This window comes from Streptomyces beigongshangae (assembly GCF_019710745.1).
In the GTDB taxonomy this organism is placed as follows: Bacteria; Actinomycetota; Actinomycetes; order Streptomycetales; family Streptomycetaceae; genus Streptomyces; species Streptomyces beigongshangae.
On the sequence record NZ_JAHKJW010000009.1, the window covers coordinates 57,672 to 114,608 of the forward strand.

Genomic DNA, 56,937 nt, shown 5'->3' on the forward strand with positions numbered 1-56,937 from the left:
CGGGCACGACGGACCGCGGTGACGCCTCCGGTACGGGCTGGTGGACGTCGGGGACGGAGACGTACGACGAGGAGGTCCTCGGCCATGTGGGGCTCGACCCGGCCCTGCTGCCCCGGGTGGGCCGGCCCGGCGAGGTCGTCGGAACCGTGCGCGGCTCCGGCGACCTGCCGTTCGCCAAGGGCACACTGGTCGCGCCCGGCACCGGTGACAACGCCGCCGCCGCGCTGGGTCTCGGGCTGCGTCCGGGCACCGCGGTGCTCAGCCTCGGCACGTCCGGCACGGTGTACGCGGTGTCGACACGGCGGCCCGCCGACCCCACCGGCACCGTGGCGGGTTTCGCCGACGCGCGGGGCGACTGGCTGCCGCTGGCCTGCACCCTGAACTGCACTCTCGCGGTGGACCGTGTCGCCGCCCTCCTCGGTGTCGACCGTGAGGCAGTCGAACCCGGTACGGAGGTGACGCTGCTCCCCTACCTGGACGGTGAGCGCACCCCGAACCTGCCGCACGCCTCGGGCCTGCTGCACGGGCTGCGGCACGACACGACACCGGGACAACTGCTCCAGGCCGCGTACGACGGTGCCGTGCACTCGCTGCTCGGCGCCCTCGACCTGGTGCTCGACGAGGACGCGGACCGTTCGGCGCCGCTCCTGCTCATCGGCGGCGGTGCGCGGGGAACGGCCTGGCAGCAGACCGTACGGCGGCTGTCGGGACGGCCCGTCCAGGTACCGGAGGCCAGGGAGCTGGTCGCGCTCGGCGCCGCCGCGCAGGCCGCGGGCGTGCTGACCGGGGAGGACCCGGCGGCGGTGGCCCGGCGCTGGAACACGGCGCACGGACCGGTACTGGAGGCCGGGGAACGGGACGAGGCGGCGCTCGCACGGATCGCCGGGGTAATCTCCGACGCGGCTCCGCTGCTGGAGCGGGAGGCCGATCAGCGCTGACGGCTTCGCGCTCTCCGGGCGGGACCGGTGCCCACCGGTCCCGCCCGGAGAGCGCGAGCGCATCAAGGAGCGCCGACATCTCAAGGGGTGCGGGCACGTCGGGGAGCGCGGGCACGTCGGGCAGTGCGGGCACGTCGAGCAGCGGATGGCTGCCGGCGCCGACTGCCCGGGGCGCCGGCACGGACAGGACGGTCTTTCGGGGACCGGCCGGACGAGGACTGACTCAGGCATGACCGCACCGCTTCACGAAGCACACCCCAGCAGCCCCGGCCGACGGCTGCCCGACACGCAGCAGGGCATGCGCCGCCGCAACCTCTCACGGGTGCTGCACACCGTGAACGCGGACGGACCGCTGTCCCGCGCGGCCGTCGCCTCCCGCATCGGGCTGACCCGGGCGGCCGTCTCGACCCTCGTGGACGAACTGATCCGCTCGGGACTCTTGGAGGAACTGGGCCCCGAGCGGCCGGGCCGGGTTGGACGGCCCGGTTCCGCGCTGGCCCTGAGCGGACGCGGCCCGGCGGGCATCGGCGCGGAGGTGGGTGTCGACCATCTCGCCGTGTGCGCGGTCGATCTGCGGGGCACGGTCCGCGCACGGATCGTGCGAAACGGCACCAACCGCGGTCGCGCACCGGAACCCGTGCTGCGGGAACTGACCGGACTGGTACGGCAGATCGTCGCCGAGGCGGACGGGGAAGGGCTGTGGCCGGCAGGTCTGGCTGTCGCCGTACCGGGCCTGGTGGCGCGGGACGCCCGGACCGTGGTGCGTGCCCCCAACCTCGGCTGGCACGACACGGACCTCGGCCCTCTGCTGCCGGACGGACTGCCGCTGACCGTCGACAACGAGGCGAACTTCGGCGGTCTGGCCGAGCTCTGGCTCAACGAGGAGGCGCCGCGCGACTTCCTGCACGTCTCCGCGGAGATCGGCATCGGCGGAGCCGTGGTGGTGGACGGGCGGCTGCTGCGCGGGACGCGGGGTTTCGCCGGTGAGTTGGGGCATGTGCCGGTACGGCCCGAGGGGCCCGCGTGCGGCTGTGGCGGACGCGGGTGCCTCGAGCAGTACGCGGGCGAGGAGGCCGTGCTGCGCGCGGCCGGTCTGGAACCCGGCGGGGACCGTGTCGGGCTGCTGGCCGAGCACGCGGCGGCGGGTGACGAGAACGTACGGCGGGCCCTGCGCGACGCCGGTGACGCGCTGGGCATCGCGCTGACGGGGGCCGTCAATCTGCTGGACCCGGAGGCCGTGGTGCTGGGCGGGGCACTGTCCGGGCTCGCGCCCTGGCTGCTGCCGTCGCTGGAACGGGAGCTGGCGCGCCGGACGGCGGGCCCCGCCTGCCCGGTGTCGGTTTCCTCGCTCGGTCCGCAGGGCCCGCTGCTGGGGGCCGCGCATTCCGTCGTGCGTGCCGTGCTCGACGACCCGGCGGCGGTGGGGGGCGGAGGGTAGGGGCGAGCCCGGCCTCGCCGGTCCGGACTCGCCGACGGTGCCTCGGCATCAGCTCCGACGGTGCTTCGGCACCAACTCCGGTACTGCTGACGGCAACGGCACTCGGAATGCCGCAATGCCTCCCTTCGGGTGACCGGGTTGTCCACAATCGCGGTGCTGTCCACGGAACCGGGCCGGCTCCTCCTCCTCGACCGACGGGGCCCGTACCGTGATTCACGCGAGACACCGCCATCGGGTGAACGGAGCAGCGCAAGCATGAGCGACCCTCGGATCCTGACCGTCCGACCCGAACCGGGCGAGTACGCGTGGACGTTCGGTGGTGCGGCGCCGGTGGCGCGCATCGCACCGGGTACGGTTCTCGACCTCTACACGGAGGACTGCTTCGCCGGGCGGGTGCGCTCGGAGAAGGACCTGGTGTCCGAGGTGTGCGAGTTCCCGTTCCTCAACCCGCAGACAGGGCCGTTCCACGTGGAGGGCGCGGAACCGGGTGACACCGTCGCGGTGCACTTCGTGTCGATCGAACCGGCTCGGGACCGGGCGGCGTCGACCACGGTCCCGCTGTTCGGGGCGCTGACCTCCACGCACGCCACGGCCACGCTGCAACCGCCGCTCCCGGAGACGGTGTGGATCTGGCAGCTCGACCGGGCGCGCCGCACCGCTCTGTTCAGCGCACGGGACAGCGACATCCGGATCGAGCTGCCCATGGATCCCATGCACGGCACCGTGGGAGTGGCGCCGGCCAATCTGGAGGTGCGCTCCGCCCTGGTGCCGGACGCGCACGGCGGGAACATGGACACGCCCGAGATGCGGACCGGCGTCACCTGCTACCTCGGGGTGAACGTCGAGGGCGCCCTGCTCAGTCTCGGTGACGGCCACGCACGGCAGGGTGAGGGCGAGACCTGCGGGGTCGCCGTGGAGTGCGCGATGAACACGATGGTGATCGTCGAGCTGCTCAAGGGGATCTCCACGCCGTGGCCGCGCATCGAGTCCGACACGCACATCATCTCGACCGGCTCGGCACGCCCCCTGGAGGACGCGTTCCGCATATCGCAGCTCGACCTGGTGCAATGGCTGGCGCGCGACTACGGGTTCAGCGAAATGGATGCCCACCAGTTCGCCACCCAGGCCGTCGAGTCGCCGCTGGCCAACGTCTGCGACACCAACTACACCTGCGTGGCCAAGATCCGTAAGGAGTGGCTGCCCGAGCGGGAGACGCATCGAGGGCTGCATGCCCGGATGCGCGAAGCGGCCGCGGCCCTGGGACGTTGAGCCCTGTGCGCACGGTGTGACCAAAGGCGGGCGTCCACCCGAACCACCGACCACCGTCCCGTGCTCCCCGCCGCGTGCTCGTTGCCCGGCCGCCCACCACCCGCTTCCGCCGCCCGCCGCCCGCCGCCCGCCGCCCGCCGCCCGCCGCCCGCCGAAATAAATGGTCGCTGTTTTTTGAGAGGAAACCCGTGGACCGAGCCAAGTTCCTGCCCACTTCCCTGCCGAGCAGGCGGCGCCTGCTCCAGAGCGCGGCCCTGGCCACGCTCTCCACCACGCTGCTCCCCACCCCGCGGGCGGGCGCCGCACCGCGGGGCATCGACTATCCGCAGTCCGAGTGGGCCCCGGCGAACAGGTCCAACTACACGGTGGCCGACCGTCCCACGAGCCACCCCGTCGACTTCGTCGTCATCCATGTGACACAGGCGACCTACGCGGACACCCTCGCCATCTTCCAGAACCCGAAGAAGCAGGTGTCCGCGCACTACGTGGTCCGGTCCTCCGACGGCCACATCGCACAGATGGTCAGGGAGCGTGACATCGCCTGGCACGCGGGCATCTGGGACTACAACACCCGCAGCATCGGAATCGAGCACGAGGGCTGGGTGGACAAGCCCGCGTACTTCACCGACGCCCAGTACGAGGAGTCGGCGAAGCTGACCGCGGCGATCTGCGCCAAGTACGCGATCCCCAAGGACCGTTCTCACATACTCGCGCACTACGAGGTGCCGGACAGCGACCACACCGATCCCGGTCCGCACTGGGACTGGACGCGCTACATCAGAATGGTCGACTCCGCCTAGCCGACCGGCGCGGATGCCGCGCAGCCGACCGGCGCAAGGGAGGCGGCGGCGCTTGCCGGGCTGGCCGCGACGCTTGTCCGTGCCGGCCGCTGGAGTGACGATGTCACCAGCGGCCCCGCATCCAGTCCCAGCGCCCTCCGGGAGGCCGAGTTGACCGATCCATGGGTGGCCCTCGATCCGGGCACCGATCCGGTGGAACGGGTGCGCGTGCTGCAGCGCGCGCACGAGACGTTCACCGAGGCGGGCACGGTACCGCGGCCGGTACGGTCCGTGGTCGCCGAATCCTGGCGGCGTTCAGCGCGGGCCGGGGTCGGGCCGGACGGCTCCGCGTCCGTGGAGCTCACCGACGGGGACCTCGGATCGTACCGGTCGGAACACCCGTTGGCCCCGCTCATGCCGCTGTTCCGGGAACTCATGGGCACGTTCGCGTCGGACGGCGAGCATCTGCTGGCCGTGTGCGACGCGCAGAGCAGACTCCTGTGGGTCGAGGGCCACCCCGGTACACGGCAGAAGGCGGACGGCATGAACTTCGTGCCGGGCGCACGGTGGGCGGAGTCCGTGATGGGCACGAACGCCCCGGGCACGGCGGTCGCGCTCGACCGGCCGGTGCAGGTGTTCGCGGCGGAGCACTTCATACGCCGCGTCCAGCCGTGGACATGCGCAGCCGCTCCGGTGCACGACCCGCGTACGGGACGGCTGCTCGGCGCCGTCGACATCACCGGCGGGGACGGGCTCGCGCATCCGCACAGCCTGGGCTTCGTGCAGGCCGTGGCACGGGCCGCCGAGTCCCAGCTGGCCCTGCTCAGTCCGGTGCCGACCGCCACCGACGCCCTGCAGCTGACGGCTCTGGGCCGGGACGAGGCCCTGCTCGTGACCAGTGGCCGCACACTGCGTCTGAGCCGTAGGCACAGCGAGCTCCTGGTCCTGCTGTCCAGGCATCCGGACGGTCTCACGGGCGACGCGTTGCTGTGCGCGCTGTACGAGGACGAGTGGGTGACGCCGGTGACGTTGCGCGCCGAGCTGGCCCGCCTGCGGCGGCTGCTCGGGGCCGGGGTCCTGGCTTCACGGCCGTACCGGCTCACGGTCGCGGTCGAGTCCGATGTCGCGGTGGTGGAGCGCAGACTCGGCGCCGGTGCGGTCACGGCAGCCGTGGCGGCGTACGCCGGTCCGCTGCTGCCGGGTTCGCAGGCGCCGGCGGTGGTCCGGCTGCGCCGACGGCTCGCGGACGGACTGCGCGCGGCCCTCGTCTCCGGCCGCGACCCCGACCTGCTCGCGCACTGGGCCCATGCGTCATGGGGCGAGGAGGACCTCCAGGTGTGGCGGGCCCTGGCCGCCTCCCGCCCGACGGCACCGGTACGGGCGCGGCTCGCACAGTTGGAGGCCGAGCAGTCCGCGTTGCAGTCCACGTTGCAGTCCACGTTCCCCGGCCGGGCGCGGCGCTGAAGCCCTCCGCTCCGGCGCGCAACGTACCTGCAACCTCCTTGTCCCTACCGTCGTGGTGGGAGCCGCCCAACGGCGGGCGGCCCTTCCTCGGGAGGCAGAGCACATGACCCGTTACGCGGCGCCCGGCACCGAAGGCGCGATCGTCTCCTACCGGTCGCGGTACGACCACTTCATCGGGGGCGAGTATGTGGAGCCCGCCCGTGGGCAGTACTTCGAGAACCCGAGCCCGGTGAACGGGCAGCCGTTCACGGAGGTGGCGCGCGGCACGGCCGAGGACGTGGAGCGCGCGCTCGACGCGGCACACGCCGCCGCTCCGGCCTGGGGCCGTACGTCGGTGACCGCGCGGGCCGACATCCTCCTCAAGGTCGCCGACCGGATGGAGGCGAACCTGGAGAAGCTCGCGGTCGCGGAGAGCTGGGAGAACGGCAAGCCCGTCCGGGAGACCCTGGCCGCCGACATTCCCCTCGCCATCGACCACTTCCGCTACTTCGCGGGGGCCATCCGTGCGCAGGAGGGGTCGCTCGGCGAGGTCGACGACGACACGGTGGCGTACCACTTCCACGAGCCGCTGGGGGTCGTGGCGCAGATCATCCCGTGGAACTTCCCGATCCTGATGGCGGTGTGGAAGCTGGCACCGGCGCTCGCGGCGGGCAACGCGGTGGTGATCAAACCCGCCGAGCAGACCCCGGCGTCGATCCACTACTTGATGAGTCTGGTCTCGGACCTGCTGCCACCGGGCGTCGTGAACATCGTCAACGGTTTCGGCGTCGAGGCGGGCAAGCCCTTGGCGTCCAGTCCCCGGGTGGCGAAGGTCGCCTTCACCGGGGAGACCACGACGGGGCGGTTGATCATGCAGTACGCCTCGGAGAACATCAAGCCGGTGACGCTAGAACTCGGCGGCAAGTCGCCGAACATCTTCTTCGACGACGTGTGGGCGCGGGACGACGACTTCCGGGACAAGGCGCTCGAAGGCTTCACCATGTTCGCGCTGAACCAGGGCGAGGTCTGCACCTGCCCGTCCCGGGCGCTCGTCCAGCAGGGCTGCTACAGCGAGTTCCTCGACGCGGCGGTGGCCCGCACCGAGCTTATCGAGCCCGGCCATCCGCTCGACACCGGGACGATGATCGGCGCCCAGGCATCCAACGACCAGCTCGAGAAGATCCTCTCCTATCTGGACATAGGCCAGCAGGAGGGCGCCAAGGTACTGACGGGCGGACATCGCGTCGAATACGACGGCGAACTGGCGGGCGGGTACTACGTGCAGCCGACGATCTTCCAGGGCGACAACAGGATGCGGATCTTCCAGGAGGAGATCTTCGGCCCCGTCGTGTCCGTCACGTCGTTCTCGGACTTCGACGACGCCATCAAGATCGCCAATGACACCCTCTACGGGCTCGGGGCCGGCGTGTGGACGCGGGACATCAACACGGCGTACCGCGCGGGGCGGTCGATCCAGGCCGGCCGGGTGTGGACGAACTGTTACCACGCGTATCCGGCACACGCGGCGTTCGGCGGCTACAAGCAGTCCGGCATCGGCCGCGAGAACCACAAGATGATGTTGGAGCACTACCAGCAGACGAAGAACCTCCTCGTGTCGTACTCGCCGAAGAAACTGGGCTTCTTCTAGACGCCAGAAAAGGGCGCCCGCCCGGGCAGTTCACCTGTCGGGCGCCCTTCCCGGCGTGTATCCAGGTAACGGGGTGAAGCGCAGCGCAACTCCTGATATGTCCCACTGCTGTCCCGCCTCCGACCAGCTGTTCCGGGGTACTTCCGGGCCAAGGACCGGCTCATGCGTCCTCTCTACTGTCGAGGGCAGCGGGAAGGCCATGGACCCGGGCCGCGGTCAGGTCGTGTGTGGCTTCCGGCAATGTCTCCAAGGTCCATGCCGAAGGGCCTGTTATTACCACCCTCAATGCTGGGGCAAGTTGATGGCCCGGTTGTCGCGTCGGGTGGGCGCCGGGTTTCACTTCCCCGGGGTGGTGGTGCGGATCACCGGGGCGGTTGAAGTGGCTGGTCAGCCGGGCTCGGCAAGACCTTGGGCCGATCGATCGCCCGGGTGACCCCGTCGGTTCCGGGCCATCAGGTCGTGAAGCGGAGCCGACGGGTACGGCCGGTGGTGACGAGCTGGGCGGCGGCGAAAGTTCGAGGTCGGCGAGCTGACCACCCTTTGTGTCGGTCGCCGGCGGATGAGCGCATGGGCTGGCGGGTTGAGTGCCTCGGCTGGCGGGGCCGGAGCGGCACGCCTCCTCACCTGCGGTTCAAGGATTGAATCGACGGCGGCCGCGATGGACAGCTGCCGCGGGACGCCGTCCACCGCATGCGCCCGGCATGGCGTGCACGCAGGGGGAGGTGAGCGGCCCGGCGGCCGGAACGCCGGGCGCTCACCGTTCGGTCATTTGTCGGCGCCGCGGAGTGCGGCGACGACAAAGCCCACCGCGGAGCCCAGCAGGAGCAGTGTCAGCACACCCCAGCCCACGGGAATCGACCACATCGGCCAGCCGGCGGCCGCCTGCACCCACAGGGTCACGATGGCTGCGGCACCTATTCCGAGACCGTGCCACCGCACGACGGCTGCGGCCACCACCTGCCGCCGGCTGCGGCGGCCGAGCAGCCCCCACAGGCCGCCGATGAAGGCCACCGCACCGAACGATATGCAGCCGATCGCCCCGCCGAGCCGGTCCTCCGGCCATCCCACGGGCCCGTCGGACGTCTGCTGACGCCGCCCGTCGGCGTCCCGGACCTCAATGACGTCCCCGTACCAGATCAGGCCGACGACCTTGTCGTCCGGCTCCATCTCCGACACCACCGGATCGGTGTTGCCAAACGTCACGTGCCACGGCCTGCCGCTGGGCAACACCAGCTCCGCCTCCGGCGACTTGTCCCTCTTGCCGCGGTGCAGTGCGGCCTTACGGACGGTGAAGTCCTGCTCCCACAGACAGGCCGACACCTCGACCGGCGCGGAAGCGCAGTCCGGCGCAGCCCCGAACTCCCGCTCCCGCTCCAGCGCCCCGCGAACCTCACCGGCCATCGCCATCCCGAAACCGGCCACCAGCAGGCCGACCAGCATCCAGACCACCGCCCGCAGTCCCGGCTTCCACGCGGCCTCAGCCATCCTTCTCCCCCGCATTTCACCTGGATCCATCGCGCAGCGCCCGTGACGTGCGCGTTTCACCCTCGACTCCGAGGTGGGTACAGCGTCCACCACCAGAAGCAGGCAGATAACGCGGACAGCGGGCAGATCATCCAGGCCCCACGCTGCCGATTCCCGGCAACCGTCGCGGGGCAGGTCGGCCGGCCAACGGCGTCCTGACAGCCGACCCGCCGATGACAACGCACAGATCCGCCACGTGCCGCGTTCATCCGCCGACTGAAGTGCTCAGTGGCGCGCCACAACTCGCCGGGCAGGTCCGGAACCTCGCACGACGGCCAGTTCAGCGGGTCGATGGCGTCCTTGCCCAGTGGGCCGGGGTCGCGCCCGGAGTACCGCTCACCCGTCGCGTCCGGCTCGGAGGCGCGGGTCGGCGGGTGCGGGGCGCTCATCAGCTCCAGGCCGGTCACGGCGGTCCAGGCCGGTCACGGCGGTCGAGCCGCGCGGCGTCATCACCCGCGAGGCGTACACGCCCTGGCCGCGCGGCACGGACCGGTCCGCGCCTTCCCGCTCCACCTACTGCGCGAGGGCTGTCAGGCGGGGCGGGCGCGCAGGTGGGCGCGTTCGCCCTGCTTGCCGAAGATGACCAGCAGCTCCACCGGCTGGTCGTTGTCGGGGCCCAGCCAGTGCGGGACGTGGGTGTCGAATTCCGCGACCTCCCCCGGCGCCAGCACCAGGACGCGGTCGCCGAGGTGAAGGCGGAACCTGCCGTTGAGGACATAGATCCACTCATAGCCCTCATGCGTCCGGAGCTCGGGCTCACCTGCGGCGGGGCTGATGACGAGCTTGTGCGCGTGCATGCCGCCCGGCCTGCGGGTCAGCGGCACGTAGGTCATGCCGTCGCGCGTGACGGGGCGTAGGTGCACGCGGGGATCGCCCGTCTGCGGAGCGCCGACGAGTTCGTCGAGCGGGACATTGTAGGCCCGGGCCAGGGGCAGCAGCAGTTCCAGGTTGGGCTTGCGGCCTCCACCCTCCAGGCGGGAGAGCGTGCTCTCCGAGATCCCCGTGAGTTCGGCCAGCGCGGCCAGCGTGATGGCGTGCCGGTGGCGCAGCTCCCGCAGCCGGGGTCCGACACCGGCCAGCACGTCCTCGAAGTCGCTCATGCTCCGCATCTTGCCGAACCGGCATGAAGGATTGCAATTTGCTGTGACCCGGGCGCACTCTCCTGGCGACGTGAGCCACCTGATCCGTGGCCCACCTAGCCCTCGCCCCTCACTGCTCAGGAGAGCTGCCGATGTCTGCTTCCGCCCGCACCGCCGGAAAGGCCCAGGATGCGGATGCGCCGGATCCGCGCCGGTGGATGGCGCTGATCGTCGCGTCGGTCGCCACCCTCATGGTCGTGCTGGATGTGTCCATCGTGAACATCGCGCTGCCGCAGGCGCAGAGCGACCTCGGGATGGGGGACGCGAACCGCCAGTGGATGATCACCGCCTACGCACTCGCTTTCGGGGGTCTGCTGCTCCTGGGCGGGCGCATCGCCGACTTCGCCGGCCGTAAGCGCGTCCTTGTCATCGGGCTGCTGGGCTTTGCCGCGGCCTCCATGCTCGGCGGCCTGGCACCCGACCCGGGCACCCTGTTCACCGCACGCGCCCTGCAGGGTGCCTTCGCCGCGCTCCTGGCACCCGCGGCGCTCTCCCTTGTCACCGTTGCCTTCACCGACCCCGGAGAACGTGCCAAGGCATTCGGGATCTTCGGCGCGTTCCAGGGCGGTGGCGGAGCCGTCGGGCTTCTCCTGGGCGGTGTCCTCACCGAGTACGCGGGCTGGCGCTGGTGCATGTACATCAACGTCCCCATCGCCCTGCTCGTCGCCCTCGCCGCCCGGCCCTTCGTCCGGGAGAGCCGCGCCGCGGGCGACCGGCACTACGACCTTCCCGGCACCCTGCTGGTGACCGGCGGGCTGGTCGCCCTCGTCCACGGCTTCACCCGGGCCGCCGACGGCGGAGGCTGGACGGCTCCCGCCACCGTGATCCTCCTGGCGTCCGCCGTCCTGCTGCTGACCGCGTTCGTGCTCGTGGAACGCCGTGCCGCCCATCCCCTGCTGCCGCTGCGAGTGGTCATGGAACGCAACCGTGCCGCAGTGTTCCTGGCCAACCTCCTCATCGGCGCCGGCATGTTCGGCATGAACCTCTTCATGACGTACTTCCTCCAGGTCAACCTCCACTACACCCCGCTGCAGGCCGGCATCGCCTTCCTGCCCTTCAGCGCCGGGATCATCGCCACCACCACACTCGGCCCGCCCCTGGTCACCCGCTTCGGCCCCAGGCCCCTGATGGTCGCCGGCACCGCCCTGGCCACCGCAGGGCTGCTGTGGCTCACCCGCCTGGACAGCGCCTCCGGCTACACCGGGGAGGTCCTGCCGACCCAGATCCTCGTGAGTGCGGGCGTGGGCCTGTTCTTCCTGGCGGGCCCCGACGTCGCGCTGTCCGGCGTCGGCCCGCGCGACGTCGGAGTGGCCAGCGCCGCACTCACCACCAGCCAGCAGATCGGCGCGGCACTCGGCCCGGCACTCCTCAACACCCTCTACCTCGCCGCCGTCGCCGGCTACCTCGACCCCCGCACCCCGGCAGGCCGCGAAGCATCCCGCGCCCTGCAGCTTCAGGGCTTCCTGCACGGCTACCGCATCGCGTTCATCGTCGCCGGAGCACTCATGGCCGCAGCCGTCCTCATCCTGGCCGTCCTGGTGAAAACCCCCAAGACCCCCTCCGCTCAGCCCACCGACCCAGCCCTCGCCCACTGACCGAAAGGCCACCCGATGCAAGACCCCACCCACGACGCGCAAGCCCCGTCCGAAGCGGCCCGGTTCTGGGAGAACCTCTACCGCGGCAAGGACGCCGTGCGGAAGGGCAACCCCAACCCGGTACTCGCCGAAACCGCAGCCCGCCTCTCTCCTCCCGGACACGCTCTGGACCTGGGATGCGGCGAAGGCGGCGACACCGTCTGGCTCGCCACCCACGGCTGGCACGTCACCGCCGTCGACATCGCCCCCACCGCACTGCAGCGCCTCACACAGCACGCAGCCCGCGCAGGCGTCACCGACCGGGTGTCCGTCCAGCGGAACGACCTCGCCGAAGCCTTCCCCACCGGCACGTTCGACCTCGTCTCCGCCCAGTACCTCCAGACCCCCTACGACCTCCCCCGTGCCGACATCCTGCGCCGGGCCGCTCACGCCCTCGCCCCCGGCGGGCTCCTGCTCGTCGTCGACCACGGCTCGGTCCGTCCCTGGGCCTGGAACACCGACCCCGACACCCGCTTCCCCCGCCCCGAAGAGATCTTCAACGAACTCGCGCTGGACCCCGCCCGGTTCACCCCTGTCCGCCTGGCCACCCCCGAACGCGAAGCGACCGGCCCCAACGGCCGGACAGCAACCGTGACCGACACCGTCGTCACCATCCGGCGCACCTGAGAACCCCCACCCGACCCGCACCCCCGGCTGCGCCCCCCTCGCGACGCGCGCAGCCCACACTCAAGGAGATCCCATGGCAGACCTGTTCTCACCGGTGACCGTCGGCAAATGGACACTGGACAACCGCATCGTCATGGCACCCATGACCCGCAACCGCGCCACCCCCGACGGCGTACCGACCCGCCTCATGGCCGACTACTACGGGCAGCGGGCCACCGCCGGACTGATCATCACCGAAGGCGTGCAGCCCAGCACCGTGGGCCAGGGATACATGAACTCACCCGGCCTGCACACCCCCGCCCAGACCGCCGCCTGGCGCACCGTCGCCGACGCCGTCCACCAGCACGGCGGGCGCATCGTCGCGCAGATCATGCACGCCGGACGCATCTCGCACCCCGACAACAAGCACCACGCCGAAACCGTCGCCCCCAGCGCCGTCGCCGCACCCGGCGAGATGTTCACCGCCACCGGCCCCCAGCCCCACCCCACCCCCCGCGCCCTGGGCACCGACGAGATCCCCGCCGTCATCGACGAGTACGCCCGCGCCGCACGGGCCGCCGCCGACGCCGGACTCGACGGCATCGAGCTCCACGCCGCCAACGGCTACCTGCTCCACCAGTTCCTCGCCCCCAACACCAACCAGCGCACCGACTCCTACGGCGGCACCCCCCAGGCACGCGCCCGCTTCGTCACCGAGGTCGCCCAGGCCGTCTCGGACGCCATCGGCAGCGAACGCGTCGGCATCCGCATCTCACCCGCCATCAACCTCCACGGCACCGTCGAGGACGACGCGGACGACACCGCCGCCACCTACCGCACGCTCGTCGACGCCCTCTCCACCATGGGTCTGGCCTACCTGCACACCATCGGAGACCCCACCACACCCCTCATCGAGGACCTCTCCCGACGCTTCGCCGGATCCCGCATCGTCAGCAACGGCTGGGACCCCGTCACCGACGCCACCATCGCCCAGGCCCTGCTCGACAACGACCAGGCAGACCTCGTCGCCGTCGGACGCGCCTTCATCGCCAACCCCGACCTCGTCCACCGCTGGAAGACCCGGGCACCCTTGAACCAGCCCGACGTGAACACGTTCTACGGCGGCGACCACCGCGGCTACACCGACTACCCAGCCCTCTGACAAGGCCGCATCCAGCCCTCCCGTAGGGGGCCGGGCCGGGGGCCATCCCCGCGGGCGCGGGGATGGCCCCCACCTGGCCGACAACGACTCCGCGGCCCCGAGGAACTGAGCCCGTCTCGTCCCGCGCGCCTTCGCCTCCCGCCACTGCCCGGCGTGCACCGAGCACATCGCACAGCGCCCCCGGCAGGGCCACGTGCATTTTCCTCGCCTTCACCGCCGTCGCCGCGACCCTCATGTGCCATCACAGACTCGCCAAGTGCAGGAAGGCGCTCCGGCCACCCGATCCGACACGCCGCTCGAAGTCAGCCAGGCAGCGCCACGGTGAGATCCACCTCGACGAGCTGTCCGGAAAAGCCCAGCTGGGCAACGCCCAGGAGCGTGCTGGCGGTGGTGAACGCCGGCCCCAGGGCAGACTCGGTGAGCCGGCGCCATACGGCTCCGAGAGCGTCCCTCTCCTCGCTCCGCACGTAGATCACCGACCGCACCACGTGGTGCGGCTGGGCGCTCGCCGCGGCCAGGGCGGTGAGCGCGTTCGCGACCACCTGGTCGACCTGCGCCTCCAGAGAACCGGCACCGACGAGGTCACCGTTCCGGTCAAGCGGGCACTGGCCCGCCAGGTAGGCCGTACGCCCTGCCTCCACCACCGTGACGTGGTGGTAGCCGGGCGTTCCGTGCAGCTGCTCGGGGTTGATGCGGGCGATCTTCTCAGCCATGCCCGCGAGTCTGCCTGGCGTGGTGTCGGCGCGCACCGCAATTTCTCCACCGGCAAGCACTCCACAGCGACCCGGGGTCGAGGAACGGGCCCAGCGCTGGGGCTGGGGCTGGGGAGGTGAACGCCGGGCAGCCCGTCGAGCAGGTCGGCCTGGACGGTGCGGATGCCGTCGGCCGGCCTCCGGGGCCCGGGACGCGGGCACCGGGGCCCGGGACGCGGCGGACTGTGATCCACCAGCCGGGAGTGCCACGACGGCAGAGCCCGGGTGCTGGTCGCGGTCGTGCGCGAGAACCTCGACCAGCGTCTCTCGCCAGCCCACCGAAGGCATTCAGTGGTAACGGCATTTCGGTCCAGGGTTGACAGCATGCGATGAAATGTCTTCGGCCATGACTTGAAGGATCCCCTTGTGGATCGTTCAACTGCCGTGCAGCGCAGGTGTGGAACGGTTGGGTCCGGGCCCCGCGCTCCGGACCGCCCGGCCCTCTTCCTGCCCGTGTCGCCTCCGGTTGCGACCGACCGTACGCCGTGGCGCGGCGTCTCTTTCGGGCCGCCCAAGGAAAACCATGGGGCGGACATACATCAGGTAAGGATCATTTGGGATCACCCGGCATCACCTTCAGTGGCTGAAATGTCACTCAGTGATACCAATCACAAGCAGTGGGGCGATTGTTTACTGGCGTAGGGCTGCGGTAGACGGAAGCCCACAGCACCGATTGGTCATTCCAGGAGCAATGCTCAAAAAGGGGAATCCATGCCGAATGGAATACTTCGTGTCGCCGGACACGTGCCGTCCCGTGTCGTGGACAACCAGCGGATCGGCGCCTGGACGGCAACCGGCGAGGAATGGATCGAGGAGCGTACCGGCGTCCGTGAACGGCGGTACGTGGACGGGGAATCGGCGACGTCCGACCTGGCCGCGGCCGCCGCGACCCGGTTGCTGAGCCCTCCGCACGGAACCCCGTACGAGCCGAGCGAGATCGACGCGCTGATCGTGGCGACCACGACCCCGGACCAGCCCCAGCCGGCGACCGCCGTGTTCGTGCAGGCGCAGCTCGGGCTGGGCAGTGTGCCGGCCTTCGACCTGAACGCCGTCTGCTCCGGCTTCCTGTACGCCCTGGATGTGGCCGACGCGATGCTGTGCGCCCACCGCGCCTGGCGCAACGTCCTGGTCATCGGGGCGGACACCTATTCGACGATCATGGACCGGACGGACCGCAGGACGGTCAGCCTCTTCGGTGACGGTGCGGGCGCCGTACTGGTGGGACGCGTCCCCGACGGCTACGGCATCCACGCCACCTCCCTGCTCGCGGACGGGACGACCGCCGACCACGTCCGGGTCGAGGGCGGCGGCTCGCGACGGCCGGCCGCCACCCTTCAGGACCCGGCCGCCCACTACTTCCGGATGAACGGACGGGCCGTCAAGGAGTGGGCCGTGCAGCATGTGCCCAAGGCCGTGCACCAGGCGCTGGACGAGTCCGGCATGCGCCTCGACGACATCGACCGCGCGGTCTTCCACCAGGGCAACCTGCGACTGGTCCACACGCTCGCCGACACGCTGGGCATCGACTCCCGCAAGGTCGCCGTCACCGCGGACCGCTACGGCAACACCGCCGCCGCCTCCATCCCGTTGACCCTGAGCGAGAGCCACCGCGCCGCGCCACTGAACCGCGGCGAGCGCGTCCTGATGGCCTCCGTCGGCGGCGGCATGACGGCCGGCGCGGCCGTCATGACCTGGTACTGACCGCCCTCACGGACCGGTCGCACAACAGGCACGGCAGGCAGGACAGGCACAGCAAGCAGGACAGGCACGACAGGCGGCACGGGCGGGTCACCCGCCGCACGACTTCCCTCACGCACAGCTAGGAGACACACATGCTTCCCACGGTCAGTCACGGTGACGGCCTCCACGTCTACGACACCGATGGCCGGGAGTACCTGGACGGCTGCTCCGGAGCGATCAACACCAACCTCGGGCACGGGCTCACCGAGGTCACCTCCCGCATGCACCAGCAGCTCGACGCCATCAGCTTCGCGTACCGCACCCAGTTCACCTCCGAGCCGCTGGAGCGGCTCTCCGGGCTGCTCACGGACCTCGCTCCGGGCAGTCTCGGCAACCCCCTCTACTGCAACTCGGGCTCCGAGGCGATCGAGATGGCGCTGCGCCTGACGACCTTGTTCCACGCGCAGGCATACCGGCCCTTCAAGTGCACGGTGCTGACCGAGGAACCCAGCTACCACGGGATGACCGCCGGTGCGCTCAGCGCCTCCGGACATCCCCTGCGCAAGCACAACCTCACGCCCCTGCTGGCGAACCAGGCGACCGTCGCCAAGGTGCGTCCCCGGCACGGCGAGATGCGCGCGGACGTCGAGCAGTGGGAACGGGCCATCGACGAGGTGCAGGCGCAGAACCTGGCCGCCGTGATCGTCGAGCCGGTCGGCGGAGCGTCCTCGGGAGCCGTCCCGTGCGACCCGGCCGTCCTTCGCAGGCTGCGCGAACTCGCCGACCGCGACGGCTTCCTGCTGATCGCCGACGAGGTCATGACCGGCCTCGGCAGGACCGGCGCGTGGTTCGGCTGCGACCACTCCGGGGTCGTCCCCGACGTGATGGTGCTCGGCAAGGGCATGACCGCCGGATACGCGCCGCTGTCCGCCGTCCTGGTCCGCGACGAGATCGCCGCCGCCTTCGACCAGCCGCTGGGCTCCGTGCTGTTCGGACACACGATGGCCGGTGCGCCGCTCGCCGCCGTGGCAGGCCTGGCCACCGTCGAGTACCTGAAGGAGCACGACATCCCCGCTCGCGCGGAGCGCTCCGGCCGCTACCTGCGCACGCTGCTGGACGCCGTCGCCGCCCGCCACGCCGTGGTGCGCGACGTCCGCGGCCGGGGCCTGCAACTCGCCCTGGGCCTGCACGCCGACCCCGACCGCTCGCCCGGCGTCGCACACGACCTGGTGCGGACGGCCCGGGACAACGGACTGCTGCTGTACCCGTCCGGTGTGAACGCCCTGACGGAGTCCGTGATGGTGGCACCCCCACTGAACAGCACCGAGGCCGAGCTGGAGGAGCTGACGGTCCGTCTGGACCGCAGTCTGGCCGCCCTCACGCCGGCCCCCGCCGCACAGGTCCACGAACTGGCCCCCGCCGCCCGCTGAACCGATCCCTGCGCGCGACCCGTCGACCGACCCCCACCACATCCGAAAGGAACACCAACACCCATGCTCCAGCACTTCACCGACCCGGCCCTGCGCGCACGCTACGCCGACCTGGCCGCCGCCTCCGTCGCCAAGCGCGCCGACGACTGCCGGGCGCAGGGCATCCTGGACCGCGAGTCCTGGCAGGAGATCAGCGACGCCGGAATATGGCGGCTGGCCGTGGACCGGCGATGGGGCGGCGACGGCGGCACCTGGTGGGACTTCACCGCCGCCTTCGAGGGCGTCGCGGCGGGGGGCCGCGACCTCGGCTTCTCCCTGTCCATGGTGGCGCAGGCGGGGCTGATCCGTTCCCTGCTCATTTACGGCACGGACGACCAGAAGGGCTACTGGCTGCCCCGGCTGCTGTCCGGGGAGGTCGGCGCCACCGCTCTGACGGAGACCACCGGCGGCTCGGACGTCACCCGGATCAGGACGTCCGCCGCCCGCGACGGCGACATCTACCGCCTCAACGGCCACAAGGACCACATCACCAACGGCCCCGTCGCCGACATGGCCCTGGTCCTGGGCCGAGTGCCCGAGCAGGGCGCCCGGGACATCACCCTGTTCATGGTCGACCTCCACGACGAGGGCGTCACCCAGGGACCCGTGGAGCGCATGATCGGCAACCAGACCAGCCCGACCGGACCCATCGCCTTCGACAATGTGCGGGTGGACGCCCGGCACCTGGTCGGCGAGATCGGCGCGGGCATCGAGGCGATCTACAACACCATCGCCCTCGACCGGCTGCTGTACGGGGTGCTGGCCGCGGCCTACCTCGACCCCCACCTGGACGAGGTGCTCGCGTATGCGCGCCGGCGGCAGGCTTTCAAGCAGCCGATCGCCGACCACCAGTACGTCCAGGGCCGCATCACCGACGCCAAGTTCGCCATCGAGGCGACCCGCTATGTCTCCTACGGCGCCCTGGACGCCCTGTTGCGCGGTGACAGGCAGGCGTCGCTGTTGTGCTCCACCGCCAAGTACCACGCCGGCGAGACGCTCAGGCTCGGCACCGAGACCGCACTGCGTGTCTACGGCCACCTCGGCTACATGGACGGTCCCGCCGCACACGCCCTCCAGGACGCCCTGGGCACCCTCATCGCCGGCGGTACCGCGGAGATGCAGCGCAAGAACGTCTTCAACCAGATGCGGGCCCTGGCGCAGGCCTCCTGACCCTGGCCGCCCCGCCCCCTCAGCACGTCCGCCCGAGCCGGCCGCCCATCCGTCCGAAAGGCACCCATGTCCGACACCACCGCCCCGCCGCGTCCCGCCCTCGACTCCCTCGTCGGCTCCTCGGCCACCCGCCACCACGTGGTCGGGCCCCGCGACTCCGCGACCGCCTGGGACAACGACGTCGACGTCCTCGCCACTCCCGTCCTGTTGTGGCTCGGTGAGGTCACCGCCATGGACGTCGTGCGCGACGAGGTCACCGCGCCCTGGATGACGGTGGGCCTCAACCACGACTCCGCGCACGTGGCCCCGACGCCGGTCGGCGAGGAGATCACCGTCACCGCCACGCTGACCGGCGTGGACGGCAAGGTCCTGACCTTCGACGTGGAGGCACGCGACAGCCGTGCCGTCATCCTGCGCGGTGTGCACGGCCGGGCCGTCGTCCACCGCGGGGCGTTCGAGAGGAAGCTGGCCGAACGCGCCTGATTTCTGGCCGTGGGGACCGCCGCGGGGCGGTCCCCACGGTTGCCCTACGGCACCCGTACGAGCCTGCAGCAGCACTCGCGCGAAAGGAATCTCCGTGCCCCAACTCGTCCTCGGCAACGTGACAAGCGAGTACATGTTCGCCAGTCCGCTCGCCGGGTTCAGCCGCAAGGAAGCCCACAAGCAGCACGCCATCTCCACCCGGACGGCCTGGCTGCTGGAGGACGGTGACGCGATGCTCGCCCACCGGCGGCTCACACCCGACTTCCGGGACTATCTCGTCTCGTCGCTCGGCCTCGATCCCGCGGCCCTGACGTTCCTCACCCCCGACGGACCGGACGAAGGCACGTTCCTCGACGCCCGCACCGCGCTGGCCGGACCGCTGCTGGAACGGCTGCGGGGGACCGTGGGGCCGGACTGGACGCTCACGCCGTACCTGTACGACCGGACCGTAGCCGTACTCGCCGACCGGCTCGGCCTGAACCTGGCCGCCGCGTTCTTCGCCCAGGGCGGCAGCGACTTCTTCAACAGCAAGTCCTTCTTCCGGGCGTGGGCCACCGGCACGGGCGTCCCGGTGGCACGGGGCGAGGTCTGCCGCAGCCGGGGGGCCACCGCGCGTGCCGTGCGGGAGCTGCTGCCCCACACCGGCAGCGTCATCGTCAAGCAGGACTTCAGCGCGAGCGGATACGGCAACGTCCTGTTCACCACCGACGCCGGCGTGCCTTCCATCGGGGCGTCCGCCCGGCACGTCATGGACCCGGACCCCTCCCCCTGGGAGATCGAGGTGGCGCTCGCCACCTCCTTCCCGGTCGTCGAGGGGGTCCGCGACTTCCCCGCGGGCCTGCGTCCGAGCGAGGCCGTCGTCGAGGTCTACCACCCCCACAGCCGCACCCTCTACAGCGAGCTGTTCCTTCCCGACCCGCCCGGCGAGCCCTTCCTCCTCGACCACGGCGACATGCGGATGGAGCCGGTCTGGAACGGCTTCGCCATCCCGCCGGTGGCCCTGTCCGCAGCGGCGGAGCAGCGCATGCTGGACGTGTCGCTGGCCATGGCCCGCACGATCCAGCAGCTCGGTTACCGGGGCTACCTGAACTGCGACTCCATCGTCACACCGACGGGTGAGGTGCTCTTCAGCGAGGTGAACGCCCGGGTGGGCGGCTGCACCCACGTGCACGCCGCGGCCCGGCGGCTGCTGGGCCGCGACTACCAGCGCAGCCATACGGTCCTCACGCGCAACGACCTGCCGGTGCAGGACTTCGCCAAGCTGATCTGGACCGTCGACCACGACCCCCGGCTCAGCCCCGACGGGGACAGCGGTGTCGTGATCCTCGTCGACGACAGCCCCTACAACCAGACCGCGGAGTACCTCGTCTACGGCCGCGGCCCGGAGGCGGCCGAGGAGACGGAACACCTGCTGCGGCAGGCCGCCACCACCCTCTGACCACCTGTCCGAACCGCACCCCCGCGGGGTGGGGGCCCCGGCGCGGCCGGGGTCCTCACCCCGCCCCCGTGACCGCCGCCCCCTGCTTCTGCTTCTGCGCCGCGCGCATCCGCCGGACCTTGGCGATGCTGCCGCAGGCCCGGCCGTTCTCCCCGGCGTACATGCTGCACCAGGTGCGCGTGTTGTTGCGCGACTGGTCGTAGAAGACCCAGCGGCAGTCCGGGCACGCCCGGAGCCGGCGCCAGCGTTCGGCGAGCACCAGACGGGCCGCCTGGCGCAGGACGACGTCGACCGGGGCGGCCGGGCCCTCGAGCCGCAGTTCGCCCTCGCCGATGCGCACGGTCTGCGGCCTGCGGGCGAGCCAGTCGTCCAGCCGCCGGGTGCCGCGCCCGGTCACGTCCTCGCGCAGGTCGTCGCGGAGCAGGAGCAGTTCCGTCAGCTCGTCGGTGCGCGGGCGGGGGATGTGCGGCAGCACGCGCGACCACTCCTGCGCGGACGCGGCGAGATCGGGAAGTGTCTCCGTCTCCTCCCGCGTGTCGTTGGGGATCACCCAGGTGTTGAGGAAGGACCTCATCTCCTCCACCTGTGGCCCGGCCACAGTCGTTCCCGTTTGATTGCCCATGCGTAGAGCTTAGTCGGTAAGCAGGGTTTGCGACCGCCGCAGTCGGTTACCAGTTACCAGCATGAGTGGTAACACGCAGTCGGCCGCGCCACCCGCCCCGACCTACCGTGACGTCCTGCGCCGCGAAGGCGGCACCGCCTGGTATGCCGCCATGGGGCTGATCCGCACCCCCGTCGCCATGGCTCCCCTGGCACTGGTCTTCCTGGGCCACAGCACGGGGTCGTTCTCCGCGGGCGGCGTCATGGCCGCCGCGCACGCACTCGGGGAGGCCGTCGGAGCGCCCTTCCTGGGACGCGGCTTCGACCGGAAGCCCTTCCTGGGTCAGCTGCGCTTCGCCCTGCTCGCCGAGGCCCTCGCCTTCGCTGCCATCGCCGTCCTCGCGGGTCACAGCCCGATGCCCCTCCTGGTGGCCCTGGCCTTCGTCGCCGGAGCGGTCGCCGCGGGCGTGCCCGGCGGCATGCGCGCACAGTTGTCCAGCACCACCCCGGAGCACCTGCGGACCACCGCGCTCGGGCTGGAGAGCGCGCTGAACCAGGCCATCTGGGCCTGCGGCCCGGTGCTCGCCTCGCTGGTGTCCACCCAGGTGTCGCCGCGTGTCGCGCTCGTCCTCATGGCCCTCGCCTCGGCCGCCCCGTTGCTCATGGCCGGCCGTATCCGGCACCGCGACCCCGCCGCACGGGCACAGGAGCACGCTCCCGCCGGGACCCTGAGCGTCATCCGGACGGCCTGGCCCACCGTGCTGCTGGCCGCGGCCATCATGTTCCTGGTCGGCGCGATGGACGTGGCCCTGCCGGCCCGCCTGGAGACGACCGGACAGGAACTCGCGCTGACCGGTGTCATCACGGGGATATTCGCCGTGGCCAGCATCGCGGCCGGCCTCGTCTACGGCCGCCGCGGCTGGCCCGGCACCCCCGGCTCGCAGACACTCGTCCTGCTGCCGGCGATGACCCTGGCGCTGACGCTGTGCGCCGTCACCGCCCAGCTCTGGGGCTTCTTCGCCGCGTTCCTGCTCGGTGGCCTCTTCTACAGCCCACTCATGATCATCAGGAACCTGGCGCTCCAGCACCACCTCCCGGAGAACGTGTGGGCCACGGGCTTCTCCCTCCTGTACGCCGCGGGCGGCCTCGGCTACGGCGCCGCCGCGCTCCTGACGGCCGGGCTCATCGAGGCCACCACCCCGGCCGTCACCATCGTCGTCTGCACGGCGGTGACCACGCTGATCGGCCTGGTCGCGGGCCTGGGCGAACGCGCCGGGAGGAAAAAGGCCGCCCCCGCCGCCGGGAGGGAGACCCACCCGAAGCGGACGACGGCCTGACGGCACATCACCCCGGGCCGTGCCCGGCAGCACCGCGCCGTACGGATCATCCGTACGGCGCGGTGCGCCGGCCGCGATCATCTTCGCGGCCGGCTCGGGGTGCGCCTGGAACCAACCGCCTCCGGGCTTCGGCCCGTCCGCAGTGGCGGCCTTCCGCCGGTTCGCCGAGTGGACCGGGGCCCGGGTGCGGGCCGAGCCCCACCGCCCGGTCCCGGACGAACCGGGTGCCCGGGGTGGGCCGGACCGGTCGCGGTGCGCGATCGACTCCGCCGGCGTCCGGGCCCCCGAAGGGGGCGGCTGACGGGACCGGATCCGGCCGGCCGCGGCAAGAAGTGAAATGGTGTCCGGGATGAGAAGGCATCCATGACCGAACCGCCCCGGACCGCCACCCAGTACGCGTTCGTCGCCCTCGCGCCGCCCGACGACGCGAAGAACGAGTTGGCACACGCACTGGGCCCGGCCTACGCCGCCTGTCCCGACCTGCGCTGGAACCGCATCGAGGACTGGCACATCACCCTGGCCTTCCTGGGCGGGCTGCCGGTGCAGGCCGTCCAGCGGCTTCGTGCACCCCTCGCCGACCTGGCGGCCGCCCGCCCCTCTTTCGAACTGGCACTGCTCGGTGGCGGACACTTCGACGAGCGAGTGCTGTGGAGCGGCATCGGGGGCGATGTCGGCCAACTGCACGAGCTGGGAGAAGCGGTACGGGCGCGGCTCGGGGACTGCGGTGTCGCCTTCGCCGGACGTCCACTGCGTCCCCACCTCACGCTGGCCCGCGCCCGCCGCCACGACAACACGTCCGTGACGGCGGCGGTCGCCTGCCTCGACGGCTTCACCGGACGCCCTTGGCGGACCGCACGTCTCCACCTGGTCGGCAGCACGGTGAGCGGCCACCCGGGCCCGCGGCGCTATCAGGACATCGACGCATGGACCCTGGCCACCGGGCAGGGGCATCCGATCGAAATCACCACAGACTGCAGCGCATGAGCACCAGGACAGTTCGGGCCCCGCAATGACACCCACTCGGCCCCACGCACCCTGAGCCCGCTCGGACGGCCACCCCGCCGGCGAGGAAGCGGGTCGGCAGAGGCCCGGCCGGACACCCCTGTTGACACCTTTGGCTAATAGGAATAGCTTTTGGCTAACGAACTTAGCCGCAAGGCTGAACCAATTAACCACATGGGAGATGTCATGACCGAGTACCTCGCTGTCGACGGTGGCACGATCGCCTACGAGGTGACCGGGGCCGGCCCGCTGGTCGTCCTCGCGCACGGCATGGGCGACCACCGCGCCGCCTATCACGCCGTGACCCCGCAGCTGGTGGCGGCGGGCTACCGGGTCGCCGCGGTCGACCTGCGCGGCTGCGGCGAGTCCAGCACCGACTGGCCGCAGTGGAGCCGCACCGCCATCGCCGGCGACCTGCTCGCGGTGATCCGTCACCTGGGCGGTCCGGCGGTGCTGGTGGGCCACTCGATCTCCGGCGGTGCCGCCACCGTCGCCGCCGCGCAGGCACCGGAGCTGGTCACCGCGCTGGTCGAGCTGGGGCCCTTCACCCGCAAGCAGTCGATGGGCCTGGGCGACCTGCGCAGCAAGCGCCTGCGGCAGGGCATGCTGCGGCTGATGAAGGCGACCGTGTTCGGCAGTGCGCCGGCGTGGCGCTCCTACCTGGAGGTCGCCTACCCCGGAGTGAAGCCGGCCGGCTTCACCGAGCGGCTCGACCGCATCGAGGCGCTGCTGCGCGAACCGGGCCGGATGAAGGCCCTGCAGGGCATGGGCCGCACCACCCCCGTCGACGCCGGCGCCCGGCTCGGCGACGTGCGCTGCCCGGTCCTGGTCGTGATGGGCACCGACGACCCCGACTGGGCCGATCCGCACGCAGAGGGCGCGGCGATCGTCGAGGACCTGCCCGCCGGTCTCGGCCGCCTGGAGATGATCGAGGGCGCCGGGCACTACCCGCACGACCAGTACCCTGACCAGGTGGTTTCGCTGACGCTCTCCTTCCTCCGAACGGACGCCGCCCGTGCCTAGGGCCGGCCTGGACACGACGGCCGTGGTCGCGGCCGGAGCCGGCCTCGCCGACGAGGTGGGCCTGACCCGCCTGACGATGGGGCTGCTGGCCGAGCGCCTGGGCGTACGCACCCCCTCCCTGTACAAGCACGTGGGCGGCCAGGAGGACCTCGTGCGCCGCATCGCGGCGCTGGCGGCGGTCCAGGCCGCCGACGCCGTCGGCACCGCCGTCCAGGGCCTGGCGGGCCGCGACGCCCTGGCCGCCGCGCTGCACGCCTTCCGCACCTTCGTGGTCGACCACCCCGGGCGCTACGCCGCCACGACCGGCTTGGAACCCACCGGCCCGGACGACCCGACGACCCTGGCCGCCCAGCGGCTGTTCGATGTGTTCCGGGCCGTTCTGCGCGGCTACGGACTCGCCGAGTCCGACACGGACCACGCCCTGCGCATGTTCCGCAGCCTCTGCCACGGCTTCGCCACCCTGGAGGCGGCGGGCGGCTTCCAGTGGAGCACCGACATCGACAAGAGCTTCGAATGGCTGATCGCCTTCACCGACCGGGGCCTGCGGACCGCGTGACACCGCTGCCGCCATCGGCGGTGGCACCGGGCCCCGGACCGATCCCTCGGGGCGGACCGTGCGGGAGACGCCTCCGGGCGGTTCGCCCGTTCCGTCCGGATACCTCTCACCCGTGATCACCCGTGATCCCCTGCGATCACAGGGAACCACCTGTGATCAACCGCGCACCGAAGCCTCCCGGGTCTCCTCGCAGGGCGGTGCCGTCGAGACGCGGACCACGAGTTCGGTGGCGAGTTCGATGTGGTGGGACTCGACCTTCTCGGCGTCGGCCAGCCGGAGGGCGATGCGCAGGGCCGCCCCGCCCATCTCCTGGAGCGGCTGACGCACCGTGGTCAGGGGCGGTGCGGCCATCTGGGCGAGGTTCGTGTCGTCGAAGCCGACCACGCTCAGGTCTTCGGGGACGCGCAGACCGCGGGTGCGCGCGGCCTCGATGACACCGACGGCGATCTCGTCGTTGCCCGCGAAGACCGCCGTCGGCGGTTCCCGCAGGCCCAGGAGCGCCGTGGCGCCGAGCAACCCGGTCTCGTACGTGAATTCCCCGGGCAGGACGTAGGCGTCGGGCACCCGCGCCCCCTCCGCCTCCATGGCGGCGCGGTAACCGTGTCTGCGTGCCTGGTTGCACACGGCCATGGCCGGTCCGCCGAGATAGGCGATGCGGCGGTGGCCCAGGGAGAGCAGGTGCCGGGTCGCGGCCAGGCCGCCGGCGAAGTTGGTCGCCCCGACGCTGTTGACCCGGCTGTCCGGCAGGTGCAGCGGGTCCAGCACGACCAACGGCAGCCCGGACCGGGCCAGTTCGTTCAGGTGCGCCGTGGTGTACACGCTGGTGATCGCGATGACGGCGCGGCGTCCCGCCGAGACCAGGTCCCGGGCCCAGTGCGGGGCGTGGGACGCCTTGCTGATCACCACCGAGGCCCCCAGTTCGGCGGCGGAGTCGATGATGCCTTCCAGGGTCTCGGCCACGTACGACGTGAGGCCGCCCTTGAACTGCACCTCGATGGTCGGGGTCCGGACGGCTCCGGTGTGGCGGAGGACGGGTGCGAGGTAATGGTGTTGACGCAGCAGTTCCTGCACGCGGGTGCGGGTGTGCGGCGCCACGTCGCTACGCCCGTTGACCACTTTGGACACGGTCGCGACGGAGACCCCGGCCGCCCGGGCGATGTCCGCCAAGGTGGTGCGCCTGGCGTTCTGCCGCATCGGTTCCTCCCAGCTGTACGTCCACCGGTGTGGTGGGTCGCCCGTCGGGCCGGCGTCGTGGGCGGGACCGGCCGGCCGGGACGCCCGGGGGAACGCGCGCCGCGCCCCCGGCGCGGGCCGCACCGGCTCCCGTCGGTGCGGCATGACCTGCGCCGACGGCGCGTCGGGCACATCAGCCGCATCGTCCCCGCCCTCGATCATTTCCATTTCGAAAAATTTTCGACCCCCGCCAAAACCTTTGGAGGATCATTCCTCCCCGATGGTACGTAGCCTTTCAGCGCCCGGCAACGTACTTGCACGCGTCTTGACACGGCGTCAGGCCGAAATCTAATTTGCACGAACAGAGCTCGCAGAAGTCGATTTCGAAAACTTTTCGATATGGCTCACAAGAAGCCGGTAGCTCTCGAGTGCGGAGAAAAGACATGGGGATTCACTTGTCCCGGCGTACCCTTCTCGGCCTGGCCGCCGGCGTGCCGGTCTCCGCGGCGCTGGCGGGCTGCGGCTCGTCCGGCCCCGGCAGCGGGGGCGCGACCACCTACTGGTACCTGAACGGCCAGCCGCAGGAAGGTGTCAGAGCCGGCGCGGTGGACGCGTTCAACAAGGCCCACCCCGAGGAGCAGATCAAGGACACCACCTTCCAGAACGACGCGTACAAGACGAAGATCAAGACCGCCATCGGCGCCGGACGGGCACCCACCATCATCTGGGGCTGGGGCGGCGGGACGCTGCGCACCTACGCGAAGGCGGGCCAGGTCGAGGACCTCACCCCGTGGTTCGACGAGCATCCCGAGGTCAGGAAGCGGCTGCTCCCGTCCTCGTTCGACGCGGCAACCGTCGACGGCAGGATCTACGCGCTGCCGAGCGAGACCGTGCAGCCGATCATCCTCTACTACAACAGGAAGGTCTTCGACCGGGTCGGTGCGAAACCACCGCAGTCCTGGGACGACATCATGGCGCTGGTGCCCAGGTTCAACGCCAAGGGCATCGCACCGTTCTCCCTCGGCGGCCAGTCCCGGTGGACGAACATGATGTGGCTGGAGTTCCTGTTCGACCGCATCGGCGGTCCCGAGGTCTTCCAGGCCGTCATCGAGGGCGAGAAGAACGCCTGGTCCGACCCGCGCGCCCTCACCGCGCTGACCAAGGTGCAGGAGCTGGTCGAAGCCGGCGGATTCATCAAGGNGCGCCCTCACCGCGCTGACCAAGGTGCAGGAGCTGGTCGAAGCCGGCGGATTCATCAAGGGCTTCTCCTCGATCACCGCGGACTCCAACGCCGACCAGGCACTGCTGTACACCGGCAGGGCCGCGATGATGCTGCACGGCGCCTGGTCGTACGGCATCCAGCAGGCCCGGGGCGGGAACTTCGTCCCCGGCGGCGGGCTGGGCTACATGAACTTCCCGCCCGTGGAGGGCGGCGAGGGCGATCCGGGCAACACCGTCGGCAACCCCGCCCAGTACCTCTCCCTGTCCTCCAAGGCCGGTGCGGAACAGAAGAGGACGGCCAGGGAATTCTTCGCCGAGGGCGCCCTCCAGGACGCCGAGGTGAAGAAGTGGATCGACAACGGATCGGTCCCGATCCGGCTGGGCACCGAGAAACTGCTGGCCGCCGCCGAGAACGCCGACTTCCTGCAATTCACCTACGACGTCGCCACCAAGGCCAAGGCGTTCGGCCAGTCCTGGGACCAGGCGCTCAGCCCGACGGCCGCCGAGACCCTGCTGGACAACATCGTCAAATTGTTCCAGCTGTCCATCTCGCCCAAGCAGTTCGCCGACGAACTCAACGCGGTCACCGGCACATGAGCCCGCCCATCGGCCGCCGTCCGCGCCGCGGACCGCGCAGCATCCTGCCGTGGCTGGCGGCGCCGGCGCTGGTGGTCTTCGTCGGTTTCGCCGTCGTTCCGCTCGTCGGTGTCTTCGTGCTGAGTTTCACCACGTGGGACGGGATAGGCGCCATCCACCCGTCGGGGCTGACCAGTTGGCGTGCGGTACTCACCGACCCCGGACTGCCGCACGCCCTCGGGGTGACGTTCCTGGTGATGGCCGCCTCCTGGGCCGTCCAGACGCCGCTGAGCATTCTGCTCGGCACGTTCATGGCGGGCCGCCGGCGCTACCGTGCCGTGCTGGGCGTGGTGTACTTCGTCCCGCTGATGCTCAGCTCCGCGGCGATCGCGCTCGCGTACAAGGCCCTGCTGGATCCCAACTTCGGACTCGGTGCCGGGCTGGGGATCCGGGTGCTCAGCCAGGACTGGCTGGGGCGGCCCGGGCTCGCGTTCGGGGTCGTCGTCTTCGTCGTCTCCTGGCAGTTCGTCCCCTTCCACTCGCTGATCTACCAGGGCGGTGTCCAGCAGATCCCGAAGTCCCTCTACGAAGCCGCGCAGCTGGACGGGGCCGGACGGATCCGGCAGTTCTTCAGCGTCACGCTGCCCCAGCTGAAATACACCATCATCACCTCGTCCACGCTGATGGTGGTCGGGTCGCTGACCTTCTTCGACCTCATCTTCGTCCTGACCGAGGGCGGTCCCGGCGACGCCACCCGGGTCCTTGCGCTGGACATGTACAAGCGGGGGTTCCAGGCCAGCCTGATGGGACCGGCCAGCGCCATCGCGGTCATCCTGGTCCTGGTGGGTCTGGCCCTCGCCCTGCTGCTGCGCCGGCTCGGGGGCCGGGACGCCGGCGCGAGCCAACTGGAGGGGGCCTGACGTGACCGGCACACTGACCGAAGCGCGACGACCGCAGCAGGCCGGCCACCACGAGCGGCGGAGCCACTCCCGCCGGACGGCCCGCCGGCGCAACTGGGCCGGCGGCCTGGCCGGATGGCTCTGGCTCGGCGTCGTCGCCGTACCCCTGTACTGGACCCTCATCACCAGCTTCAAGGCCCAGAACCGCTACTACGCGGACAACCCGCTGGTGCCCTCGGGCGACCCGACGCTGGAGAACTACCGGCTGGTCGTCGAGTCCGGCTTCCTCCGCTACTTCGTGAACAGCGCCGTGGTCACCGCCGGTGCCGTGGTGCCGGCGGTCCTGTTCTCCTTCATGGCCGCGTACGCGATCGTCCGCGGCTGGCGCATGCGGGTGCTGCGTGCGATGAACGGACTGTTCCTCATGGGCCTGGCCATCCCGCTGCAGGCGACGGTGATCCCGGTCTATCTGATCATCATCGAGCTGGAGCTGTACGACACCCTGCCGGCGCTGATCCTCCCGTCGATCGCCTTCGCCGTCCCCCTGTCCGTCCTGGTCCTCTCCAACTTCATCCGCGACGTGCCCAAGGAGCTGTTCGACTCGATGCGGGTCGACGGCGCCACCGAATGGACGACACTGTGGCGGCTGGCGGCACCGCTCACCCGGCCGGCCATCCTCACCGTGACCATCTTCAACGCACTGACCATCTGGAACGGCTTCCTGCTGCCGCTCATCCTCACGCAGAGCCCCGACCGCCGGACCCTGCCACTCGCGCTGTGGACCTTCCAGGGCCAGTACGGGGTCAACGTCCCCGCCGTCGTCGCCGCCGTCGTCCTGACCACCCTGCCCGTCCTGGTGCTGTACGCGTTCGGCCGCCGCCAGCTGCTGAGCGGTCTGACCGCCGGATTCAGCCGTTGAGCCGCACCGGCGCCGTGGCCGGTGGCCGCCCCGAACCCTGCTCGTCTGCCTGCTCGTACCTGTTCGTCCGCTGCACCCCGGTCGAGGACCTGATGGACGTAGGAGGAAAGTGAACGCCGACGTGGCCGTGGAGAACACCCCCGGGATCTTCCTCTGGAACGACCCCGCCGCTCCCGTCACCGCGAGGGTCGACGCCCTGATCGAGGCGATGACCCTTCGGGAGAAGATCGCCCAGCTGTACGGAGTGTGGGTGGGCGCCTGCGACCAGGGTGGTGAAGTGGCCCCGCACCAGCACGACATGGAGGAGCCCGTCGATCTCGCCGCCCTCCTGCCCACCGGGCTGGGACAGCTGACCCGGCCCTTCGGCACGGTCCCGGTCGACCCCGCCCTGGGCGCGCTGTCCCTGGCCCGCACCCAGACCCGTATCGCCGCCACGAACCGGTTCGGCATCCCCGCTCTCGCCCATGACGAGTGCCTGGCCGGCTTCGCCGCCTGGGGGGCGACCGCCTACCCCGTTCCGCTGTCCTGGGGCGCCACGTTCGATCCGGACGTGGTACGGCGCATGGCCGCCGCCGTCGGCCGCGACATGCGGGCCGTCGGCGTCCACCAGGGACTCGCGCCCGTCCTGGACGTGGTGCGCGACGCCCGCTGGGGCCGGGTCGAGGAGACCATCGGCGAGGACCCGTACCTCGTCGGCACCATCGGGACGGCATACGTACAAGGTCTTGAATCCGCCGGGATCGTCGCCACCCTCAAGCACTTCGCCGGCTACTCGGCCTCCCGCGCCGGCCGCAACCTCGCCCCCTCCTCCATGGGCCCGCGCGAGCGTGCCGACGTGCTGCTGCCCCCCTTCGAGATGGCGATCCGCGAAGGCGGCGCCCGGTCGGTGATGAACGCCTACACCGACACCGACGGCATACCCTCCGCGGCCGACGAGGACCTGCTCACCGGGCTGCTGCGCGACACGTGGGGCTTCGACGGCACCGTCGTCGCCGACTACTTCGCCATCGCCTTCCTCAAGACCCTGCACGGCGTCGCGGCCGACTGGGCCGGTGCCGCCGGCACGGCGCTGCGCGCGGGCGTCGACGTCGAACTGCCCAACGTCAAGACGTACGGCGAGCCCCTGGCCGCGGCCGTCGCCGACGGCCGCGTACCGGAAGCGCTGGTGGATCGCGCCCTGCGGCGGACACTCACCCAGAAGGTGGCGCTCGGCCTGCTCGACCCGGACTGGAACCCCCTGCCGGCCGCGCTCCACGGAGCGGACCCGGACGATCCGGCCGCCCTGCGCGGCCGGATCGACCTGGACGGTCCGGAGAACCGCTCGCTGGCCCGTACGGTCGCCGAGGAAGCGGTCGTGCTGCTCAGCAACGACGGCACCCTGCCTCTCGAAGGGCCGCACCGCATCGCCCTGCTCGGTCCCAACGCCGACGAGCCCGTCGCCGTACTGGGCTGCTACTCCTTCCCCCAGCACATCGGCGTCCGCCACCCCGGGACCCCGCTCGGCATCGACCTGCCCACGCTGCGCGACACACTGGCCTCGGAGTTCCCCGACGCCGAGATCACGGTCGCCCGCGGCACCGGGGTCGACGACGGGGACCTCTCCGGCCTCCACGAGGCCGTACGGGCCGCACGCGGGGCGGACATCGCCCTGGTGGTGCTCGGCGACCGCGCCGGACTCTTCGGGCGGGGCACCAGCGGCGAGGGGTGCGACGTCGAGACGCTGGTGCTGCCCGGCGCGCAGCAGCAACTGCTCGATGCCCTGCTCGACCTGGAGACACCCGTGATCACCGTGCTGCTCGCAGGACGGCCGTACGCCCTCGGCCGCGCCGTGGAGGAGTCCGCCGCGATCGTGCAGTCCTTCTTCCCCGGTGAGGAGGGCACGCACGCGATCGCCGGGGTGCTCAGCGGCCGTGTCAACCCCTCCGGACGTCTGCCGGTCGGCGTGCCGCGCGGACCGGGATCCCAGCCGGCCACCTACCTGGGGGCGCGGCTCGCCCATGCCGGCGAGGTGTCCAGCGTCGACCCGACCCCCGCGTTCGCCTTCGGGCACGGTCTGTCCTACACGCGGTTCGACTGGGCGGACCTGACCGTGGACGTCCGGGAGACCCCGACGGACGGCGAGTTCGCCCTCGCCTTCACCGTCCGCAACGCGGGCGGACGGTCCGGAACCGAGGTCGTCCAGGTCTATCTGCACGACCCGGTGGCCTCCGTCGTCCAGCCGGTGCAGCGCCTCGTCGGCTACGCCCGGGTCGAACTGGCGCCGGGCGAGGCCCGGCGCCTGCGGGTCACGGTCCCGGCCGACCTCGCCTCCTTCACCGGACGCGACGGCCGGCGCGTCGTCGAACCGGGCGCGCTGGAGGTGCGGCTGGCCGCCTCCAGCGCGGATCCGCGCCTGACGGCCGGGGTCACGCTGACCGGGGCCGAGCGCCACGTGGATCACACGCGGCGTCTGCACGCCACGGTCGCGCAGGAGCCGGCCGCCCGGATGTGAACCGGGCGTGCGCAGCGCACGTCGCGCGTCTCACAGCACGCCGCGCCGGGCGAGGTTGCGCATCAGCGCCCGTACACCGAACGTCCACGGCGCGGCCCGCTCGCTGGGGACGACGGTGTTGACCAGAGCGCCGAGCCGCGGGCTGGAGATCCGCACGATGTCGCCGTACTCGTGGGTGAAGCCCGCACCGGCTGCCCGGCGGTCCTCGGTGGGGGCGAACAGCGTTCCGGTGAACAGCACGAAGCCGTCGGGGTACTGGTGGTGCGCACCGTGCGTCGCCACCACCAGGTCCAGCACGTCGCGGCTGATCTCCCGCATGGAACTGCTGCCGTGCAGTACGTAGCCGTCCGTGCCGTCGATCCGCAGGTCGACGTCGATCCCCCGTACGGTGTCGAGGCCGAAGTCCTCGTCGAGCAGGCGGACGAACGGGCCGATCGCGCAGGAGGCGTTGTTGTCCTTCGCCCGGGACAGCAGCAGGGCGCTGCGTCCCTCGATGTCACGGAGGTTGACGTCGTTGCCGAGCGCCGCGCCGCGTACCCGGCCGCGCGAGTCCACGACGAGGACGACCTCCGGCTCGGGGTTGTTCCACACCGAGGCGCCGAGCACTCCGACGTCGGCGCCGGTGCCGACCGCGGACAGCACCGGGGCCTTGGTGAACACTTCCGGGTCCGGCCCGATCCCGACCTCCAGGTACTGCGACCACAGTCCTTCGGCGACGAGCAGTTCCTTGGCCCGGTCCGCTTCCGGGGATCCGGGACGGACGCCGTCGAGCGTGCCGCCCACCACCTGCCCGACGCGGGCCCGCACCCGCGCGGCCTGCGCCGGATCGCCGCCCGTGCGCTCCTCGATGACGCGTTCCAGCAGACTCCGCGCGAAGGTGACGCCCGCGGCCTTGATCACCTGCAGATCGACGGGGGCGAGCAGATGCGCGACGTCACGGCGGCCGGCCGGTGCCGCGAGCAGGTCGTCCAGGCGCCAGGTGTGCCCGCCACCGGCCTCACGGACGACTGCCGCCGCGTCGTCGCGTTCCACGAGGTCCGAGACGGTGGGTGCGACGGCCGTCAGGTCGACGACCTGCTCACCGCGGACCGCGGCCACACAGGGGCCGTCCGATTCCGGGCTGTGGACGCGTGCGACGAGGGCGGCTCGGTCGGCATCCGCCGGCAGGACGGAGGCGGCGGTGAGGACCGGACGGGGGCGCGCTGCTGCCGATTCCACGATCGATGCTCTCCTGGGTACGACGGGATGCGACGGGATGCGACGGGATACGAGCGGATGCGACTGGATGTGACGGGATGCGGCCGGATACGAGGGATGCGGTCGCCCGGGTGGACTCAGTGGGAGTCGCGGGGGACCTGGTGTCCCCGGCTTCCGCGCAGGAACCCGAAGTCGGCGCCCCGGTCGGCCTGTTCCACGTTCTGGGTGTAGAGCCAGGCGTAGCCGCCGGTGTGCCGCTCGACCGGTGCCCTCCACGCCTGCCGGCGCCGCAGGAGCTCGGCGTCGTCCACGTCCAGGCGCAGGGTGCGGTTCGGGACGTCGAGGACGACGGGGTCCCCGTCGTGCACCAGGGCGAGGGGGCCGCCCACGGCGGCCTCGGGCGCCACGTGCAGGACCACCGTCCCGTACCCGGTGCCGCTCATGCGGCCGTCGCAGATGCGCACCATGTCCTTGACGCCGGCCTTCAGCAGCTTGGTGGGCAGCGGGACGTTGGAGACCTCGGGCATGCCGGGATAGCCCCTCGGCCCGGCGTTGCGGATGACGACGACGGTGTTCTCGTCGACGTCGAGGTCCGGGTCGTCGGCCACCTCGTGATACGCCTCGGGGGAATCGAAGACGCGCGCGGGACCGCGGTGGGTGAGCAGGTGCGGTGACGCGGCGGACTGCTTGATCACGGCACCGTCGGGGCACAGGTTGCCGCGCAGGACGGCGATGCCGGTACCGGCCGGCAGGAAGGGGGCCTCGATCCCGGTGATGACGTCGGAACCGACGCGTTCGGCCTTCCCGGTGCTCCCGGCGCCCCCGGCGCCCCCGAGGTTCTCGGCGACGGTGCGTCCGGTGACCGTGAGCTGCCCGCCGTCCAGCAGCCTGCCGCCGAGCAGCTCGGCCATGACGGCCGGCAGACCGCCCGCGTAGCAGAAGTCCTCCATGAGGTAGGTGCCGCTGGGCATCAGGTTGACCAGGGTCGGCACCGCGCGGACCAGGTCGTCGAAGTCCCCCAGGCCCAACTCGACGCCGACGCGTCCGGCGAGGGCGGTGAGATGGATGACCGCGTTCGTGGAGCCGCCGATGGCCGCGTTGACCCGGACGGCGTTCTCGAACGCCTCCCGGGTCAGGATCCGCGAGGGGCGCAGCTCCTCCTCCACCATCCCCACGATGCGCCGTCCCGCCGCCTGCGCGGTCTCCATCCGCCGGGAGTCGACCGCGGGCCAGGCCGCCGATCCCGGCAGCTGCATACCGAGCGCCTCGGCCATGCAGGCCATGGTCGAGGCGGTCCCCATCGTCATGCAGTGCCCTTCCGAACGGGCCATGCACCCTTCCGCGAAGAAACACTCCTCCTCGGTCATCCGGCCGGTCTTCAGGTCCTCCTCGAACTTCCACACGTGGGTGCCGGATCCCACGTCCTGGCCCCGGTACTTGCCGTTGAGCATCGGACCGCCGGTGACCATGACGGCGGGCAGGTCGACACTGGCGGCACCCATGAGCATGGCGGGGGTCGTCTTGTCGCAACCGGACAGCAGCACGACACCGTCGAGCGGATTGGCCCGGATCAGCTCCTCGACCTCCATGGCCATGAGGTTGCGGTACAGCATGGCGGTGGGGCGCATCAGGGTCTCGCCGGTGGCCATGGTGGGGAACTGCAGCGGCAGGCCGCCCGCCTGCCACACGCCGCGCTTGACGGCCTCCGCTACGCGTGTCAGATGGGCGTTGCACGGGGCCAGTTCGGAGGCACTGGTCGCGATACCGATGACGGGACGCCCGTCGAACACCTCGTGCCCGAGTCCCTGGTTGCGCATCCAGGAGCGGTACACCATCCCGCTGCGGCCCTGCGCTCCGAACCATGCCTGGCTGCGGCGGCCCGTCCTCCGACCGTCGGTCATGTGATCACTCCCGTGGCTCCGGCGTCGTCCGCTTCGCGATGGGCGTTCCCGGGTGCGGACCCGCAGGCCGTACCCTGGGAAACAATCATTAGATGATTCGATGAATGGCGTCCAGGGGGCGAACGGGGATCGTGGAGCAGCACTTCCCGACCGCGCATCAGCGCGTGGTCGACGAGCTGGGGCGGCGCATCGTGGGCGGCGCGTGGGAGCCGGGGGACGCGCTGCCGGTCGAGGACGCGCTCGCCGCCGGGATCGGCGTCAGCCGGGGACTGCTGCGGGAGGCGGTCAAGGCACTGGTGGCCAAGGGGATGCTGCGGGTACGCCCCCGCACCGGCACGCGCGTGCTGCCCCCGGAGCACTGGAACCACCTCGACCGTGACGTGCTGCGCTGGAAACAGGCCGGAGACTCCGCGGCTCTGCTGCGCGACACGGGTGAACTGCGCCGGATCGTCGAACCCGAAGCGGCCCGGCTCGCCGCCGACCGGGCCGGTCCCGACGACGTACGAGCCCTGTACGCCTCCTTGGCGGCCATGGAGGCCGCGGCGGCGAACCCCGGCCGCAAGGGCTATGTCGAGGCCGACATCGCCTTCCACCGGGCGTTGCTCGACGCCGGCGGCAACCGCCTCCTCGGCTCACTGGGCCGTGCCGTCGGCATCGCGCTGGAACACAGCTTCCTCGTCAGCATCCGGACCCCCGGCGCGGTGGAGGCCTCGCTGCCGGGTCACCGTGCCGTCGTGCAGGCCGTCGAGGCCCGTGATCCCGCGGCCGCGGCGGCCGCCGTACTGGCCATCGTCGAAGCCGCCGAACGAGAGATCGCCCGGTCCTCCGGAACGCCGGGCGATGCCGCCGACGCCGCCGATGCCGTATGACCTGACACGGCCGCGACCCCGCGGTGCCACGGTGCCACGGTGCCACGGGCAAGGGTCCGTCCGTCATCGATCAGCGGCCTGTTTCGTCTTCCCGCGCGTCGTAGGCGTCGCGGGCCCGTGCGATGGCGGGCATGTTCTCCGAGGCCCACGCCAGCAGTACGTCGACAGGAGGCCGAAGGGTCTTGCCGAGCGGCGTGATCCGGTACCTGACCGCCACCGGGCGGGTGGAGACGACCTCGCGCTCGACCACGCCGTTGCGTTCGAGTCGTCGAAGCGTCGCGGTCAGCGACTTCTGCGTGACCTGGGGGACGGCTCGGCGCAGCTCGTTGAAGCGGCACGGGCGTTCGCACAGTTCGTTGAGGACGCTGAGCGACCACTTGTCGAGAATCTGGTCGAGCAGTTCGCGATGCGGGGATTCGATGCGGAGTTCGTCCTCGGTATCCATGTCCTCGGTATCCATCTCGTCGGTATCCATGGCGAAACCTGGTCTCGTTGAAGTGTCTTTCTTCCACTAGGTAGCTTACGAATACCTACTTCAAAGGGGAAACGACCATGACTGTTCAGCACTTCACGCCCGAGGGCATGTTGCAGCCGACCCCGTACCACCACGTCGCCGTGGGTACCGGGACAAAGCATGTCCACGTCAGCGGCCAAATCGCTCGCCTGGCCGACGGAACCCCGGTCGCGCCCGGCGATCTGGCCGGGCAGGTCGCCCAGGCGCTGCGCAACACCTCCGTCGGGCTGGCGGGCGCGAACGCGTCGTTCGCGGACGTGCTGCGCCTGACGTTCTACGTGACCCGGTGGAGTCCGGAGAAGATCGACGACTTCATGGCGGGTGTGGAAGCCGTCGCCGAAGAGATCGGACTCCGGCTTCCCATGCCGCCGGCCTCCCTCATCGGTGTCGACCACCTCTTCGAGCCGGACGTACTGGTCGAGGTCGAGGCCACCGCGCTGCTCGACTGATCCCCGGGGCCGGGGCGGGCCCTTCCGGCCTCGTCCCGGCGGGGCCGTCGTGAAGGGCGGTGTCCGGCCCGCCGCGGCCCGGACACCGACGGGAGGAGCTACCGGTCGGCCGGACGCACCCGGGGTTCGTGTCGGGTGTGTCCGGGGCTGCCCCCGGAGGGGTCGTCACCGAACCGCAGGCGTGTGATCCAGACCGGTTTCCAGTTCCGGACCACGGGCGTGCGCGCGATCCACGGCAGTTGCCGGCCGTAGACCCTCCCCCGGCCGGGAGGCAGGGGCAGGTCCGTCCACTCGACGATGTTCGGGTGGGCCCCGCGGATCCTGCGGGCTTCCCTCGGATCCATCCCCCAGTAGGTGGGGGGAGGCGCGGTCCCGGCGGGGGTTCTGACACGGCCCTGCCTCATACGGGTGCTGAGCCAGCGGGCGGGTGCCTCGAAGACCATGACGGCACCGGGGAACCGCTCCGCGCAGGCGGCGACGAGTCGGTGCACCTCGGCCGGCTGGAAGTACTGGAACAACCCCTTGACCGTCATCAGGACGCCACGGGTGAGGTCCACCTCGTCCATCCACCGATCGTCCAGCACCGAGCACGCGACGAGCCGCTGCCGTGGCGACTCCGGCAGAAGGCGGCGCCGCAATCCCACCACTTCCGGCAGATCGACGCTGATCCATCGCGCCCGTCCGTTGTCCGCACGCCAGAACTGCGTCTCCAGTCCTCCGCCGAGGGTGACCACGGTCCCCTCGGGGTCACCCCGGAGGAACCGGCGCACCTCGTCGTCGAACACCCGCGTCCGGAGCGCTTCGCCCTCGGCGATGTCCTGCTCGTCCAGGCCGAAGCGCTCCAGGAACGGGTAATCGAGCGCGGCGACCAGCTCGATGGCTTTCGGATCCTCGATCAGGCGGTCGGGCCGGCGTGCCTCGTGGGCGCGCATGTACAGCGTCCACAGCGCGGTCTCGGAAACACCGCCGAGATGCGGCCTCGTGCCCTGCGGTCCCATGGCGGTGACTCCTCACCCGGATCACCCGGATCACCCGGATCCGGTCAGCGGCGGCGCGTGAGGCGGGCCAGCAGGTCCCGGTCGAAGGGCCGTTGGGGCAGAGGCGGCACCACCAGGGTGGAAGTCGCCCGCAGCGAGGAATCGGGAAGCTTGGCCAGTGGAACGGTGGTGATACGCGGCTGCGCGGTCACGTACGGCGATGCTTCGTAGACCGTGACCGGATGGTCGGTGCCGTAGTGGGCGAGCAGCACTTCGGTCAGGCAGGCGGCACCGGGGCGTGCGTCGAACCGTGCGTCGTAGTCCATCATGCCGATGACGCCGACCTGCCACAGGATCAGGAGGCTCGTGGGGTCGAAGACACGATGACGGATCAGGAAATCGGATGCCTCGAAACTCTGGCACCCCGATTTCCCCGGATCCAGGCCCAGATCGGCGAACAACCAGTCCTCGGCGGAGGGGGCGGGAAGCATACGCGCCGAAATGCCTTCCAGGCGCGCTCGGCGGATGGCTTCGTGTCCCGCGTGGGCGAATACCCCCGGGTGCCCGTACAGGGCTACGCACACGAATTGGCCGCGGCGCACCTCGGACAGGATGCGCTGGACCATCTCCTCGTAGGAATCATGGCGCTTCTTGCCGACGGCGTAGTGGACGTCGAGAGTCTCCACGGAGGAGTTCATCTCCCCGAGGCAGTGGGTGACCAAGGGGTCCCCGATCAGGCACAGCACCTTGTCGGCCTGCTCGATACAGGCTCGTGCCTCCAGAGTGAAGTCACCGATGGCCCGGAATCCGGTTCCCACCACGACCAGCTGGGCGTTGCCCACGGCTTCCTGCACCGGACCACCGGTTTCCTCACGCTGCCGCTCACTCACGCCCCGCCCTCGCCGGATTCCTCTTCGTCGAAAGCGAGGAGGATGAGAAGCCCGCCCGCCTCCTCCTTCACCGGGCTGTACTCGGCCAGGACGGCGCGCATACGGCTCACGTCACCGGAGGCGACCGCCTCCCGCTCGGTGCGGGACAGGGCGCTCCCGGCGATGTACGCCTCGGGCGAGCGGCGGAAGGAGTGCTGTCGGCGCGGCTGCGTGACCAGCTCCTCCATGAAATCGACGACTGCGTGCTGCATTGCTCGCTCCTTCCGTGAAGGATTCCCTCCATCAAGAATAGAGCACCGATAAAAACTGCACCCGCACCAGAGCGCGGCCGAATGGATGAATTCGGTTTCCCCGAAAGTGACGCAGCGCTTCAGGGTGCTTCGTCACGGACGCGACACCGGTGTGCGCCGTCCGCGTCTGCTTCCCGGTCACCTGCCGGGCCACCGGCTCCGGCGGCGGGTGCGGGTCAGCCGGAACGCGAACCCACCGGGACGACGGAAGCGGAAGGCGAAGTACCGGGTGTCTGCCTTCACGAACGGGGCACCGGTGGGAGATGAATTCTTTTGTTGTGACGGCTTCGGCGCCGGCCCAGGACAGCAGGCCGGACGGTCCGCCCTGGTTCCAGTGGGCGTTCCTGGGCGTATGGCTGATCCTTGCTTCGTTCATGCTTTACAAGCTGTATCGGAGCGGCCACTTCAAGGGACGGCGCTGAGGCCCGCGCCCACGCCGCCCGCCGGGACGGCGGCGCGTTCCTCGGCGTGCGCTCCCCACTCCGCGCCCTGCCGGAGACACTTTCCGTGCGCCATGGTGGGACAAAGGAGTCGAGCCGGGGGGATCTTCCATGATCGAGCAGGCGTACGTTCAAGCCGTCGACCAGACCACACCCACGATCCGGGCCGTCAGGACCCGGATCTCGCAGAAGGTGGATGCGACGGACGGCCCCGTCCTCGACCGCCTCAGGTTCTGGTTGCAGATGCCGGCCGATCCCACGTTCGGGAAAATGATGGACAACGACTGCCAGGGGCGCGCCCAAAGGGTCGGCACCGCGTTGAGCCCCGGGGAAGAGGGGCCGTACAAGCCCTCGGATCTGTCGGTGCCGTTCCAGGTCGGAGGCAAATGGACCGCCATCGACAAAGCCGTGAAGGCCGACCGCGCCGTGATCATCAGCGGTTCGACCGGGCACGTGGGGGGAAGCGCGAGCCAGTTCAACAACGAACGTAACACCGGTTTCCATGTGATCGTCTTCCTGGCCGTCGGGCAGGAGCAGCCCTCCGGACGCCGCTACTACCTGGGCTTCGACCCGGACGTCAGCGCCACGGCGGAGTCCCGGGCCGAGTGGCGGCTGCTGGTCCCCGGTGACACCGGGACGAAGACGCAGGAGTTCGATGACGCGAAGAGCGTTCAGGTCGTCAAGGCCATGATCCTCGGCGACTCGCAGGACGGATTCGGCCCGCTGGTCCGTAAGTACTACATCGAGACGGACAAAGCCTTCCCCAAGGTGATTCACGTCTGACACGTGTGACACGTCCGACACGTCCGAGCGCACCCCGGGCGGCGAGCCGGCGTCGGCAATGCCCGATGACGCCGGCTCGAACCCGTCTGCCGGGCGACGACAGACTCTTGACGTGAGCATCACATCCGCCGAAGAATGACGACGGCCATGTGACAACGTTGTCTGCGGAAAGTGGAAATGAGAAGGTCACGCCGCACACCGCAGCACGCCCCGGCCGCGGTGACCGGGTCCGGGCCGTCGGGTACGCGCCGGGTCCGGGCCGTCGGGTACGCGACCTCCGGCGCGGGGCCGCCGTACGCCTTCGGGACACCCGATCCGGTCGGCGGAGCGTCCTCGCGCCGACGGCCGCACCGCCGTCGCTCCGGGCGCGGCCCCGGATGTGGACCGGCCACGCTGCCCCACTCGAACTGCCCCCTCGATTGGAGACCCGCATGCGCGCAGGAACGTACCGGTTGAGACGCGGGCTGCTGGCATGGTGCGCCGCGGCCGTGGGCGTCGCCGTCGGGCTGGGAGGTCTCACTCCCCCGGCCACGGCCGCCCCCGGGAACGCGGCGGTCACGTCGTGGAACGTGACCCACGGTGCGGGAGGGCCCGGCGACACCCTGACCGCGCGACTGCAACTCGACGCGGCACGGGGCACCTTGTCGCTGGGCGCGCGCCGAGGCGCCACCACCGTGCTCGAACCCGCCCCGGTCGGCATCACCACCGACTCCTCCGACCTGACCACCGGTCTGCGGCCCCGCGGCCACACCGTACGGAAGGTGACCGAGCGCTACACCACGACGACCGGCAAGCAGCGCAGGCGTACGGCCCGTATGACCGAGGCGCGGTTCTCCTTCGCCAAGGACGACGGTGCCCGGCTCGACCTGGTCGTCCGTGTCTCCGACGACGGGTTCGCCTACCGCTACGTGCTGCCGGGCGACGACGGGGTGACGGTGCTCGGGGAGGCCTCCGCGTTCCAGGTGCCGGGCGGGGCGGCGGCGTGGCTGATGCCGTACACGCCCAACTACGAACGGCCCCGCACCGAGACCACCGCCGCGGGCGCCGCGGCGGGCGACTACGCGTACCCCTCGCTCTTCCGGGTCGGCACGTCCTACGTCCTGCTCACGGAGTCGGACGTCGACGGCCGTTACGCCGGCAGCCGTCTCGCGCACGAGGCCGGGAGCGGCCGCTACGCCGTGGAGCTCGCCGACGAGCGCGTCTCCTCCGCCGGCCCGCTGGCCACCCCCTGGCGCACCGCCGTCATCGGTGACCTCGCCACCGTCACGGAGTCCACCCTCGTGGACGACCTGGCGCCCGGCTCCCGGGTGGCGGACACCTCGTGGATCCGTCCGGGCAAGGTCGCCTGGTCCTGGCTGGCCGGTTTCGGCGCCGCGCAGCGCAGCCTGGAGACCCAGCAGCGGTTCGTCGACTACAGCGCCGCCCACGGCTGGGAGTACACACTCGTGGACGACGGGTGGAAGACCGAGGACTGGATGCCGCGGCTCATCGAGTACGCGCAGCGGCGCGGGGTGAAGATCCTGCTGTGGATGCACTGGACCGATCTGGACACGGCCGCCGAACGCGAGGAGGCCCTGGACAGGGTCAAGGGGTGGGGCGCGGCCGGGTTGAAGATCGATTTCATGGACTCGGACGCGCAGGAGCGCTTCCGCTGGTACGACGACGTCCTCAGGGCGACCGCGGAACGCGAACTGCTGGTCAACTTCCACGGATCGACCATTCCGCACGGCATCCAGCGCACCTGGCCGCACGTCATGTCCATGGAGGCGGTCTACGGCGCCGAGCAGGGCAATGTGTCCCTCGCCGACATCACCACCCTGCCCTTCACCCGGAACGTGGTGGGATCCATGGACTACACACCCATGGGATTCCAGTTCGGCACCCGTACCACCTCCGAGGCCGCGGAGCTGGCCCTGTCCGTCGTCTACGAGTCCGCCTTCCAGAACTTCGCCGGTTCGGTGGCGGCCTACCGGTCCCGTCCGGAGCTCGAACGGTTCCTCGACCAGGTGCCGACCGTCTGGGACGAGACGCGGCTGCTGTCCGGGAGTCCCGGTGACGGGGCGACCTTCGCCCGGCGGCACGGCGACCGCTGGTTCGTCGGTGACGTCGGCGCCGCCGACGGGCCTGCCACGCGGCGCGTACCGCTGGACTTCCTCGGCGGTGGCCGCTGGCGGCTGGAGGTCCTGCGGGACGGACCGGACGGCCTGGTCCGCGACTCCCGGGTGACCGACCGCCGCGGCGTCCTGGCGGTCCCCACCACGGCGGGCGGCGGCTTCGCCGCGCTGATCTGCCGTGCCGTGCCCGGCCGCACCACCTGCGACCGACCGGTGGAGCGTCTGCCGTTGACCGCCCTGTCGGCCACACCGCGGAAGGCCGACGCCGACCCGGGAACGACGGTCGACGTCGAAGGCGGCCTCCAGGTCGAGGAGTTCGGTCCGGTGCGCGACGCCGACGTACGGGTGAGCGCCCCGAAGGGGTGGACGGTCACGGACGGCACCGCTCACGCCGACGAGCTCGCCACCGGCGACGCGCTCGGCACGCGTGCCGTCGTGCACGTCCCGCCGGACGCGGCGTACGGCTACCACGACGTGGTGGTGAGCGCCTCCTACCGGGCTCCGGGCGGCAAACCCGATGTCACCCCGCTGCGCCACGAGCGGACGGTGCGGGTGTTCGTGTCACCACCGGGAGTGGACTACGTGAGCGACCTGCCGTTCGCGGCGGAGCGCAACGGCTGGGGGCCGGTCGAGCGCGACGCCTCGAACGGGGAGAGCGCCGGAGGCGACGGCGGTCCCCTGCGTATCCGCGGCACCGCGTACGACAAGGGCCTCGGCATGCACGCCGCGGCCGAGGTGTCCGTCGACCTCCGGGGCGCGTACGACCGCTTCCGGGCCCGGGTGGGCGTCGACGACGAGGTCGGCGGCGCGGCCACGGTCGCTTTCGAGGTGGTGGGCGACGGGCGGCTGCTCGCGCGGACCGGGGTGATGACCCCCGCGGACGCCGCCCGCGCACTCGACGTCGACGTCAGCGGGGTGGAGCGCCTGACGCTGCGCGTCACCGACGGCGGCGACGGGATCGACTTCGACCACGCGGACTGGGGGGACGCGGAGTTGCGTCCGGCCACCGCACCGGCCACGACCGACACCGCCTGACAGTGGCCTCCGGGCCGGGAGGGACACCGATGTACGCCGGGGACGACGCCGACTCCCTCAAGACGGCGGCGGAGCAGTTCGCCGCGGCGCGCCCCCGGCTCTTCGGTGTCGCCTACCGGGTGCTCGGCAGCGCCGCCGAGGCCGAGGACGTGTGCCAGGAGGCATGGGTGCGGTGGCAGAACGCCGACCGTGCGGACGTCGTCGAGCCGACCGCCTTCCTGACCACCGTGGCCACGCGTCTCGCGATCAACACGGCCCGGTCCGCCCGGGTACGGCGCGAGTCGTACGTCGGACCGTGGCTCCCCGAGCCGGTCGACACCGGCCCGGACCCGCAGCTGGGGGCGGAACGCGCCGAGGCCGTCGAGATGGCGGTCCTCCTCCTCCTGGAGAAGCTGAACCCGGTGGAGCGGGCGGCCTACGTCCTGAGAGAGGCGTTCGACTACCCCTATCGGCAGGTCGCCGGCATCCTGGGGACGAGTGAGCCCAACACCCGCCAGTTGGTGAGCCGTGCGCGCAGGCACCTGTCCGCCGAGCGGCGGGAGCAGGTCGGCCGGGGCGAGCACCGGCGGCTGCTGGAGGTGTTCCTCGGTGCGGCGCGGACGGGCGACCTGAAGGCGCTGGAGGACGTCCTGGCCGCGGACGTCGTCAGCTACACCGACGGCGGCGGGATGCGGGGCGCGTCGAGGGTCCCGGTCGTCGGACGCTCACGCGTCTCCCGCTACCTCGCCGCCTTCGCACCGCGGTTCTGGCCGGGGTCGGACGCCCGCTGGGTCGAGGCCAACGGCCGGCCGGCGGTTCTCGTCCGCTCCGGCGCGAGCGCCGTGGCCCTGCTGTCCGCCGACGTGTCGGCCCAGGGGATCGACCGGCTCATGTGGGTGATGAGCCCGGCCAAGCTGGCACCCTATGTGACCTCGCTGAACGCCTGAGCCCTCGGAACCTACCGCCGGCTCCGTACCAGCAGGTACAGGAAGTACGGTGTGCCGATCGTCGCCGTCATCAGTCCGGCGCCCAGCTGGGCGGGGGCGATGACCGTGCGGCCGAGCAGGTCGGCCGTGCAGACGAGGGCGGCGCCCAGCAGGACGGCCACCGGTACCACCCGTACGTGCCGCCGCCCCACGAGGGCGCGGGCCGCGTGCGGGGCCACCAGGCCCACGAAGGCGATGGTGCCGGCCGAGGCCACGGCGGTCGCGCTGAGCAGGACGCTCACGACCAGGAAGCCCAGCCTGGCCCGGGACAGCCGCAGGCCGAGCAGGCGCGGGGTGTCCCCGTCCAGGGAGACGAGGTCCAGCTCGGTGCGCCGGGCGACCGCGACGGCGAGGCCGGCCACCAGCACGAGCGCGACGGGCACGACGTCCGGCATGGTCCGGCCGTACGTCGAACCGGACAGCCAGGTCAGCGCCTTCGTGGCGTTGAACGGGTCGGTGAGCACGATGAGCAGGCTGATCAGCGCCGCGGTACCGGCGGCGACGCCGATGCCGACCAGGACCAGCCGGTTCTGCTGGTAGCCGCCCCGGGCCGCGAGGCCGAAGACGAGGACGGAGGCCAGGGCGGCGCCCGCGAAGGCCGCGCCCGCGACGCTCCACGTACCGGCCACGGGCACGGTGGTGACCAGGAGCACGGCGCCCAGCGCGGCGCCGCCGGACACGCCCAGGACCCCCGGGTCCGCGAGCGGGTTGCGGGTCACCGCCTGCACCAGCGTGCCGGCCAGGGCCAGTGCCGCGCCCGCGCACAGGGCCGCGAACACCCGGGGCACCCTGGTTTCGAGGACGAAGGACACGGCCCGGCCGGCCCGGCCCTGCGTCCAGTTGGCGACGTCGCCGAGCAGGAGTTTGCTGTCGCCCAGCAGGACGCCGCCGAGCGTGACGCCGACGACCACGGCGACCAGTACGGCCGTGGTCGCCAGGAACACCGTCCGGCTGGGGATGCGCAGCCGGTCCGGTGCCTCGGCGCCGGACGTGTCCCGCAGGCGCAGGGCCGTCACCACCAGGAACACGGCGCCGACCAGGCTGGTGACGACGCCGGTGGGCACGGCGACCGCCCGGTCCGCGGGGACGAGGGCCCGGAGCAGCACGTCCGAGCCGAGGACCAGCCCCGCGCCGGCCAGGCCCGCCACGGGCAGGGCCGTACGGGAGCGGGCGAAGCCGCGGAACCGGCGGGCGAGCGGGCGTACCAGGGCCGGGGCGCACAGGCCGACGAAGCCGATGGGCCCCGCGAGCGTGACGGCCGTCGCGGAGAGCAGCGCCGCCAGGACGACCACCGTCACCCGGGTGGCGCGGACCGGGACGCCCAGGCCGCGCGCGGCGTCGTCCCCGAGGGCGAGCGCGTCGATCCGGCGGGCGGTCAGCAGCAGGCCGGCGAGCCCGGCCACGGCGACGGGCAGCAGTTGCAGGACGCCGTCGAAGCCGTTCTGGCTGATGCTGCCCTGGTTCCACTGGTAGAGGCCCTCGGTCTGCTCGGGGAACAGCAGGAGCAGGCCCTCGGTCAGCGAGTTCAGGCCCAGTGCCAGCGCGGTGCCGGCGAGGACCAGCCGTACGGTGCCCGTGCCGAGGCCCGAGAGGACCAGGACGACGGCCGCGGCCAGGAGCCCGCCGGCGAAGGCCACCGAGGAGGAGGCGAGCAGCGGGAGCGAGACGCCGGTGGCACCGGCCAGCCCGAGCGCCAGGTACGAACCGGCGTTCACCGCGAGGGTGTCGGGCGAGGCGAGCACATTGCGGCTGACGGTCTGGAGCACGGCGCCCGCCACGCCGAGGACGACGCCGACGAGGATGCCGGCGGTCATCCGCGGCAGCCGGGAGGCGATCACGACGGACGCGTCGGACTGGTCGGCCCGGCCGGTCAGGGCCTTGAGCACCTCGGCCGGTCCGACGGCGGCGGTGCCCTGGGTGATGTCGGCGATCCCGAGGGCCAGGACCAGGAGGACGAGCGCGGCCGTCACCGCGGCCACGCCCGTCCGGGACGCGGCCGTCGACGGACGGGCGACGGGGGAGGTTGCGGTGACGGCCATGGTTTCCGTTACTTCGTCAGTTACTTCGTCAGTGCGTCGACGACGGCGTCGATGTACGCCTCCATCGATCCGGGGCCGCCGAACATCCAGATGCCGTCGGGCAGCCGGTGCACGTCACCGTCCTTCACGAACGGCAGGGACTTCCACACGGCGTTCTTCGCCAGGACGCCGGTGAAGGGGGTGGCGGACTTGTCGTCGTCGTTGCCGATGTAGGCGAACCGGGTGCCCTTCGGCAGGTCGGTGAGGCCCTCGACGTCGGTGGTGCCCAGACCGTAGGCCGCGTCGCCCTTGACCTTCCAGGCGTTCTTCAGGCCGATGCTCTCGTTGACGGTCCCGATGAGGGAACCGCTGGTGTACGGGCGCAGGGAGACCTGGTTGGAGGCGACGTAGCCGTCGGCGAAGGCGATCTGCGTGCCGTCGAGGCCGGCGTCGGCGAGGGCCTTCTTGCCCTCGGCGACCTTGGCGTCGAAGTCGGCGCGGACCGTCTTCGCCTTGTCGGTGGTGCCGGTGGCCTGCGCGATGAGGTCGAGGTTCTTGAACATCTGCCCGATCTGGTCGGCACCGTCGGCCGACTTCACCTCCAGCACGGGGGCGATCTCGCGCAGCTGCTTCAGGGCGGCGGGCGGCAGGTCGGAGGTGGCCACGACGAGGTCGGGCGAGAGGGCGGCCACGGTGTCCATGCTCGGCTCGCCGCGGGTGCCGATGTCCTTCGGCTCGTTCTTCAGCGGGACGGCGGAGACCCAGGTCTTGTAGCCCTTGACGTCGGCGGCGCCGACCGGGGCCACGCCGAGCGTGGCGAGGCTCTCGATCACGTTCCACTCGGTGGCGACGACCTTGGTGGCCGGTCCGTCGAGCTTCACCTTCTTGCCGGAGCCGTCGGTGAGGGTGATGGCCCCGGAGGTCTTGCCGGCCTTGCCGGCCTCGGCGGTCTTGTCTGCGGCAGGCTCGGTGGTGCCGCACGCGGCAAGGGTGAGCGCCGCGGCGGTGGTGGCGGCCGCGGTGAGCAGGAGGCGTCTCATGAGGTGGTGCCGAGCCTTTCGGTTCGCATGTGTCGGGTGTGGTGCCGGCCGACCGGGCGGGTGCGCAGCCGGCCGCTGAGGGGGTCTGTGTCGACGTCGATCCTGATGCCGTAGACGGCGGTGAGGCGTTCCGGTGTCAGGACGTCCTCGGGCGGGCCGTCGGCGACGACCCGGCCCGCTTCGAGCAGGGTGATCCGGTCGGCGACGGCCGCCGCCTGGTCGAGGTCGTGCAGGACGACCCCGACGGCGATCCCGTGCTCGTCCGCCAGGTCGCGGATGAGGTCGAGGAGCTCGATCTGGTACCGCAGGTCGAGATAGGTGGTCGGCTCGTCCAGGAGCAGCACGCCGGTCTCCTGGGCGAGGCAGCTGGCGAGCCACACCCGCTGGAGCTGGCCGCCGGACAAGTGGTCGGCGCCCCGTTCGGCGAGGTCCGTGACACCGGTCAGCGCGAGGGCCCGGTCGACCGCGGCCGACGCGTCGGGGTCGGGCCGGCCGAAGCGGCCCCGGTAGGGGTAGCGGCCGAACTCGACGACGTCCCGCACGGTCAGTCCGCCGGGCGTGGGACGGCCCTGGGTCAGCAGGGCCACGTACCGCGAGAACTCACGGGCGCTCACGGCGAGGCCGTCGGTGTCGGTGTCGATCCTGAGGGTGGCGTGGCGGGGTCGCTGCAGCCGGGCGATCGTCCGCAGGAGCGTCGACTTGCCGCTCCCGTTGGGGCCGACCAGGACCGTGACCTCGCCGGGCCGGAGCGCGACCGCCGCGTCGTGCACGACGTCGACGCCGTCGTACGACACGGTCACGTCCGTGGCCGACAGGGCATGGCCGCGCAGGCGCGGCGTACCGGCTGTTTCTTCACCAGATCTCACCTGGCGAAGGTTAGCCTACCCTTATTTGTGCTGGACAGGGGGTCCGTCCGCCGGTTCAGGCGGTCTGCCAGGACCCCGGGTCCCACACCCCCGAGCGGCGCAGCGAGGCCGGGCAGTGCAGGTATATCTCGTCGATCTCCAACACCAGTGCCAGCGCCGGGCGTTGCCCCTTCACCGTCATGGCGTCGAAGAACGGGGCGTCGGTCAGGATGCGGGTCCTGCCGTTGACGCGCAGGACCTCCTTGCCGCCCGGGATCAGGTAGAGCAGGCCGGCGTGCGGGTTGTCGAGGATGTTGTGGAAGCTGTCGCCCCGCCGGTTCCCCGGCCGGTCGGGCAGGGCGAGCGTGCCGGAGTCGACGACGTGCGTGAAGCCCGGGACGTCCCCGCGCGGCGAGACGTCGCAGTTGCCGCGCGAGTCGGAGGTGGCCAGCAGGCAGAAGGGTGAGCGGGCGATGATGTCGCGGTCCGGGTCGGTGAGCCGGTCGTGCACCTTCTCGATCACGATGGGCCAGGGGTCGCCCAGCAGTTCGCGCAGCTCGGCACCGGACCCGAGCTCGGCCCACCCTTCCCGGGTCGCGGCGTCCGGGCCCTTGGCGGCGGCGGTGTCGATCGTGTGCGGCAAGGCCGACTCCAAACGTGCGTGTCTCCGACGAGCAGGTACGTTCCGAACATTACCTGCTCTTAGGATTGCCTTACCTAACGATCCGGTGCGCCCTCCCGACCGGTGTCGCACGCCCCTGGTGGCGCGGCCCTGCGGGGGCTTGACGTGCGGACGCCCGCCCGACAGGCTCCGCGGCAGTGGCCACGCCCCGATCGTCCGGTACGCCCACGCCCGCGGCCACGTCCGAAGCCACGAGGAGTGATGCCCGGTGCCTCCATCCGACTCCGCCCCGCGCGTGGAGCTGACACCGGCCGCGGCCGGGCTGCTGCGCAGGCTGCGGTCCGTGCACGGACCGCTGATGTTCCACCAGTCCGGCGGCTGCTGCGACGGCAGCGCGCCCATGTGCTACCCCGAGGGCGAGTTCCGGACGGGCGACTCCGACGTGCTGCTGGCCTCGCTGGCCGTCGAGGGGGTCGAGGAGCCGGTCGCGTTCTGGATGGCGCGGAACCAGTACGAGGCATGGCGCCACACCCGGCTGATCGTCGACGTGGTGGAGGGGCGGGGCAGCGGCTTCTCCCTGGAGGCGCCCGAAGGGGTACGTTTTCTGACGCGTTCGCGGCTCGTCGGCACGTAGTCGTCGCCATGGCACCCGCTCTGTGGTGAACTCCCCGGTGTCCTGGGCCATTTGGCCCGTTCGAGGAACCGGCGGAGAGAGCAGGGGCACCGTGACACGACGCACCGGACGACTCAGAACCGCACTGACGGTCTTCGCCGCGTGGAGCACGCTGGCCGGTGCCGCCCTCGCCGGGGCGGCACCGGCCGGCGCCGCGCCGGGCTTCAGCAGGATCGCACCCGGCGTGCGCTACACGGAGTTCGACATCCCGGCCGCCCACGGGACGGCGCACGCCCATGTGCTCAGCGTCGATCTCGGCGACCCCCGGGTGAGCGTCGACCTGCTCCACCCCGGCGCGGTCGCGGCCCGGTCCGCGGTCTCGGTCATGACCGACGCCCGGGGTGCCGTGGCGGGCGTCAACGGCGACTTCTTCAACATCACCGAGACACAGCACCCCGGCGTCGAGGCGACCGGCGCGCCCGTCGGTCCCGCCGTCGCGAGCGGGCGCGCGCTCAAGGCCGCGGTCCCGGACGGCCAGCGCTTCGGCCCCGCCCTGCCGCCCGGCACGAGCACCGAGGACGTGCTCGGTGTGGGCACGGACCACAAGGCCCGCCTCGACAGCCTGGCCCTGGAGGGTTCGGTCGAGACCGCCGCGGAGCGGCTGCCGCTCGGCGGCCTCAACCAGTACGCGCTGCCCGTGGGGTCCGTCGGGGCGTTCACCGCGGACTGGGGCCGGGCCTCCCGGGTGCGGGCCACCTGCGGGACGGACACCGACCGGGCCGCGCCGTGCAGTACCGACGTCCACGAGGTGACGGTCCGGGAGGACCGGGTCGTGTCGTCGGCCGGGACTCCCGGCAGCGGGGCCGTCGCCCCGGACACCACGGTCCTGGTGGGCCGGGAGGCGGGGGCCCAGCAGCTGCGGAAGCTCGCCGTGGGCGAACCGGTCGTGGTGCGGCACGAGTTGGTGGCCGCGTCGGGGACCCCGTACCACTTCGCGATCGGCGGTTACCCCGTCCTGCGGGACGGTCTGCCGCTCGCCGGACTGGACGACGTGACGGCGGCGGTGCGGACCGCGGCGGGTGTCTCGGACGGCGGTGCGCGGCTGTGGCTGCTGGCACTGGACGGGGCACCCGAGTTCCGCGGCGGCCTCACCGTCGCGGAAGTCGCGGACGCCATGAAGCAGTTGGGTTCGGTGGACGCGTTCAGCCTGGACGGCGGCGGCTCCAGCACGCTGGCGGCCCGGGAGCCGGGGTCGGCCACCGCCACCGTGCGCAACCATCCCAGCGGTGGGGCCGAACGCCCGGTGCCCAACGGGATCGGCGTGTTCTCGCAGGTCTGACACGGGCGGCCCGCCACCCCGGGCTCACGGCCTGAGCGTGCTGACGATGTCGGCGGTCGCCGTGAGCCCGTTGTGGATGGTCGGCGCCATGCTGCTGCTCGCGAGGCAGAAGCCGAGCAGCATGCAGACCACGGCGTGCGAGACCTTCAGCGCGCCGTTGCGTACGAAGACCACCGCCAGGATCACCAGCAGCAGCACCACAGAGATGGAAATGGCCACCGTCAACCTCCTCCGCCACGTCCGCTCCGCGGCTTTCGGCCGCAAGTGTGGCGCAGAGGGTGGTTTGTCCGGGCGGCTGACGTGTCCGCCGAACGTGTGTTGACTGCGTGTGAAAGCGCTGGGCTACGCCTACCGGTGTCCGCGGGCGTCCAGGAACGCTTCGAGGCCCGCGAGGTCGTCGGTGTTGAGGTGGTCGACGCCCGCCGCGAGGAGTTCGCCCCACAGGGCGTCACGGGCGGGGCCCGGCAGGTCCGGGGTGGCCCAGAAGCGGACCCGCTGTCCGCGGGAGTGCGCCGTCGAGACGATGGCGCGCAGCTTCTGCCGCTCGGCCGCGGGGAACGGGCCGACGCCCCGCCAGGTGAAGTTGAGCGTCCAGTTGTCGCTGACCAGCGGCAGGAAGGAGGCGGGGGCCGGAGCGGGGGCCAGCAGGTCGAGCAGCCGGCCGTCGTAGAAGGCGCGCCGCACGGTCTGGGCCTCCATGGGCACCCGGGCGGCCCGGTCGCCGGAGATCACGGCCGTCACCGCGCCGGGGACCACCCGGCCGTGGGCGTACGTGGTGAACAGGTGCCGGTAGCGGCGCAGCCGGCGGTCCAGTTCGAGGTACGTCGAGGAGCCCTCGGTCTTGAGGTCGATCAGCAGCTGGAGCGGTCTGCGGTGGCCGCGGTACACCGAGCCGCGGCCCGCCTTCACCCGGGCGGCGAGCGGGTCCAGGTAGAGGGCTTCCAGGGTGCGGGCCGGGTCGAGCTCCACCGGGTCGTGCGCGACGAGGAGTTGGCCGTCGACGAGGAAGATGTCGGCCTCGACGCTGCCGAAGCGGTGGTCGAGCGCGTCGAGGAGGGGCCGGGGGTGGAGGTAGTCGTTGTGCGCGTGGGCACGCCACAGCGGACGCGGGCGGCGGTGGTCCTCGCCCGCCTGCGCGTACGCGGGCAGGGCGATGCCGCCCGCCAGGCCGGCGGCGAGGGTGGTGAGGGCTCTGCGACGGGTGGTGAGGGCCATGTCTGCCTCCCTGGAAGTGCCGTACGGGGCGCGGGGACGCCCCGGTCCGGCGGTGTCGGAACTGGGGAGAGTATGGGGTGCCGACACGGCCGGGGAGCAGGGTCGTGCGGGGAGTTGGCCGGACCGCCGCCGTGTGTTCACTTCACCGGGCGGCACCCGGCGGCTGTTCACTTCACCGGGCGGCACCCGGCGGCTGTTCACCGCGAGGTCAGTTCGGCCCAGCCCACCGTCCGGTCGCACCAGCGTTCCAGCAGCACCCGGTCGTGCCCGACGGCCAGCAGGCCCGCGCCGCTCTCCCGCCGGTATGCCTCGACGACGCCGACCAGGGCGGCCGTCGTGGAGGCGTCGAGCATCGCCGTCATCTCGTCGCAGACGAGCCAGCGCGGCCGCAGCGCGAGCGCCCGCGCGAGACAGGCGCGCTGCAGCTGGCCGTCGCTGACCTCGTGCGGCCGGCGGCCGAGCAGGTCCGCCCCGAGCCCGACGGTTTCGGCCAGCTCCCGGACGCCGTCCGTGGGCCGGCCGTTGGACCGCAGCGGCTCGGCGATCAGCTCGGCGAGCGGCAGCCGCGGGTCGGCCGAGAGCCGGGGCTGCTGGAAGACGACCCCGAAGGCGGTGCGCTGGGCCCTGGGCGCGCGGTGGCGCCAGCCGCGTGCCGTCTCGCCGTCCAGGACGACCTGCCCGCTGTCGGGCCGGTGCAGCAGGGCGGCGACCCGCGCCAGCGTGGACTTGCCGCAGCCGCTGGGGCCCTGGAGCCCCACGGCCTCGCCCGCCGAGACGGTCAGGGAGACGTCCCGCACCACGGGGGCGCGCCGGTCGTAGCCGGCCGTGACGGACCGCAGTTCAAGCATGTGCCACCTCCACGTGGTGGCAGGCGACGCCGGACACCAGGGCCGGTACGGCCGCGCACGCCCCGCTCGCCCGGTCGCAGCGGGCCGCGAAGGCGCATCCCGGCGGCAGCGCGCCGAGTTCGGGCGGCATGCCCGGGATCGGGGTGAAGTCGCGCTCCGGCAGGGCGTTGAGCAGACCGCGCGCGTAGGGGTGCCGCGGGCCCGGCGCGCCGAAGAAGCCGGCCGCGTCGGTGATCTCCACCAGGCGCCCGGCGTACATCACGGCGACGCGGTCGGCGATGCGCCCGGCCGCCGCCAGGTCGTGGGTGATCAGCAGCAGGGCGCGGTGGTCCGAGGTGTGGCGGCGCAGTTCGTCGACGGTCCGCTCCACGAGGTCCCGGTCGAGTCCGGTCGTCGGCTCGTCCGCGAGCAGGAGGGGCGCGTCCCCGACGAGGGCGAGCGCGGTGGCGGCCCGCTGGGCGAGTCCGCCGGACAGTTGGTGCGGATGGCGGTTGAGGTGGTCCTCGGGGAACGCGGCCCGCGCGGCGGCGGCCCGCACGCCGGCGGGTCCGGCGGCGCCCGTCAGCTCGCGGACGGTCTCGGTCAGCTGGGAGCGGACGGTGCGCACCGGGGTGAGGTGCGCCGCGGGGCTCTGCGGTACGAGTCCGGCGCGCCGGCCCCGCACCTCGCGGGCCAGCACCCGCTCGTCCGCGGCCAGCAGGTCGAGCCCGTCGTCGCCGAGCAGGGCCGAGCCCGCGACCGAGGCGTTGCCGGGCAGCAGGCCGAGCAGGGCCGAGGCGAGCACCGACTTGCCGCAGCCGCTCTCGCCGACGAGGGCCAGGCACTCCCCCGGCGCGAGGTCGAAGGAGACCTCCGTGACGGCCCGTACGTACGACCCGTCGCGCATCCGGAACCGTACGGAGAGGTCCCGCACCGACAGGACGGTCCCCCCGTCCACCGTGCCGGCCGGCCCGCTCCCGCTGTCGGTCGGCGGTGTCACAGCATCAGCTCCGATCGGCGGCGCGGGTTGAGCCGTTCGCGCCAGGCCCCCGCGAGGCCGGCGATGGCGAGGGTGGCGACGACGGTGCACAGCCCGGGGAAGAGCGTGGGCCACCAGTCGCCCGCGAGCAGCGAGCCGCGGGCGGTCTGCACCAGCGTGCCGAGGCTGGCCTGGTGCGTGGGCAGGCCGAGGCCCAGGAAGGACAGGGCGGACTCGTGCCAGACGGCGTGCGGCACCATCAGCACGGCGGCGAGCCCCGCCTGGGGCAGCACCCCGGGCAGCAGGTGCCGTACCGCGACCCGGTAGCGGGAGGCGCCGCCGGAGATCGCGGCGTCGACGTAGGGCCGGGACCGCAGGGAGAGGACCTCCGCGCGGACGATGCGGGCGGTCGACAGCCAGTGGGTGAGCGCCACCGACACGACGACCGGCCAGACGCCGGGCCGGAACATCGCCACGATGAAGATGCCGAGCAGCAGGTGCGGCACGGACGCGAAGACGTCCACCAGCCGCATCAGCACCCGGTCGGGCCACCCGCCGAGGGCTCCGGCGAGCGCGCCGACGGCCGTGCCGACCACGGTGGCGACGACCGCGGCCACCACGCCGACCAGCAGCGAGACGCGCAGTCCGTAGACGCAGCGCAGCAGCAGGTCGCGGCCGACGTCGTCGGTGCCGAACGGGTGCTCCCAGGACGGGGGCCGCAGTTTCGCCGCCAGGTCCACGGCCTGCTGGTCGAGCTGGACGAAGGGCGGCACGAGGAGCACGGCCAGCACCAGCACGGCGACTACGGCGGCGGAGCCGCGCACCCGCCACGCGCGCGTGGAGCGCCGCGCGACCGCGCGCGTACGCCACCCCTCGGTCCTCTCCGATTCCGCGGGGAGGCGGGTCGTTTCAGCCATCGAAGCCCACCCTCGGGTCGGCGAGCCCGTACAGCAGGTCCGCGAGCAGGTTCCCGGCCAGCACGGCGATCGTGGCGAGCACGGTCAGCGCGGCCAGCAGCGGGAAGTCGACGGCGGTGGCCGCCTCGACCGTCGCCGCCGCGATGCCGGGCCAGCTGAAGACGGTCTCCACGAGGAGGGCGCCGGTGATGAGTTCGGGCACCCGCGAGCCGATCAGGGTGAGCACCGGCAGCATCCCGGAGCGCAGGGCGTGCCCCGTCAGGACGGTGCGCTCGGCGAGTCCGCGGGCGCGTGCGCCGCGCACCGGGTCCTCCTGGAGGGCGTCGCCGACGCCCTGGCGGACGTACAGCACGAACCACGGCAGCTGGGAGAGCGCCAGCACGCCCGCGGGCAGGACGAGATGGCGCGCGACCTCCGCGGCCGTGACCACCGTGCTGCCGGTGTCCGTGAGACCGCCCGCGGGCAGCACGCCCAGCTTCAGGGCGAACAGCCAGATGACCAGCAGTCCGAGCCAGAACGGCGGCGCCGCCTCCAGGGTGTACGCGAACGAGGTGACGGCCCGGTCCGTCCAGCCGCCCGGCCGGCGCGCGGCGAGGACGCCTAGCAGGGTGCCCAGCAGGACGGCCACGACGAAGGCGGCGGAGGCCAGCAGCACGGACCAGCCGACGCGTTCGCCGATCACGTCGGCGACCGGCTGCCGCAGTGCGCTGGAGTCGCCGAGGTCGCCCCGTACGGCGGACGTGAGCCACTCCCACCAGCGGGCGACCAGGGGCCGGTCGGCGCCGAGGTTGGCGCGCAGCTGGTCGAGGGTCCGCTGCGAGGCGCTGAGCCCGGCCGTGCCCGCGTACGCCTTGACGGGGTCGAAGGGCGAGGCGGCGGCGATCGCGAAGACACCGAACGTGACGGTCCCGAGGACGGGGACGGCGAACAGGGCCCGCCGTCCCGCCAGCCGCGCCATGGGACCCCAGGGGGGACGGCTCACGGCCGCCAGTCCTCCACGTTCCACCACGGGCCCGCCGCGAGACCGTGGTCGTGCGGTTCGACCTGGGTGGACAGCTCGCCGAAGCGGTCGTCGACCACGTACAGGTGGTCGATGTGCGTGAGGAAGGTGTAGCCCGGGTTCTTCACCAGCTCGCGCTGCACGGTGTCGTAGGCGGCCTTGCGTTCGGCCCGGTCACCGCTCTCGCGGCCTGCCTCCAGGGCCCGGTCGACCTTCGGGTTGTCGTACCAGCCCATGTTGTTGAAGCCGTCGCCCGCGAGGTCCGAGCGCAGGAGCGCGTACTGGTCGAAGTCCGGGTCGGCCGGCGAGCCGCCGCCCGCGAGGACCGCGTCCTCGGGCATACGGGGCTCGATGACCTCCCAGGTGCCCGCCTGCACCTCGACCTCGACGCCGATCTTCTTGGCGTCGGAGGCGTAGGCGAGGGCGTGGTCCTGGCGGAGCTTGTCACCGGAGAGGTACCAGAGCGGGAAGCTCGCGCGGACGCCGTCCTTCACACGGATGCCGTCCTTGCCGGGCTTCCAGCCGGCCCGGTCCAGGAGGGCGCGCGCCTTCTTCGGGTCGTGCGTCCGCTCGGTGCCCCCGGTGAACCACTCGCTGCCCGTGGGGACGGGCCCGTGGGCCACCTTGCCGGCGCCTTCGAGGATGCCGTCGACCATGGCCTGCCGGTCGACGGCGATGTCCAGGGCCCGGCGCACGGCGGTGTCGCCGGTGACCTCGTTGCCGGTCGGG

Annotated in this window: 50 protein-coding genes and 3 pseudogenes (2 of these 53 running past the window's edge); 30 read left to right on the forward strand and 23 right to left on the reverse strand. The window is 71.9% G+C overall.

Translation table 11 applies throughout. The annotated features are described in order from the left end of the window. The 6 genes from xylB to exaC all read left to right on the forward strand — a co-directional run. On the forward strand, positions 1–938 hold the 3' portion of the coding sequence (gene xylB / locus KM933_RS09065) for a xylulokinase (protein WP_221350048.1). Its footprint begins 508 nt before the window's first position; only the last 938 of its 1,446 coding nucleotides appear in the window; the start codon falls outside the window, past its left edge; its stop codon occupies positions 936–938. A 229-nt stretch (positions 939–1,167) separates the two neighbouring features. Next, positions 1,168–2,376 carry an ROK family transcriptional regulator gene (locus tag KM933_RS09070; RefSeq protein ID WP_221350050.1) on the forward strand — a complete coding sequence of 403 codons (1,209 nt, stop codon included), beginning with the start codon at positions 1,168–1,170 and terminating at the stop codon, positions 2,374–2,376. A 255-nt stretch (positions 2,377–2,631) separates the two neighbouring features. Then, entirely contained in the window at positions 2,632–3,645 is a 1,014-nt protein-coding gene (locus KM933_RS09075) for an acetamidase/formamidase family protein (protein ID WP_221350051.1), read from the forward strand. Positions 3,646–3,833: 188 nt separating this feature from the next. Beyond that, entirely contained in the window at positions 3,834–4,445 is a 612-nt protein-coding gene (locus tag KM933_RS09080; RefSeq protein ID WP_221350053.1) for an N-acetylmuramoyl-L-alanine amidase, read from the forward strand. Positions 4,446–4,595: 150 nt separating this feature from the next. Next, positions 4,596–5,888: a GAF domain-containing protein gene (locus KM933_RS09085; protein ID WP_221350055.1), complete on the forward strand. Its 1,293-nt coding sequence runs from the start codon at positions 4,596–4,598 to the stop codon at positions 5,886–5,888. A gap of 103 nt (positions 5,889–5,991) precedes the next feature. Next, positions 5,992–7,515: an acetaldehyde dehydrogenase ExaC gene (gene exaC, locus KM933_RS09090; RefSeq protein WP_221350056.1), complete on the forward strand. Its 1,524-nt coding sequence runs from the start codon at positions 5,992–5,994 to the stop codon at positions 7,513–7,515. Positions 7,516–8,280: 765 nt separating this feature from the next. On the opposite strand, the gene KM933_RS09095 is transcribed toward exaC, so the two are convergent. From KM933_RS09095 to KM933_RS09100, 3 genes and pseudogenes are all read right to left on the reverse strand, one after another. Further along, positions 8,281–9,000 (reverse strand): hypothetical protein, encoded by a 720-nt coding sequence (locus tag KM933_RS09095; protein ID WP_221350059.1) that lies wholly within the window; start codon positions 8,998–9,000, stop codon positions 8,281–8,283. A gap of 293 nt (positions 9,001–9,293) precedes the next feature. Further along, positions 9,294–9,510 (reverse strand): annotated as a pseudogene (locus KM933_RS39115) (hypothetical protein); the annotation flags it as partial. Positions 9,511–9,569: 59 nt separating this feature from the next. Further along, complete coding sequence (locus KM933_RS09100) at positions 9,570–10,139, reverse strand: helix-turn-helix domain-containing protein (protein WP_221350061.1); 570 nt, start codon at positions 10,137–10,139, stop codon at positions 9,570–9,572. A gap of 131 nt (positions 10,140–10,270) precedes the next feature. Between KM933_RS09100 and KM933_RS09105 the strand changes: the two genes are divergently transcribed. The 3 genes from KM933_RS09105 to KM933_RS09115 all read left to right on the forward strand — a co-directional run bounded on the left by KM933_RS09105 (position 10,271) and on the right by KM933_RS09115 (position 13,580). Beyond that, positions 10,271–11,773: an MFS transporter gene (locus tag KM933_RS09105; protein ID WP_260333283.1), complete on the forward strand. Its 1,503-nt coding sequence runs from the start codon at positions 10,271–10,273 to the stop codon at positions 11,771–11,773. A gap of 15 nt (positions 11,774–11,788) precedes the next feature. Then, positions 11,789–12,439: an SAM-dependent methyltransferase gene (locus tag KM933_RS09110; RefSeq protein ID WP_221350063.1), complete on the forward strand. Its 651-nt coding sequence runs from the start codon at positions 11,789–11,791 to the stop codon at positions 12,437–12,439. A 73-nt stretch (positions 12,440–12,512) separates the two neighbouring features. After that, positions 12,513–13,580 (forward strand): alkene reductase, encoded by a 1,068-nt coding sequence (locus KM933_RS09115; protein WP_221350065.1) that lies wholly within the window; start codon positions 12,513–12,515, stop codon positions 13,578–13,580. Between the two features lie 302 nt (positions 13,581–13,882). Here KM933_RS09115 and KM933_RS09120 read toward each other — a convergent pair whose 3' ends face one another. Then, positions 13,883–14,293, reverse strand: a complete 411-nt coding sequence (locus tag KM933_RS09120) for a RidA family protein (protein ID WP_221350067.1) — start codon at positions 14,291–14,293, stop codon at positions 13,883–13,885. Between the two features lie 750 nt (positions 14,294–15,043). Between KM933_RS09120 and KM933_RS09125 the strand changes: the two genes are divergently transcribed. From KM933_RS09125 to KM933_RS09145, 5 genes are all read left to right on the forward strand, one after another. Continuing rightward, complete coding sequence (locus tag KM933_RS09125; protein WP_221350069.1) at positions 15,044–16,033, forward strand: 3-oxoacyl-ACP synthase III family protein; 990 nt, start codon at positions 15,044–15,046, stop codon at positions 16,031–16,033. A 131-nt stretch (positions 16,034–16,164) separates the two neighbouring features. Then, positions 16,165–17,442, forward strand: coding sequence for an aminotransferase class III-fold pyridoxal phosphate-dependent enzyme (locus KM933_RS09130; RefSeq protein ID WP_221350071.1), 1,278 nt, complete (start codon positions 16,165–16,167; stop codon positions 17,440–17,442). Positions 17,443–17,505: 63 nt separating this feature from the next. Continuing rightward, the gene (locus KM933_RS09135) at positions 17,506–18,651 is read left to right on the forward strand and encodes an acyl-CoA dehydrogenase family protein (RefSeq protein WP_221350073.1); all 1,146 of its coding nucleotides are present in this window, start codon (positions 17,506–17,508) and stop codon (positions 18,649–18,651) included. A gap of 66 nt (positions 18,652–18,717) precedes the next feature. Continuing rightward, the gene (locus tag KM933_RS09140) at positions 18,718–19,134 is read left to right on the forward strand and encodes a thioesterase family protein (protein WP_221350075.1); all 417 of its coding nucleotides are present in this window, start codon (positions 18,718–18,720) and stop codon (positions 19,132–19,134) included. Between the two features lie 94 nt (positions 19,135–19,228). Next, positions 19,229–20,572 (forward strand): preATP grasp domain-containing protein, encoded by a 1,344-nt coding sequence (locus KM933_RS09145; RefSeq protein ID WP_221350077.1) that lies wholly within the window; start codon positions 19,229–19,231, stop codon positions 20,570–20,572. A gap of 55 nt (positions 20,573–20,627) precedes the next feature. On the opposite strand, the gene KM933_RS40215 is transcribed toward KM933_RS09145, so the two are convergent. Next, complete coding sequence (locus tag KM933_RS40215; protein WP_221350079.1) at positions 20,628–21,194, reverse strand: CGNR zinc finger domain-containing protein; 567 nt, start codon at positions 21,192–21,194, stop codon at positions 20,628–20,630. 61 nt (positions 21,195–21,255) lie between these two features. On the opposite strand from KM933_RS40215, the gene KM933_RS09155 reads away from it, so the two are divergent. From KM933_RS09155 to KM933_RS09170, 5 genes and pseudogenes are all read left to right on the forward strand, one after another. Next, a complete protein-coding gene (locus tag KM933_RS09155; RefSeq protein ID WP_221350081.1) occupies positions 21,256–22,509 on the forward strand; it encodes an MFS transporter in 1,254 nt (417 codons plus the stop codon). A gap of 70 nt (positions 22,510–22,579) precedes the next feature. After that, a pseudogene (locus KM933_RS39130) lies at positions 22,580–22,842 on the forward strand (IS5/IS1182 family transposase); the annotation flags it as partial. Between the two features lie 30 nt (positions 22,843–22,872). Then, positions 22,873–23,493 carry an RNA 2',3'-cyclic phosphodiesterase gene (thpR, locus tag KM933_RS09160; protein WP_221350083.1) on the forward strand — a complete coding sequence of 207 codons (621 nt, stop codon included), beginning with the start codon at positions 22,873–22,875 and terminating at the stop codon, positions 23,491–23,493. A 204-nt stretch (positions 23,494–23,697) separates the two neighbouring features. Next, a complete protein-coding gene (locus KM933_RS09165) occupies positions 23,698–24,534 on the forward strand; it encodes an alpha/beta fold hydrolase (RefSeq protein ID WP_221350085.1) in 837 nt (278 codons plus the stop codon). A gap of 22 nt (positions 24,535–24,556) precedes the next feature. Beyond that, positions 24,557–25,090, forward strand: a complete 534-nt coding sequence (locus tag KM933_RS09170) for a TetR/AcrR family transcriptional regulator (protein WP_221350276.1) — start codon at positions 24,557–24,559, stop codon at positions 25,088–25,090. Between the two features lie 156 nt (positions 25,091–25,246). Here the strand turns inward: KM933_RS09170 and KM933_RS09175 are convergent, their stop codons facing one another. Then, positions 25,247–26,284: a LacI family DNA-binding transcriptional regulator gene (locus KM933_RS09175; protein WP_221350279.1), complete on the reverse strand. Its 1,038-nt coding sequence runs from the start codon at positions 26,282–26,284 to the stop codon at positions 25,247–25,249. Positions 26,285–26,712: 428 nt separating this feature from the next. Here KM933_RS09175 and KM933_RS09180 point away from each other — a divergent pair. The 4 genes and pseudogenes from KM933_RS09180 to KM933_RS09195 all read left to right on the forward strand — a co-directional run bounded on the left by KM933_RS09180 (position 26,713) and on the right by KM933_RS09195 (position 32,369). Then, positions 26,713–28,081: pseudogene (locus KM933_RS09180) on the forward strand (extracellular solute-binding protein). Further along, complete coding sequence (locus tag KM933_RS09185) at positions 28,078–28,980, forward strand: carbohydrate ABC transporter permease (RefSeq protein ID WP_221350087.1); 903 nt, start codon at positions 28,078–28,080, stop codon at positions 28,978–28,980. Before KM933_RS09180 ends, KM933_RS09185 begins: the two are co-directional and overlap by 4 nt. A gap of 1 nt (position 28,981) precedes the next feature. After that, positions 28,982–29,878 (forward strand): carbohydrate ABC transporter permease, encoded by an 897-nt coding sequence (locus KM933_RS09190; RefSeq protein ID WP_221350089.1) that lies wholly within the window; start codon positions 28,982–28,984, stop codon positions 29,876–29,878. Between the two features lie 109 nt (positions 29,879–29,987). After that, positions 29,988–32,369: a beta-xylosidase/alpha-l-arabinosidase gene (locus KM933_RS09195; RefSeq protein ID WP_221350091.1), complete on the forward strand. Its 2,382-nt coding sequence runs from the start codon at positions 29,988–29,990 to the stop codon at positions 32,367–32,369. Positions 32,370–32,399: 30 nt separating this feature from the next. On the opposite strand, the gene KM933_RS09200 is transcribed toward KM933_RS09195, so the two are convergent. Both KM933_RS09200 and KM933_RS09205 read right to left on the reverse strand, forming a co-directional pair. After that, complete coding sequence (locus KM933_RS09200; protein ID WP_221350093.1) at positions 32,400–33,587, reverse strand: fumarylacetoacetate hydrolase family protein; 1,188 nt, start codon at positions 33,585–33,587, stop codon at positions 32,400–32,402. Positions 33,588–33,703: 116 nt separating this feature from the next. Further along, on the reverse strand, positions 33,704–35,467 hold the full coding sequence (locus KM933_RS09205; RefSeq protein WP_221350095.1) for an IlvD/Edd family dehydratase: 1,764 nt from the start codon (positions 35,465–35,467) through the stop codon (positions 33,704–33,706). A gap of 104 nt (positions 35,468–35,571) precedes the next feature. Here KM933_RS09205 and KM933_RS09210 point away from each other — a divergent pair, with 104 nt between their 5' ends. Continuing rightward, entirely contained in the window at positions 35,572–36,336 is a 765-nt protein-coding gene (locus KM933_RS09210) for a FadR/GntR family transcriptional regulator (RefSeq protein WP_221350098.1), read from the forward strand. Between the two features lie 70 nt (positions 36,337–36,406). Here KM933_RS09210 and KM933_RS09215 read toward each other — a convergent pair whose 3' ends face one another. Further along, positions 36,407–36,781, reverse strand: a complete 375-nt coding sequence (locus tag KM933_RS09215; RefSeq protein ID WP_221350281.1) for a winged helix-turn-helix transcriptional regulator — start codon at positions 36,779–36,781, stop codon at positions 36,407–36,409. Between the two features lie 107 nt (positions 36,782–36,888). Here KM933_RS09215 and KM933_RS09220 point away from each other — a divergent pair, with 107 nt between their 5' ends. Further along, the gene (locus KM933_RS09220; RefSeq protein WP_221350100.1) at positions 36,889–37,299 is read left to right on the forward strand and encodes a RidA family protein; all 411 of its coding nucleotides are present in this window, start codon (positions 36,889–36,891) and stop codon (positions 37,297–37,299) included. Between the two features lie 98 nt (positions 37,300–37,397). On the opposite strand, the gene KM933_RS09225 is transcribed toward KM933_RS09220, so the two are convergent. Genes KM933_RS09225 through KM933_RS09235 form a run of 3 tightly spaced genes read right to left on the reverse strand, consistent with a single transcriptional unit; the run spans position 37,398 to position 39,417 of the window. Further along, the gene (locus KM933_RS09225; RefSeq protein WP_221350102.1) at positions 37,398–38,297 is read right to left on the reverse strand and encodes a class I SAM-dependent methyltransferase; all 900 of its coding nucleotides are present in this window, start codon (positions 38,295–38,297) and stop codon (positions 37,398–37,400) included. 44 nt (positions 38,298–38,341) lie between these two features. Continuing rightward, a complete protein-coding gene (locus KM933_RS09230; RefSeq protein WP_221350104.1) occupies positions 38,342–39,166 on the reverse strand; it encodes an SAM-dependent methyltransferase in 825 nt (274 codons plus the stop codon). Continuing rightward, entirely contained in the window at positions 39,163–39,417 is a 255-nt protein-coding gene (locus tag KM933_RS09235; RefSeq protein WP_221350106.1) for a hypothetical protein, read from the reverse strand. Before KM933_RS09235 ends, KM933_RS09230 begins: the two co-directional genes overlap by 4 nt. A 590-nt stretch (positions 39,418–40,007) precedes the next feature. Here KM933_RS09235 and KM933_RS09240 point away from each other — a divergent pair. The 3 genes from KM933_RS09240 to KM933_RS09250 all read left to right on the forward strand — a co-directional run bounded on the left by KM933_RS09240 (position 40,008) and on the right by KM933_RS09250 (position 44,754). Continuing rightward, positions 40,008–40,679 carry a hypothetical protein gene (locus KM933_RS09240; RefSeq protein WP_221350108.1) on the forward strand — a complete coding sequence of 224 codons (672 nt, stop codon included), beginning with the start codon at positions 40,008–40,010 and terminating at the stop codon, positions 40,677–40,679. 431 nt (positions 40,680–41,110) lie between these two features. Continuing rightward, positions 41,111–43,828, forward strand: coding sequence for an NPCBM/NEW2 domain-containing protein (locus tag KM933_RS09245; RefSeq protein WP_221350110.1), 2,718 nt, complete (start codon positions 41,111–41,113; stop codon positions 43,826–43,828). A gap of 29 nt (positions 43,829–43,857) precedes the next feature. After that, positions 43,858–44,754, forward strand: a complete 897-nt coding sequence (locus tag KM933_RS09250) for an RNA polymerase sigma-70 factor (RefSeq protein WP_221350112.1) — start codon at positions 43,858–43,860, stop codon at positions 44,752–44,754. Between the two features lie 11 nt (positions 44,755–44,765). Here the strand turns inward: KM933_RS09250 and KM933_RS09255 are convergent, their stop codons facing one another. The 4 genes from KM933_RS09255 to KM933_RS09270 are packed head-to-tail and all read right to left on the reverse strand — an operon-like array spanning position 44,766 to position 49,339. Then, the gene (locus tag KM933_RS09255; protein ID WP_308013318.1) at positions 44,766–46,922 is read right to left on the reverse strand and encodes an iron ABC transporter permease; all 2,157 of its coding nucleotides are present in this window, start codon (positions 46,920–46,922) and stop codon (positions 44,766–44,768) included. After that, positions 46,853–47,851: an iron-siderophore ABC transporter substrate-binding protein gene (locus KM933_RS09260; protein ID WP_221350116.1), complete on the reverse strand. Its 999-nt coding sequence runs from the start codon at positions 47,849–47,851 to the stop codon at positions 46,853–46,855. The genes KM933_RS09255 and KM933_RS09260 overlap by 70 nt, the downstream gene beginning before the upstream one ends. Continuing rightward, the gene (locus KM933_RS09265) at positions 47,848–48,717 is read right to left on the reverse strand and encodes an ABC transporter ATP-binding protein (RefSeq protein ID WP_221350118.1); all 870 of its coding nucleotides are present in this window, start codon (positions 48,715–48,717) and stop codon (positions 47,848–47,850) included. Before KM933_RS09265 ends, KM933_RS09260 begins: the two co-directional genes overlap by 4 nt. A gap of 55 nt (positions 48,718–48,772) precedes the next feature. Next, on the reverse strand, positions 48,773–49,339 hold the full coding sequence (locus KM933_RS09270) for an MSMEG_1061 family FMN-dependent PPOX-type flavoprotein (protein WP_221350120.1): 567 nt from the start codon (positions 49,337–49,339) through the stop codon (positions 48,773–48,775). 247 nt (positions 49,340–49,586) lie between these two features. Between KM933_RS09270 and KM933_RS09275 the strand changes: the two genes are divergently transcribed. Beyond that, positions 49,587–49,952, forward strand: a complete 366-nt coding sequence (locus tag KM933_RS09275; RefSeq protein ID WP_308013314.1) for a DUF779 domain-containing protein — start codon at positions 49,587–49,589, stop codon at positions 49,950–49,952. A 91-nt stretch (positions 49,953–50,043) separates the two neighbouring features. Then, positions 50,044–51,270 (forward strand): phosphodiester glycosidase family protein, encoded by a 1,227-nt coding sequence (locus KM933_RS09280; protein WP_221350122.1) that lies wholly within the window; start codon positions 50,044–50,046, stop codon positions 51,268–51,270. A gap of 24 nt (positions 51,271–51,294) precedes the next feature. On the opposite strand, the gene KM933_RS09285 is transcribed toward KM933_RS09280, so the two are convergent. From KM933_RS09285 to KM933_RS09315, 7 genes are all read right to left on the reverse strand, one after another. Further along, complete coding sequence (locus KM933_RS09285; protein ID WP_221350123.1) at positions 51,295–51,489, reverse strand: hypothetical protein; 195 nt, start codon at positions 51,487–51,489, stop codon at positions 51,295–51,297. Positions 51,490–51,618: 129 nt separating this feature from the next. Continuing rightward, positions 51,619–52,485, reverse strand: a complete 867-nt coding sequence (locus tag KM933_RS09290; RefSeq protein ID WP_221350125.1) for a phosphatidylinositol-specific phospholipase C/glycerophosphodiester phosphodiesterase family protein — start codon at positions 52,483–52,485, stop codon at positions 51,619–51,621. A gap of 197 nt (positions 52,486–52,682) precedes the next feature. Beyond that, positions 52,683–53,333: an ABC transporter ATP-binding protein gene (locus KM933_RS09295; protein WP_221350127.1), complete on the reverse strand. Its 651-nt coding sequence runs from the start codon at positions 53,331–53,333 to the stop codon at positions 52,683–52,685. Then, the gene (locus tag KM933_RS09300) at positions 53,326–54,219 is read right to left on the reverse strand and encodes an ABC transporter ATP-binding protein (RefSeq protein ID WP_221350285.1); all 894 of its coding nucleotides are present in this window, start codon (positions 54,217–54,219) and stop codon (positions 53,326–53,328) included. Before KM933_RS09300 ends, KM933_RS09295 begins: the two co-directional genes overlap by 8 nt. Before the next feature lie 89 nt (positions 54,220–54,308). Beyond that, the gene (locus KM933_RS09305) at positions 54,309–55,208 is read right to left on the reverse strand and encodes an ABC transporter permease (protein WP_221350129.1); all 900 of its coding nucleotides are present in this window, start codon (positions 55,206–55,208) and stop codon (positions 54,309–54,311) included. Then, complete coding sequence (locus KM933_RS09310) at positions 55,201–56,166, reverse strand: ABC transporter permease (RefSeq protein ID WP_221350287.1); 966 nt, start codon at positions 56,164–56,166, stop codon at positions 55,201–55,203. Before KM933_RS09310 ends, KM933_RS09305 begins: the two co-directional genes overlap by 8 nt. Before the next feature lie 20 nt (positions 56,167–56,186). Beyond that, positions 56,187–56,937, reverse strand: partial view of an ABC transporter substrate-binding protein gene (locus KM933_RS09315; RefSeq protein WP_221350131.1) — the final stretch only. The gene runs 833 nt beyond the window's last position; the window shows 751 of its 1,584 coding nt (coding positions 834–1,584); its start codon lies off the right edge, out of view — the gene reads right to left on this strand; its stop codon occupies positions 56,187–56,189.

What these genes read in the sequence shown, in the direction of transcription:
- KM933_RS09140 (WP_221350075.1), top strand. Translation starts at nt 18,718, where the DNA reads ATGTCCGACACCACCGCCCCGCCGCGTCCCGCCCTCGACTCCCTCGTC.
- KM933_RS09295 (WP_221350127.1), bottom strand. Translation starts at nt 53,333, where the DNA reads ATGCTTGAACTGCGGTCCGTCACGGCCGGCTACGACCGGCGCGCCCCC.
- KM933_RS09115 (WP_221350065.1), top strand. Translation starts at nt 12,513, where the DNA reads ATGGCAGACCTGTTCTCACCGGTGACCGTCGGCAAATGGACACTGGAC.
- KM933_RS09100 (WP_221350061.1), bottom strand. Translation starts at nt 10,139, where the DNA reads ATGAGCGACTTCGAGGACGTGCTGGCCGGTGTCGGACCCCGGCTGCGG.
- KM933_RS09135 (WP_221350073.1), top strand. Translation starts at nt 17,506, where the DNA reads ATGCTCCAGCACTTCACCGACCCGGCCCTGCGCGCACGCTACGCCGAC.
- KM933_RS09210 (WP_221350098.1), top strand. Translation starts at nt 35,572, where the DNA reads ATGGCGTCCAGGGGGCGAACGGGGATCGTGGAGCAGCACTTCCCGACC.
- exaC (WP_221350056.1), top strand. Translation starts at nt 5,992, where the DNA reads ATGACCCGTTACGCGGCGCCCGGCACCGAAGGCGCGATCGTCTCCTAC.
- KM933_RS09120 (WP_221350067.1), bottom strand. Translation starts at nt 14,293, where the DNA reads ATGGCTGAGAAGATCGCCCGCATCAACCCCGAGCAGCTGCACGGAACG.
- KM933_RS09235 (WP_221350106.1), bottom strand. Translation starts at nt 39,417, where the DNA reads ATGCAGCACGCAGTCGTCGATTTCATGGAGGAGCTGGTCACGCAGCCG.
- KM933_RS09175 (WP_221350279.1), bottom strand. Translation starts at nt 26,284, where the DNA reads ATGCGGCAGAACGCCAGGCGCACCACCTTGGCGGACATCGCCCGGGCG.
- KM933_RS09240 (WP_221350108.1), top strand. Translation starts at nt 40,008, where the DNA reads ATGATCGAGCAGGCGTACGTTCAAGCCGTCGACCAGACCACACCCACG.
- KM933_RS09220 (WP_221350100.1), top strand. Translation starts at nt 36,889, where the DNA reads ATGACTGTTCAGCACTTCACGCCCGAGGGCATGTTGCAGCCGACCCCG.
- KM933_RS40215 (WP_221350079.1), bottom strand. Translation starts at nt 21,194, where the DNA reads ATGGGCAATCAAACGGGAACGACTGTGGCCGGGCCACAGGTGGAGGAG.
- KM933_RS09260 (WP_221350116.1), bottom strand. Translation starts at nt 47,851, where the DNA reads ATGAGACGCCTCCTGCTCACCGCGGCCGCCACCACCGCCGCGGCGCTC.
- KM933_RS09205 (WP_221350095.1), bottom strand. Translation starts at nt 35,467, where the DNA reads ATGACCGACGGTCGGAGGACGGGCCGCCGCAGCCAGGCATGGTTCGGA.
- KM933_RS09310 (WP_221350287.1), bottom strand. Translation starts at nt 56,166, where the DNA reads ATGGCGCGGCTGGCGGGACGGCGGGCCCTGTTCGCCGTCCCCGTCCTC.
- KM933_RS09070 (WP_221350050.1), top strand. Translation starts at nt 1,168, where the DNA reads ATGACCGCACCGCTTCACGAAGCACACCCCAGCAGCCCCGGCCGACGG.
- KM933_RS09165 (WP_221350085.1), top strand. Translation starts at nt 23,698, where the DNA reads ATGACCGAGTACCTCGCTGTCGACGGTGGCACGATCGCCTACGAGGTG.
- KM933_RS09305 (WP_221350129.1), bottom strand. Translation starts at nt 55,208, where the DNA reads ATGGCTGAAACGACCCGCCTCCCCGCGGAATCGGAGAGGACCGAGGGG.
- KM933_RS09155 (WP_221350081.1), top strand. Translation starts at nt 21,256, where the DNA reads ATGAGTGGTAACACGCAGTCGGCCGCGCCACCCGCCCCGACCTACCGT.
- KM933_RS09130 (WP_221350071.1), top strand. Translation starts at nt 16,165, where the DNA reads ATGCTTCCCACGGTCAGTCACGGTGACGGCCTCCACGTCTACGACACC.
- KM933_RS09290 (WP_221350125.1), bottom strand. Translation starts at nt 52,485, where the DNA reads ATGGCCCTCACCACCCGTCGCAGAGCCCTCACCACCCTCGCCGCCGGC.
- KM933_RS09225 (WP_221350102.1), bottom strand. Translation starts at nt 38,297, where the DNA reads ATGGGACCGCAGGGCACGAGGCCGCATCTCGGCGGTGTTTCCGAGACC.
- KM933_RS09250 (WP_221350112.1), top strand. Translation starts at nt 43,858, where the DNA reads ATGTACGCCGGGGACGACGCCGACTCCCTCAAGACGGCGGCGGAGCAG.
- KM933_RS09215 (WP_221350281.1), bottom strand. Translation starts at nt 36,781, where the DNA reads ATGGATACCGAGGACGAACTCCGCATCGAATCCCCGCATCGCGAACTG.
- KM933_RS09245 (WP_221350110.1), top strand. Translation starts at nt 41,111, where the DNA reads ATGCGCGCAGGAACGTACCGGTTGAGACGCGGGCTGCTGGCATGGTGC.
- KM933_RS09300 (WP_221350285.1), bottom strand. Translation starts at nt 54,219, where the DNA reads ATGCGCGACGGGTCGTACGTACGGGCCGTCACGGAGGTCTCCTTCGAC.
- KM933_RS09105 (WP_260333283.1), top strand. Translation starts at nt 10,271, where the DNA reads ATGTCTGCTTCCGCCCGCACCGCCGGAAAGGCCCAGGATGCGGATGCG.
- KM933_RS09125 (WP_221350069.1), top strand. Translation starts at nt 15,044, where the DNA reads ATGCCGAATGGAATACTTCGTGTCGCCGGACACGTGCCGTCCCGTGTC.
- KM933_RS09185 (WP_221350087.1), top strand. Translation starts at nt 28,078, where the DNA reads ATGAGCCCGCCCATCGGCCGCCGTCCGCGCCGCGGACCGCGCAGCATC.
- KM933_RS09095 (WP_221350059.1), bottom strand. Translation starts at nt 9,000, where the DNA reads ATGGCTGAGGCCGCGTGGAAGCCGGGACTGCGGGCGGTGGTCTGGATG.
- KM933_RS09110 (WP_221350063.1), top strand. Translation starts at nt 11,789, where the DNA reads ATGCAAGACCCCACCCACGACGCGCAAGCCCCGTCCGAAGCGGCCCGG.
- thpR (WP_221350083.1), top strand. Translation starts at nt 22,873, where the DNA reads ATGACCGAACCGCCCCGGACCGCCACCCAGTACGCGTTCGTCGCCCTC.
- KM933_RS09075 (WP_221350051.1), top strand. Translation starts at nt 2,632, where the DNA reads ATGAGCGACCCTCGGATCCTGACCGTCCGACCCGAACCGGGCGAGTAC.